At 73.4% G+C, this 49950-nt stretch carries 37 protein-coding genes, 1 pseudogene and 1 riboswitch; of the genes and pseudogenes, 13 read left to right on the top strand and 25 right to left on the bottom strand.

The genetic code is table 11. The features are described from left to right. The 3 genes from E6R18_RS29980 to E6R18_RS29970 form a co-directional block, all read right to left on the bottom strand. Positions 1-515 (bottom strand): helix-turn-helix transcriptional regulator (locus E6R18_RS29980; RefSeq protein WP_136320021.1); only part of this gene is annotated, 515 nt, incomplete at its 3' end. 318 nt (positions 516-833) lie between these two features. Next, positions 834-1382 carry a DUF3017 domain-containing protein gene (locus tag E6R18_RS29975; RefSeq protein WP_136320020.1) on the bottom strand — a complete coding sequence of 183 codons (549 nt, stop codon included), beginning with the start codon at positions 1380-1382 and terminating at the stop codon, positions 834-836. 20 nt (positions 1383-1402) lie between these two features. Then, complete coding sequence (locus tag E6R18_RS29970) at positions 1403-2272, bottom strand: bifunctional methylenetetrahydrofolate dehydrogenase/methenyltetrahydrofolate cyclohydrolase (protein WP_136320019.1); 870 nt, start codon at positions 2270-2272, stop codon at positions 1403-1405. Between the two features lie 228 nt (positions 2273-2500). Here E6R18_RS29970 and E6R18_RS29965 point away from each other — a divergent pair, with 228 nt between their 5' ends. Next, positions 2501-3085 carry an RDD family protein gene (locus E6R18_RS29965; RefSeq protein WP_136320018.1) on the top strand — a complete coding sequence of 195 codons (585 nt, stop codon included), beginning with the start codon at positions 2501-2503 and terminating at the stop codon, positions 3083-3085. An 88-nt stretch (positions 3086-3173) separates the two neighbouring features. Here E6R18_RS29965 and purH read toward each other — a convergent pair whose 3' ends face one another. Further along, on the bottom strand, positions 3174-4727 hold the full coding sequence (gene purH, locus E6R18_RS29960; protein WP_136320017.1) for a bifunctional phosphoribosylaminoimidazolecarboxamide formyltransferase/IMP cyclohydrolase: 1554 nt from the start codon (positions 4725-4727) through the stop codon (positions 3174-3176). Continuing rightward, entirely contained in the window at positions 4714-5370 is a 657-nt protein-coding gene (purN, locus tag E6R18_RS29955) for a phosphoribosylglycinamide formyltransferase (RefSeq protein WP_136320016.1), read from the bottom strand. Before purN ends, purH begins: the two co-directional genes overlap by 14 nt. Positions 5371-5719: 349 nt before the next feature. Here purN and E6R18_RS29950 point away from each other — a divergent pair, with 349 nt between their 5' ends. Then, positions 5720-6652: a hypothetical protein gene (locus tag E6R18_RS29950; RefSeq protein WP_136320015.1), complete on the top strand. Its 933-nt coding sequence runs from the start codon at positions 5720-5722 to the stop codon at positions 6650-6652. Here E6R18_RS29950 and E6R18_RS29945 read toward each other — a convergent pair. Then, complete coding sequence (locus E6R18_RS29945; protein ID WP_136320026.1) at positions 6642-8594, bottom strand: DUF6350 family protein; 1953 nt, start codon at positions 8592-8594, stop codon at positions 6642-6644. The two genes, E6R18_RS29950 and E6R18_RS29945, sit on opposite strands and share 11 nt — an antisense overlap. Positions 8595-8719: 125 nt before the next feature. On the opposite strand from E6R18_RS29945, the gene E6R18_RS29940 reads away from it, so the two are divergent. Then, positions 8720-10129, top strand: coding sequence for a helix-turn-helix domain-containing protein (locus tag E6R18_RS29940; protein WP_136320014.1), 1410 nt, complete (start codon positions 8720-8722; stop codon positions 10127-10129). Positions 10130-10232: 103 nt separating this feature from the next. On the opposite strand, the gene sucD is transcribed toward E6R18_RS29940, so the two are convergent. From sucD to E6R18_RS29905, 5 genes are all read right to left on the bottom strand, one after another. Next, positions 10233-11117, bottom strand: a complete 885-nt coding sequence (gene sucD, locus E6R18_RS29935) for a succinate--CoA ligase subunit alpha (protein ID WP_136320013.1) — start codon at positions 11115-11117, stop codon at positions 10233-10235. A gap of 21 nt (positions 11118-11138) precedes the next feature. Continuing rightward, positions 11139-12320 (bottom strand): ADP-forming succinate--CoA ligase subunit beta, encoded by a 1182-nt coding sequence (sucC, locus tag E6R18_RS29930; RefSeq protein ID WP_136320012.1) that lies wholly within the window; start codon positions 12318-12320, stop codon positions 11139-11141. 224 nt (positions 12321-12544) lie between these two features. Further along, positions 12545-13912, bottom strand: a complete 1368-nt coding sequence (locus E6R18_RS29925; RefSeq protein ID WP_240799898.1) for a VWA domain-containing protein — start codon at positions 13910-13912, stop codon at positions 12545-12547. Continuing rightward, a complete protein-coding gene (locus tag E6R18_RS29910; protein ID WP_240799897.1) occupies positions 13909-16425 on the bottom strand; it encodes a DUF5682 family protein in 2517 nt (838 codons plus the stop codon). The genes E6R18_RS29925 and E6R18_RS29910 overlap by 4 nt, the downstream gene beginning before the upstream one ends. Further along, entirely contained in the window at positions 16422-17534 is a 1113-nt protein-coding gene (locus E6R18_RS29905) for an AAA family ATPase (RefSeq protein WP_136320010.1), read from the bottom strand. The genes E6R18_RS29910 and E6R18_RS29905 overlap by 4 nt, the downstream gene beginning before the upstream one ends. Before the next feature lie 128 nt (positions 17535-17662). On the opposite strand from E6R18_RS29905, the gene E6R18_RS29900 reads away from it, so the two are divergent. Together E6R18_RS29900 and E6R18_RS29895 are read left to right on the top strand one after the other, a co-directional pair. Further along, a complete protein-coding gene (locus E6R18_RS29900) occupies positions 17663-19096 on the top strand; it encodes an SWIM zinc finger family protein (protein WP_240799896.1) in 1434 nt (477 codons plus the stop codon). Positions 19097-19113: 17 nt separating this feature from the next. Next, positions 19114-20808 carry a DUF5691 domain-containing protein gene (locus E6R18_RS29895; protein WP_136320009.1) on the top strand — a complete coding sequence of 565 codons (1695 nt, stop codon included), beginning with the start codon at positions 19114-19116 and terminating at the stop codon, positions 20806-20808. 295 nt (positions 20809-21103) lie between these two features. Here the strand turns inward: E6R18_RS29895 and E6R18_RS29890 are convergent, their stop codons facing one another. Further along, the gene (locus E6R18_RS29890; RefSeq protein ID WP_136320008.1) at positions 21104-21517 is read right to left on the bottom strand and encodes a cobalamin B12-binding domain-containing protein; all 414 of its coding nucleotides are present in this window, start codon (positions 21515-21517) and stop codon (positions 21104-21106) included. Positions 21518-21969: 452 nt separating this feature from the next. Here E6R18_RS29890 and E6R18_RS29885 point away from each other — a divergent pair, with 452 nt between their 5' ends. Beyond that, entirely contained in the window at positions 21970-22776 is an 807-nt protein-coding gene (locus tag E6R18_RS29885; protein ID WP_346765014.1) for an alpha/beta fold hydrolase, read from the top strand. Positions 22777-22976: 200 nt separating this feature from the next. Beyond that, positions 22977-24620, top strand: coding sequence for a M23 family metallopeptidase (locus E6R18_RS29880; protein ID WP_136320006.1), 1644 nt, complete (start codon positions 22977-22979; stop codon positions 24618-24620). 79 nt (positions 24621-24699) lie between these two features. On the opposite strand, the gene pcrA is transcribed toward E6R18_RS29880, so the two are convergent. Further along, on the bottom strand, positions 24700-27138 hold the full coding sequence (pcrA, locus tag E6R18_RS29875) for a DNA helicase PcrA (protein ID WP_136320005.1): 2439 nt from the start codon (positions 27136-27138) through the stop codon (positions 24700-24702). Between the two features lie 161 nt (positions 27139-27299). Continuing rightward, a riboswitch (cyclic di-AMP (ydaO/yuaA leader) is annotated at positions 27300-27462 on the top strand. On the opposite strand from pcrA, the gene E6R18_RS29870 reads away from it, so the two are divergent. After that, positions 27461-28615, top strand: coding sequence for a C40 family peptidase (locus tag E6R18_RS29870; RefSeq protein WP_168712477.1), 1155 nt, complete (start codon positions 27461-27463; stop codon positions 28613-28615). (Overlaps the previous riboswitch by 2 nt.) Before the next feature lie 46 nt (positions 28616-28661). On the opposite strand, the gene E6R18_RS29865 is transcribed toward E6R18_RS29870, so the two are convergent. Next, positions 28662-29015, bottom strand: coding sequence for a hypothetical protein (locus E6R18_RS29865; RefSeq protein WP_136320003.1), 354 nt, complete (start codon positions 29013-29015; stop codon positions 28662-28664). Positions 29016-29323: 308 nt separating this feature from the next. Between E6R18_RS29865 and E6R18_RS29860 the strand changes: the two genes are divergently transcribed. Further along, the gene (locus E6R18_RS29860; protein ID WP_136320002.1) at positions 29324-30370 is read left to right on the top strand and encodes a C40 family peptidase; all 1047 of its coding nucleotides are present in this window, start codon (positions 29324-29326) and stop codon (positions 30368-30370) included. A 42-nt stretch (positions 30371-30412) separates the two neighbouring features. After that, positions 30413-31186: a GNAT family N-acetyltransferase gene (locus E6R18_RS29855; RefSeq protein WP_136320001.1), complete on the top strand. Its 774-nt coding sequence runs from the start codon at positions 30413-30415 to the stop codon at positions 31184-31186. A 1-nt stretch (position 31187) separates the two neighbouring features. Here the strand turns inward: E6R18_RS29855 and E6R18_RS29850 are convergent, their stop codons facing one another. Further along, positions 31188-31892 carry a response regulator transcription factor gene (locus E6R18_RS29850; RefSeq protein ID WP_136320000.1) on the bottom strand — a complete coding sequence of 235 codons (705 nt, stop codon included), beginning with the start codon at positions 31890-31892 and terminating at the stop codon, positions 31188-31190. Then, on the bottom strand, positions 31876-33174 hold the full coding sequence (locus E6R18_RS29845) for an ATP-binding protein (RefSeq protein ID WP_136319999.1): 1299 nt from the start codon (positions 33172-33174) through the stop codon (positions 31876-31878). The genes E6R18_RS29850 and E6R18_RS29845 overlap by 17 nt, the downstream gene beginning before the upstream one ends. Before the next feature lie 175 nt (positions 33175-33349). Here E6R18_RS29845 and E6R18_RS29840 point away from each other — a divergent pair, with 175 nt between their 5' ends. Beyond that, the gene (locus E6R18_RS29840) at positions 33350-34675 is read left to right on the top strand and encodes a PspC domain-containing protein (protein ID WP_136319998.1); all 1326 of its coding nucleotides are present in this window, start codon (positions 33350-33352) and stop codon (positions 34673-34675) included. Further along, positions 34662-34925, top strand: coding sequence for a hypothetical protein (locus E6R18_RS29835; protein ID WP_136319997.1), 264 nt, complete (start codon positions 34662-34664; stop codon positions 34923-34925). Before E6R18_RS29840 ends, E6R18_RS29835 begins: the two co-directional genes overlap by 14 nt. Here E6R18_RS29835 and E6R18_RS29830 read toward each other — a convergent pair. The 4 genes from E6R18_RS29830 to guaA form a co-directional block, all read right to left on the bottom strand. Further along, positions 34832-35341, bottom strand: coding sequence for a DoxX family protein (locus E6R18_RS29830; protein WP_136319996.1), 510 nt, complete (start codon positions 35339-35341; stop codon positions 34832-34834). The genes E6R18_RS29835 and E6R18_RS29830 overlap by 94 nt on opposite strands. A 157-nt stretch (positions 35342-35498) precedes the next feature. Further along, on the bottom strand, positions 35499-36764 hold the full coding sequence (locus tag E6R18_RS29825) for a hypothetical protein (protein ID WP_168712476.1): 1266 nt from the start codon (positions 36762-36764) through the stop codon (positions 35499-35501). Positions 36765-36890: 126 nt separating this feature from the next. Continuing rightward, entirely contained in the window at positions 36891-37661 is a 771-nt protein-coding gene (locus E6R18_RS29820) for a class II aldolase/adducin family protein (RefSeq protein WP_136319995.1), read from the bottom strand. Between the two features lie 158 nt (positions 37662-37819). Continuing rightward, positions 37820-39406 (bottom strand): glutamine-hydrolyzing GMP synthase, encoded by a 1587-nt coding sequence (gene guaA, locus E6R18_RS29815; RefSeq protein ID WP_136319994.1) that lies wholly within the window; start codon positions 39404-39406, stop codon positions 37820-37822. 328 nt (positions 39407-39734) lie between these two features. Here guaA and E6R18_RS29810 point away from each other — a divergent pair, with 328 nt between their 5' ends. Then, the gene (locus E6R18_RS29810) at positions 39735-40025 is read left to right on the top strand and encodes a chorismate mutase (RefSeq protein ID WP_136319993.1); all 291 of its coding nucleotides are present in this window, start codon (positions 39735-39737) and stop codon (positions 40023-40025) included. Between the two features lie 310 nt (positions 40026-40335). On the opposite strand, the gene E6R18_RS29805 is transcribed toward E6R18_RS29810, so the two are convergent. The 5 genes and pseudogenes from E6R18_RS29805 to E6R18_RS29785 form a co-directional block, all read right to left on the bottom strand. Beyond that, entirely contained in the window at positions 40336-42072 is a 1737-nt protein-coding gene (locus E6R18_RS29805; protein WP_136319992.1) for a peptidase, read from the bottom strand. A gap of 303 nt (positions 42073-42375) precedes the next feature. Then, on the bottom strand, positions 42376-44283 hold the full coding sequence (locus tag E6R18_RS29800; RefSeq protein ID WP_136319991.1) for a GMC family oxidoreductase: 1908 nt from the start codon (positions 44281-44283) through the stop codon (positions 42376-42378). Positions 44284-44373: 90 nt separating this feature from the next. Further along, complete coding sequence (locus E6R18_RS29795) at positions 44374-46002, bottom strand: succinic semialdehyde dehydrogenase (protein ID WP_136319990.1); 1629 nt, start codon at positions 46000-46002, stop codon at positions 44374-44376. Positions 46003-46135: 133 nt separating this feature from the next. Further along, positions 46136-47803, bottom strand: coding sequence for a serine/threonine-protein kinase (locus tag E6R18_RS29790; protein ID WP_206308462.1), 1668 nt, complete (start codon positions 47801-47803; stop codon positions 46136-46138). Positions 47804-47926: 123 nt separating this feature from the next. After that, positions 47927-49950, bottom strand: a pseudogene (locus E6R18_RS29785) (hypothetical protein); the annotation flags it as partial.

The raw sequence follows: 49950 nt of genomic DNA, 5'->3' as shown, positions 1-49950 counted from the left end.
GATCTCCGGCCCCGGGGCGCGTGCGGTCCGGCCTGCGGCTGCCGGGGGTGCGGGGGCGCGGGGCGCTGCGGGGGCAGAGGGGCGAAGCGGCGGCCGTGACCGGGGGCGGAGCGTCCCGGGGCGGTGTCGACGCCGCCGGAGGGGCGGGTCCTGCCGTGGCCGGGCGGGTTCCGGCCGGACTCGCCGAGCGCGGCCCGCGCCTGGGTGATCCGGATGGACTCCATCGTCATGTCCTGGCGCATCTCGGCGCGGCTCCAGGCCCGTTCCGACAGCTCCCACATGGTGGTGAGGTGGACGCGGTTGGTGCCCGTGACCTCGGCGAGCGCGTGGATCGCTCCCCTGGGTGCGAGCAGCCGGCCGTTCAGATACCGCTCCCAGGACGTCTTGCTGTAGCCCGTGCGGTCGGCCAGCGTGGCGAGGCCGAGGCCGCTCCGGTCCACGAGCCGGCGCAGCTGGCCGGTGAACTCCCGGATCTGCGGGTCGAGATCCGGCGGCAGTGCCTTCCAACGAGGCATGACTCTCCCCTACGTACGCTCCTGCTTCCGCGCCTGTCCGGACCCGGTGGTCCTGCCGTCCCCGGACCGCGCCGGTCAGTCTGCCACCGTTGCCCGACGATGTTGCCTGACGATCACACGATGGCGGAATGGTCACTTCCGTGCCACAGGCCCCGGCCATCCCTTGAACGGGTCGGCCGGGCCGACAAGGCTGGAAGCAGGACGGGGCAAGGCCGCTCAAGTCGCCGCGTTCGGAGCTTTTCGCTCCGGGTTGCCCCGGCCCCGGTGTCCGTCCCTTCTCGGGGGAGGGGACGGCCACCGGTCCACGGCCCGGGTGCGTCAGCGCACGGTGAAGTGGACCGCGTCCTCCAGGAACGGGATGTCCAGCCACGGCTTCGGCTGGGCCATCAGCGAGAGCAGCACGATGAGGACGCCCAGCAGCCCGTACGTCACCAGGTCGGTGAAGCGGGAGCGCACCGCGAGCATGCCGACCGAGCGGACGACCAGGCGCAGGACCGCGCCCACCAGGAGCGCCACGCCGATCAGTATCGTCCCGATCCGGAATGCCCCGTCGAAGGGGTTGGCCGCCACGATCAGCAGTCCGGCCCCGGCCGTGCAGAGCACGGCGAGCAGTGGCCACTGACGGGCCGGTGCGGGAGCGTCCCCGGCGGCCGCCCGGCCGCCGCCCTCGGGCCGTGCGGTGTCCCGCGTCAGCGAGAACCGACGCGAGCGGCGCACTTCGGTGGCCCCGCCCTCGCCGGTCGCTGCCTCTTCGGTCCCGCCCTCGCCGGTCGCGGCGTCGGCCGCCTCCGGCTCGGGCGCGGTCCCTGCGGTGGCCGGCCCGGACTCCGACGCGGCCCGGTCGGCCGGACTCGTACCAGCACCCATGGGGTTCCTTCCGGGCCGGATCAGCCGGCGGAGAGGGCGTCGGCGTCGCGCTCGGCGGCCTCGACCACGTTGACGAGCAGCTGGGCGCGGGTCATCGGTCCGACCCCGCCCGGGTTCGGCGAGATCCAGGCGGCGACCTCGGCCACGCCCGGGTGGACGTCGCCGACGATCTTGCCGTTCTCGTCGCGGCTGACACCGACGTCGAGGACGGCGGCGCCCGGCTTCACGTCCTCGGGCTTGATGATGTGCGGCACGCCCGCGGCGGCCACGATGATGTCGGCCTGCTTCAGGTGGGCGGCCAGATCACGCGTACCGGTGTGGCACTGGGTCACCGTGGCGTTCTCCGACTTGCGGGTCAGCAGCAGCGGGATGGACCGCCCGATGGTGACGCCCCGTCCGACGACCACGACGTGCGCCCCGTTGATCTCGACGCCGTGGTGGCGCAGCAGCTGGACGACACCCTGCGGGGTGCAGGGGAGCGGGCCCGCCTCGTTGAGCACGAGCCGGCCCAGGCTCATCGGGTGGAGGCCGTCGGCGTCCTTGGCCGGATCCATCAGCTCCAGGACGCGGTTGGTGTCGATCCCCTCGGGCAGGGGGAGCTGCACGATGTAACCCGTGCACGCGGGGTCGGCGTTGAGCTCGCGGACGACGTCCTCGATCTCCTCCTGCGTGGCGGTGGCGGGCAGTTCGCGCTGGATGGAGCCGATACCGACCTGGGCGCAGTCCTTGTGCTTGCCGTTCACGTACCACCTGCTGCCCGGGTCGTCCCCGACCAGCAGGGTTCCCAGGCCGGGGGTGATGCCCCGGGCCTTGAGGGCCGCCACGCGGACGGTGAGATCGGACTTGATCGCTGCTGCGGTGGCCTTGCCATCGAGAATCTGGGCAGTCATGTGCCCATACTCGCGGATGACCCCGCCCTCGGACCAATTAGGTACGGGCGGTGGACACAAGGTTGCACTTGGACAACTTCTTCCACCGCGACTGGACAAACTTACTTTCTGCTTATCACGATGAGGGGCGCTGTGCCGCAGCAGTAACCGGGGGGCTGGACCGCTGACGTTTTCTTTCCTCCGCGCGGCCGCACCCGTCCCCGTACGTCCGTTGGAGGAACGCCCCAGATGAGCTTCGGCGACCCGAACCCGAACAACCCCTACGGGCAGCAGCCCGGACAGCCGCCGCAGGGCCAGCCCGGCTACGGCTACCCCCAGCAGGCGCCCCAGGGCGTGCCGCAGCAGGGCTACGGCTACCCGTCGGCCCCGCCCGTGCCCGGCGGCGACTACGGCCAGCAGGGCGCCCGCCCGCCGCTCGCCGGCTGGGGCAGCCGCTTCGCCGCGCTCCTGGTCGACGGCCTCGTCATCGGCATCCCCTACATGGTCCTGCTCTTCATCGGCGGCGCCGTGGGCGGCACCGCGGGCGGCGTGATAGCCCTCCTGGGCATCCTCGCCGGCATCGGCCTCGGCCTCTTCAAGCTGTACAAGGAGGGCACGACCGGCCAGTTCGTCGGCAAGAAGGCCCTCGGCATCAGCCTGCTGCGCGAGCAGGACGGCCGGACGCTCGGCTTCGGCATGTCGTTCGTCCGCTACATCGCCCACTTCCTGGACAGCCTCGCCTGCTACATCGGCTGGCTGTGGCCGCTGTGGGACGACAAGAACCAGACGTTCGCGGACAAGGTCTGCTCCACCGTGGTCGTCAAGGTCGGCTGACCGCACCCCGGACGGACCCGAGGGCCGTGACCGCACGCTCGTCGCGTGGGGTCACGGCCCTCGGTCGTACCGTGCGGGACCGGCCGGCTCAGTGGAAGAAGTGCCGGGTGCCGGTGAAGTACATCGTCACGCCCGCCTTCTTCGCGGCCTCGACCACCAGCTCGTCGCGGACCGAACCGCCGGGCTGGGCCACGGCCTTGACGCCGGCCGCGGTCAGGATCTCCAGCCCGTCGGGGAACGGGAAGAACGCGTCGGACGCGGCGTACGAACCGGCCGCCCGCTCCTCGCCGGCGCGCTCGACGGCGAGCTTCGCGGAGTCGACGCGGTTGACCTGGCCCATGCCGACGCCGACCGAGGCGCCGCCCTTGGCGAGCAGGATCGCGTTGGACTTGACCGCGCGGCACGCCTTCCAGGCGAAGGCCAGTTCCTTCAGCTCGTCGGCGGACAGCGCCTCGCCCGTGGCGAGCGTCCAGTTGGCCGGGTCGTCGCCCTCGGCCTGGAGGCGGTCGGTGACCTGGAGCAGCGCACCGCCGTCGATCGGCTTGACCTCGACCTCGCCGGACGGGGCGCCGGGGGCGCGCAGCACGCGGATGTTCTTCTTGCGGGACAGGACCTCGACCGCGCCGTCCTCGTACGCCGGGGCGACGATGACCTCGGTGAAGATCTCCGCGACCTGCTCGGCCATCTCGACGGTCACCGGACGGTTGACGGCGATCACGCCTCCGAACGCGGACAGCGGGTCGCAGGCGTGCGCGTTGCGGTGCGCGGTCGCGACGTCGTCGGCGATGGCGATGCCGCACGGGTTGGCGTGCTTGATGATCGCGACGCACGGCTCGGCGTGGTCGTACGCGGCCCGGCGCGCGGCGTCGGTGTCCGTGTAGTTGTTGTAGGACATCTCCTTGCCGTGCAGCTGTTCGGCCTCGGCCAGGCCGCCCGCGCCGGAGGTGTAGAGCGCGGCGGGCTGGTGCGGGTTCTCGCCGTAGCGCAGGACGTTCTCGCGGGCGTACGTCGTACCGAAGAAGTCGGGGAAGCCCGAGTCGTCGGCGGCGGCGTAGTCGTCGGCGAACCAGGAGGCGACGGCCACGTCGTAGGCGGCGGTGTGCTGGAACGCCTCGGCGGCGAGCCGCTTGCGGGCGGTCAGGTCGAAGCCGCCCTCCTTGACCGCGGCGAGCACGTCGGCGTAGCGCTCCGGGCTGGTGACGACGGCCACGGACGGGTGGTTCTTGGCGGCGGCGCGGACCATCGAGGGGCCGCCGATGTCGATCTGCTCGACGCACTCGTCGGCGGTGGCGCCGGAGGCGACGGTCTCCTTGAACGGGTAGAGGTTGACGACCACCAGGTCGAACGGCTCGACACCCAGCTCGGCGAGCTGCGCGCGGTGCGCGTCCAGGCGCAGGTCGGCGAGGATGCCGGCGTGGACGCGCGGGTGCAGCGTCTTGACGCGGCCGTCGAGGCACTCGGGGAAGCCGGTCAGCTCCTCGACCTTGGTGACCGGGACGCCGGCGGCGGCGATCTTTCCGGCGGTGGAGCCGGTGGAGACCAGCTCGACACCCGCCTCGTGCAGACCGCGGGCGAGGTCTTCGAGCCCCGTCTTGTCGTAGACGCTGACCAGGGCGCGGCGGATGGGCTTATTCACCGACATGACCGAGATGAACCTTTCGTCCCTCAATGCGATAGCCGTCGCGGGCGAGCCGCCCCACGGCCTCGACGAGCAGCTTGCGCTCGACTTCCTTGATGCGTTCGTGAAGGGCCGCTTCGCCCTCCGGGGTGTCCTCTTCGGTCACCTCGACCACGCCCTGCGCGATGATCGGACCGGTGTCGACACCGTCGTCGACGAAGTGGACGGTGCACCCGGTGACCTTCACGCCGTGCGCGAGCGCGTCACGCACACCGTGGGCTCCGGGAAAGCTGGGGAGCAGGGCGGGGTGGGTGTTGACGAACCGGCCGCCGAAGCGGGCGAGGAACTCCTTGCCCACGATCTTCATGAAGCCGGCGGACACGACGAGGTCCGGCCGGTGCTCCGCGGTGGCCTCGGCGAGCGCGGCGTCCCACTCCTCGCGCGAGGCGTGGTCCTTGACGCGGCACACGAAGGTGGGGAGCCCGGCGCGCTCGGCCCGTTCCAGACCGGCGATGCCGTCGCGGTCGGCGCCGACCGCGACGATCCGGGCGCCGTACCCGTCGGGGTCGTCGCCGATCGCGTCGAGCAGGGCCTGAAGGTTCGTACCGGACCCGGAGACCAGGACGACCACACGGGCCGGGGCGGCGGAGGAGAGCGGGGAGGCCACAGCTGGGCCCTTTCTCGCGTGCGAGCGGTTCGAAGCGGCCGACCCGCCACCACGGCACTGGGGCGACGGTCATGCGATCTGTACGGGTCATGCGATTTGTACGGTCGTACGAAAGAAGCGCGCTCTTCGATACGGGGAACTCTACGAACGGGCCGACCGTCAGCAACGATACCGGCACCCCGCTGGGCCCTCGGCTGACGGGGTGAGGGAGCCCCGGTCGCCCGGTCCGCCGGTCCGGGCGGTCACGCCGCGCTCCCCGCTTCCGGCTCCTCCTCGCCGGAAGGTAGCGTCAAGGGACAGCGCACCGTCCACCGGGCGGACATGACGAGATGGGGAAGACGTTCACCACATGCCGGACCGACGCCGCCGCACCGCCTTCCACCGTCCGCTGCCCGAGCGGGCCACCCTGCTGATGCGGGAGCGCTCCTCCTCGTCCTCCTCCTCTTCGTCCGGTTCCTCCGGGAATCCGCAGGACGACAACCCCTTCGCGCCGCCGCCCGAGGGCCGGCCCGACCAGCCCTGGCAGCCCCGCCACCCGGTCGGCGGCTCCACGGACGGCAACGGCGGGGGCGACGGAAACGGCAACGGCGGCGACGCGCCCGACGGCCAGCCCTCCGACCACCGGCCCGCGTGGGGCAGCCAGTGGAGCAGCAAGCAGCCGGGCCGCCAGAACGGTGACTTCGGCGGCCGGCCCGCCGGACCGGGCGGGCCGAACGGGAAGGGCGGCCCCGAGGGCGCGCCCGCCGGCCCGCGCTGGGACCCGACCGACCCCATCCAGCGCCGCGCCCGCTACGCGCTGCTCGCCGGCATGTGGGCCTTCTTCTTCGCGATCTTCGACTTCCCGGAGATCGCCCTGCTGCTCGGCGCCCTCGCCACGTACTGGTCGATCAGCGCGCTGCGGGGGAGGCCGAAGGGCCAGGCGGCCGGGCCGGGTGCGCCCGCCTCCTCGCCCGCTCCCGGGACGGGCGGTGCGGCGGCGACCGGCGGTCCGGGACAGCAGGCCGGCGCCTGGGGCCCCGGCACCCCCGCCGGTCAGGGGCCCGCCGGTGCGCAGAACGCCCTGACCGCCCAGCGCACGGGCCGGCAGCAGACCACGGCCGCGGTCAGCGGTCTGGTGACGGGCGTGATCGCGCTGGCGATCGTCGCGACGACGTTCACCGTCCAGATGGTCTACCGCGACTACTACACCTGTGTGAACGACGCCCTGACCAAGTCGGGCCAGCTGGCCTGCAACGATCTGCTCCCGAAGCCACTGGAAACCCTCTTCGGCGTCAAGCAGTAGCGGCCGGGGAGGCGGGGCCGGTATCCGGGGGGCCGGAGTCGGTGCCCGGGGGGCCGGGCTCGGTGCCCGGGGGGCCGGGCTCGGTGCCCGGGGGGCCGGGCTCGGTGCCCGGGGGGCCGGGCTCGGTGCCCGGGGGGCCGGGCTCGGACGCCTGGGGCTCGGGCTCGGGCCCGGTGTCCAGGGTGCCGGGCTCGGCTTCCTCGGACTTCTCGGGCTCGGGCTCGGTGTCCGGGGCCGCGGTGGCGGGTGGGGGCTCCGGCGGGCCGGACGGGTGGGCGTCGGCCGTCCGGGCGTGCCAGGGGTCGGTCGGCAGGAAGTCGTACGCCTCGACATCCACGTCCGGGCCGCCACCGGAGGCCGGGGCGGGCGCCTCGTCGCTCCGGGGGTCCTGCTCCTCGGTGGCGCGGCTGCCGCTCCAGGGCCACCACCTGCGCCGGGCGCCCTTCTCCGCCGGCCCGGACGCCTTGTCGTCCGCTCCGGGCGCGTTCTCGGCCCCCTCGGCGACGGCCTTCTTCGCTTCGGCGGCGGCCTTCTTCGCCTCGCCGGATGCTTTCTTCGCCTCTCTCCGCGCCTTCTTCGCCTCTCCCCGCGCCTTCTTCGCCTCTCCGGGTGCCTTCTTCGCCGATCGGGTCTTCACTCCTTCGGCTCTGTCCGCCGCGTCCGCCGGCTGCTCGTCCTTCGTACGTCCGCGCAGCCGCCAGGCACGTAGCAGCAGGGCCGCCGGGACGCCGAGCACGACGGTCCAGGCCAGCGTCGCCGCCCCGGTGAGCCACCAGACCGGGCCGAAGTCCGCGAGGGCGTGCGTGCCGAGCGGTCCGCCCGCCGCTGCCGCCAGCAGGGCCGCGCCGATCCCGCAGCCGACGGCCGCCAGGGCGGTGGTGAGCGCGGTCTCCCACGGGCTCCACGCCTCCTCGCGTACGCCGTGGGCCGGCGCCGCCCGCCGTACGGTGAACCAGGCGACCGTCAGCGCCGCCGCGACCGGGACCGCGCCGGCCGCCCAGTTCGGGGGCGCCCCCGGGCCCTGCGCCGGCATCGCGGCCAGCAGGGGGAAGTCCGGTACGGCCGGGTGCCCCGTGAAGGCGAGCGGGGTGACCGTCGAAGCCGTACCGAGGGCGAAGCCCGGGCCGAGCCCGTACGCCGCACCCCACACCGCCGCGTTCGGCACCAGGCCCAGCGCCAGCAGGAGGACGGCGACCCGGCCGCCCCAGTCGTCGGCGAGCCGCAGAAAGGATTCCTGCACCGGCCCCCCGTGCCACACCAGCGCCGCCGCCACGACCAGCGCTCCCCCGCCGAGCAGCACCGCCGTCCCGGCCGCCGCCGACCGGCCCACCGCCTCGGCCCGCCGCACGAACCGGGTGCGCGCCATCGCCTCGTGCAGCCGCACCGGCGCCCAGGAGGGCGGGGGGCCGACCGGGTGCCCGCAAGCCGTCCACACCCCGGCGGCCGCCGCACCCGCCACCACCAGCACGGCGGGGAACAGCAGGGACAGCGGCCGGGCGGACAGCGAGGCGCCCCGCGCGTAGAGGGCGACCACGCCGCCGACCAGCAGGTATCCGGCCGTCACCAGCGCGAACGCACGACCGGGCGTCGGGGCGGCGCGCCCCTCCTCCGGCTCCAGCACGTCCCTGGCCGCCCGGTGCACCAGCCACACCGGCAGGGCGGCGAGCAGCAGCGGGACCACCCCCATCGGGGCCGGGGCGCCGGTCAGGGTCTCCGTCCTGACCAACTCGGCACCGTGCGCGAGGAGCCACAGGCCGGCGGCCGCGTGGAACGCCTCGCCGGGGCCGCTGTCGGGGGCCGGGGAGCTGATCCAGACGGCGGCGACGAGAACGGCGACGGAGCCCAGCCCGAGCCCCGCCGCGACGGCCCCGCGCAGCGCGGCCGCGACCAGTACGGCGGGCCCTGCCTGCTCGGCCGACAACGACGGGCTGCGTTCGGTCACTTGGGTCACGCCGTCATGCTGCCAACGACACGCGCTTATTCCGTGTAACGGGCGAACGGCCGTTGTGTCGCCCAATATACGTTTATGTACTTTTTCACCCGGTGCAGGCCGCGCAGGCGGCCCTCATGACGCAGAGCACGTCCGACACGGCCACCGCCTCGCCGCTCCCCTCCCCGAAGGAGCGGCGCAGACTGCGGGAGGCCAAGTCGCTGACTGAGGAGCAGGTCGCGGCGGCCGTGGGCGTCACCCGGGCCACGGTGCGGGCGTGGGAGACGGGCCGCACCAGCCCGCGCGGGCGCAAGCGCGAGGCGTACGCCCGGCTGATCGGGTCGAGCGTCGCTCCGGCCATCTCCCCCGCCAAACGGAAGAGGTCGAACGCCACGCCGAAGCCTCCCGCCGAACGGCCGAAACCGCGGCCGGCCCCCGTAGACGCCGACGCCACCGGAAGCGATGCCTTGGCCGCCGCCGAGCCCGGCAGCAGCCCCCCACCCGAACCGCCTGCGCAGCCGCCCGCGGTTGCGGTTGCGCCTGTCGTTGCGTCCGCGGCGGTGCCTGCCGTTGTGGCCGTGTCTGTGGCCGCGTCTATGCCTGCTGAGCCCGACAAGGGGGAGGAGGCCGACGAGACCAGCGAGACATCTGGAGCTGGTGAGACGGCTGGAGCTAGTGAGACGGCCGAGGCCAGTGAAACGGCTGAGGTCCGTGAGACGGCAGAGACCGGGCTTTCGCCCGCGGAGGCGTTCGACGCGTTGTACGGGCATGCCGCCGCGACCCTCTTCCACCAGACCTATCTGCTGACCGGACGGCGCGCCCTGTCCCGCGAGGCCGTGGCCAAGGCGTTCGAGCTGGCCTGGCAGCGCTGGCCGGAGGTGGCGGTGGACCGGGACCCGGTGGGCTGGGTACGGGCGGCCGCCTACGAGCACGCGATGTCACCGTGGCGCCGGCTGCGCGGCGAGCACCGGCGCCTCGATCCCCCGCCCGAGGCGCCGGGACAGCGCGCGCTGCTCGACGCGCTGCTGGCGCTGCCCCCTTCGTACCGGCGCACGCTGGTGCTGCACGACGGCGTGGGTCTGGGGCTGCCGGAGACCGCGGCGGAGACCGAGGCGAGCACGCGGGCGGCGGCCGGGCGGCTGGTGACCGCCCGGGCGGCGATCGCCGAGCGGCTGCCCGAGGTCGCGGCACCCGAGTCGCCGGCCGAGCAGTCCGCGCTGCTCCACGAGCACCTGGGCACCCTCGCCCGCAGCCGGCCCGCCTCGTTGCCGGTGCCGGAGCTGATCCGTACCGGCAGTGAGCGCAAGGCGCAGCTGTGGGCCCGGTCGGCCATCGCGTTCACCGCACTGATCATCGGCCTGACGCTGATCACCCTGGCGACGGCTCCCCGCAAGTACGAGACGCCGCCGGCGCCCGCGCAGCAGGTCGGCGGGGTGCCGCCGGTCGGGGGCCCGCAGAAGCTGACGCCGGCGGATGTGAAGCTGCGGAAGAAGCTCGGCGGCGAACTGGTCCACGGCCCGGCCCGCCTGGTCCCCGAGGCCGGCTGAGCGGCCGCGCCACAACGACGCGGGCCCGCCCCTCCGGCCGGAGGGGCGGGCCCGCGTCGTTCGTACGGTGACGCGCTGCCGCGCAAAGGCGCGGCCGCGTGCGTCAGGCGCCGAGGATCTCGCGCGCCAGCTTGGCGGTCTCGGTCGGCGTCTTGCCGACCTTGACGCCGGCGGCCTCAAGGGCCTCCTTCTTCGCCTGCGCGGTGCCGGAGGAGCCCGAGACGATGGCGCCGGCGTGGCCCATGGTCTTGCCCTCGGGGGCGGTGAAGCCCGCGACGTAACCGACGACCGGCTTGGTGACGTTCTTCGCGATGAAGTCCGCCGCACGCTCCTCGGCGTCGCCGCCGATCTCGCCGATCATGACGATCAGGTCGGTCTCGGGGTCGGCCTCGAACGCCTCCAGGGCGTCGATGTGCGTCGTACCGATGACCGGGTCGCCACCGATGCCGACGGCGGACGAGAAGCCGATGTCACGGAGCTCGTACATCATCTGGTAGGTCAGCGTGCCGGACTTGGACACGAGACCGATGCGGCCGGGCTTGGTGATGTCGCCCGGGATGATGCCGGCGTTGGACTGGCCGGGGGTGATCAGGCCGGGGCAGTTCGGGCCGATGATGCGGGTCTTGTTGCCCTTCGAGCCGGCGTACGCCCAGAAGGCGGCCGAGTCGTGGACGGCGATGCCCTCGGTGATCACGACGGCGAGCGGGATCTCGGCGTCGATCGCCTCGATGACGGCGGCCTTCGCGAAGGCCGGCGGCACGAAGAGGACGGACACGTTCGCGCCGGTCTTCTCCATCGCCTCGGCGACGGAGCCGAAGACCGGTACCTCGGTGCCGTCGAAGTCGACGGTCGTGCCGGCCTTGCGCGGGTTCACGCCGCCGACGATGTTGGTGCCGTCGCCGAGCATGAGCTTGGTGTGCTTCATGCCCGTGGCGCCGGTCATCCCCTGGACGATGACCTTGCTGTCCTTGGTGAGGAAGATAGCCATGGTGGTCTGAGTCCCTCTTCCTTACTTCGCAGCCGCGGCGAGCTCGGCGGCCTTGTCGGCCGCGCCGTCCATGGTGTCCACGCGCTGGACCAGCGGGTGGTTGGCGTCGGAGAGGATCTTGCGACCCAGCTCCGCGTTGTTGCCGTCGAGGCGCACGACCAGCGGCTTGGTGACGTCCTCGCCCTTGGACTTGAGCAGTTCGAGCGCCTGGACGATGCCGTTGGCGACCTCGTCGCAGGCGGTGATGCCGCCGAAGACGTTGACGAAGACGGACTTGACGTCCGAGTCGCCGAGGATGATCTCCAGGCCGTTCGCCATGACCTCGGCGGAGGCGCCGCCACCGATGTCGAGGAAGTTGGCGGGCTTCACGTTGCCGTGCTTCTCACCGGCGTACGCGACGACGTCCAGGGTCGACATGACCAGACCGGCACCGTTACCGATGATGCCGACCTCACCGTCGAGCTTGACGTAGTTGAGGTTCTTGGCCTTGGCCGCGGCCTCGAGCGGGTTGGCCGCCGCCTTGTCCTCAAGGGCCTCGTGCTCCGGCTGGCGGAAGTCGGCGTTCTCGTCGAGCGAGACCTTGCCGTCCAGCGCCAGGATGCGGCCGTCCTTGGTCTTCACCAGCGGGTTGACCTCGACGAGGAGGGCGTCCTCGGCGACGAAGGTGTCCCACAGGGTCACCAGGGCCTCGGCGACACCCTCGGCCACGTCGGCCGGGAACTTCGCCTGGGCCACGATCTCGCGGGCCTTGGCGATGTCGACGCCGTCGACGGCGTTGACCGGGACCTTCGCGAGGGCCTCGGGGGTCTTCTCCGCGACCTCCTCGATGTCCATGCCGCCCTGCACCGAGGCCATGGCCAGGAAGGTGCGGTTGGTGCGGTCGAGGAGGTACGAGACGTAGTACTCCGCCTCGATCTCCGGGGACAGCTCGGCGATCATCACCTTGTGGACCGTGTGGCCCTTGATGTCCATGCCGAGGATGTCGGTCGCCCGGGCGACCGCCTCGTCGGGGTTGGCGGCCAGCTTCACGCCACCGGCCTTACCGCGGCCGCCGACCTTCACCTGCGCCTTGACGACCGACTTGCCGCCCAGCCGCTCGGTCGCCTCGCGGGCTGCCTCAGGCGTGTCGATGACTTCACCGGCCAGCACCGGTACACCGTGCTTGGCGAAGAGGTCCCTCGCCTGGTACTCGAACAGGTCCACGCGCGTCCGTCCCTTATCAATGGTCTCGCGGTTGGTTTTCTGCGTGGGCGTGCCGCGAGGGGCAACGTGACTGCGGTGTCACTAGGAAGGCGCACACGGTGACCGGATACGCGGCATGTCCATCTCGCAGGTTATCCCCGCGCCCCGCGTGACCCTAAATCGCAGATAGCACCTGGGCGGTGATTACGGTCACAGAATCGCGCTGGTGAGGCGGTGGAGGCTCGTCAGACGGGCTCCTTGTCGGGTATCGGCAGGGGGCGCTTCTCGATCGCGGCGGCCATCACGTCCGGGAAGAGGTCGGGTGTGCAGGCGAAGGCGGGAGCACCCAGGGCGGAGAGGGCTGCCGCGTGGTCGCGGTCGTAGGCCGGGGCGCCCTCGTCGGAGAGGGCGAGCAGCGTCACGAACTGCACGCCGGACGCCTTCATCGCGGCGACCCGCTTCAGCATCTCGTTGCGGATGCCGCCCTCGTAGAGATCGCTGATGAGCACGACGACGGTGTCGGCCGGCCGGGTGATCCGGGACTGGCAGTAGGCCAGGGCCCGGTTGATGTCGGTGCCGCCGCCGAGCTGGGTGCCGAACAGGACGTCCACGGGGTCGTCCAGCTGGTCGGTGAGGTCGACCACCGCCGTGTCGAAGACGACGAGCCGGGTCCGCAGGGCGCGCATCGAGGCGAGCACCGCGCCGAACACCGAGGCGTAGACCACGGAGGCCGCCATCGAACCCGACTGGTCGATGCAGAGGATGACGTCCTTCTTCACCGACTGCGCGGCCCGCCCGTAGCCGATGAGCCGTTCGGGGACGACCGTGCCGGCGCCGTCCCGGCCGGGCAGCTCCAGGTAGTTCTTGAGGTTGGCCCGGATGGTGCGGTCCCAGTCGATGTCGTGGTGGCGGGGCCGGGTGACCTTCGCCGAGCGGTCGAGCGCGCCCGTGAGGGTGGCCCGGGTGCGGGTGGTGAGCCGCTTCTCCAGCTGCTCCACGACCTTGCGGACCACGGCTCGCGCCGTCTCCTTCGTCGTCTCGGGCATCGCCTTGTTGAGGGAGAGCAGCGTGCCGACGAGGTGGACGTCCGCCTCGACGGCCTCCAGCATCTCCGGTTCGAGCAGGAGCGCGGAGAGGCCGAGGCGGTCGATGGCGTCGCGCTGCATGACCTGCACGACGGAGCTGGGGAAATACGTGCGGATGTCGCCGAGCCAGCGGGCCACGGACGGGGCGGAGGCGCCGAGCCCGGCCGAACGCCCGCCGCCGCCCCGGCCGCCGGGCCGCCCCCCGTTGCCGTTCTCGTAGAGCGCGGTCAGCGCTCCGTCCATCGCGGCGTCGCGCCCGGTGAGGGTACGTCCGGTGCTCTCGGCGCTGTCCGCGCCCAGCACCAGGCGCCAGCGCCGCAGCCGCTCGTCGTGGCCGGCGGGGGTGGAGGCGTGGTCGGCGGTGGTGGAGGCGGGGGCTGTGGAGCCGGGGGCGGCGGTGGTGGAGGCGGGGGCGGCGGTGGTGGAGGCGGGGGCTGTGGTGGGGCCGAGGGCTGTGGGGTCGGGGGTCGGCGTGCCGGGGGCGGTCGGCGTGCCGGTGGTCGTCGTCATGCCGTTGGCAGTCGTCACGCTGTTTCCCCCAGGTGTCGGTCGTCGTGGTGTCGGTCGTCGTGGTGTCGGTCGTCCAGGTGTCGGTCGTCCAGGTGTCGGTCGTCCAGGTGTCGGTCGTCGTGGTGTCGGTCGTCGTGGTGGGCGGGTGCCCGGCGGCCGGCCGGGTCCGCTGCCGCTGCCGTTCCTGCTGTATCCGCTGTGACCGGCTGCGGGTCCAGGCCGAGCAGCAGGCGCAGGACCGGGACCACCGCGTCGGCGCGGGCGGTGTCCAGGGCCGGGCCGAAGCCGGGCGCCGTCGTCCCGCCGCCCGCCGCCGAACCGCGGCCCGGGGCGCCGGCGGGGGCCGGGCCGCGCCGGACGAGGTCGCCCAGCGTGCGCCGGACGCCGGGCTCGTACGCCGAGAACGTGCGCCGCAGCAGCGGCAGTACGTCGGTGAAGGTGTCGGCGGGGACGCCGGTGAGCCAGGAGTCGACCAGGGCGAGCAGCCGCTCGTCGTGGACGAGGAGCATGCCGCCGCCTGCCGCCCCGCCGACGAAGCCCTCGATCCAGGCGGCGGCATCGGCCGGAGGGGTGCCCGGTGAGAGGGCGAGGCCCATCAGCCGGACGGCGGCGTCCTGGTCGAGGTGCCCGTCGTCCAGGAGCAGCCGGGCCGCCCGCCCACGGATCACGCCCGCGACCGTGTCCCGGACGGCGAGCTTGTGGAGCACGGCCCGCCAGCGCTCGCGGAGCCCGTCCGCGTTCTCCGGGACGGCGCCGGCGAGCAGCCCGATCGCCGTGTGGACGCCGTCCACCTGTAGGCGCAGCGCCTCGGCCCCGTCGGCGTCGAGCCCGGTGCAGGCGGGGGGCAGGCCGACGCAGATGCGTTCCGCGAGGCCGGTCGCGACCTCGCCGAGCGCGGTGGTGTCCGTGGCGCGGACGTCTCCGTAGCGCAGGGTGCGGGCCAGGGCGGGCAGGGCGTCGGCGAGGTGGCCGACGTCGGCGTCGAGCGCGGCGCGGTCGGCGAGAGCGCGCATGACGACGGGCAGGGCGTCGGGCAGGTCGGCCAGCAGGCAGCGCTCGGCCAGCGCGGTCACCTCGGCGAGCGCGGTGGCGGCCAGGGCGTCCGACTCGGCGCGGGCGGTGGCGGCGGACAGGACGGTGGTGCCCCAGACGCCCGCCTCCGCGACGCGCACGTACAGCTCGGGCTCCCAGCGCAGCCGCCAGCTCTCCCGGAACGTGCCGGTGCTCCCCCGGCCGGCGGCGGGTTCGCCCCAGCCGACGCCGAGGACGCGCAGCCGGTGCAGCAGCCGGCTGCGGGAGGCGTCGGTGTCCTTGCGGAGGTCGAGCTCCATCTCCCGCTCGTCCGCCTCCGGTTTGAGGCGGAGGGTGCGCTGCTGCCGGGTGAGGTCGCGTTGCAGGGGGACGGCGGGGGCGGTGTCGGGGACCTCGCCCAGCGTGGAGCCGACGACGAGGCGGTCCCGGACGAGCGCGAGCGGGACGTCGGAGCCCTCGCACATGACGGCCCGGATCGCGTCGGTCGTCTCGCTCAGCCCGGCGAGCGGCCGGCCGCGCATCGCGGCGAGCGTCTCGGCCAGCCGGACGGCCTCGATGACATGGGCGGAGGAGACGAACCGGTCCTCGTCGCGCAGGAGTCCGGCGACCTTCGTCATCCAGCGCGCGATCGGGCGGTCCGGGGCGGCGAAGAGGTGCTGGTACCAGCCGGGCGACTCGATCCCGGCCCCGTATCCGCTGTGCCGGGCGAGCCGCTGGTGGGTCCACGGCACCCAGGTCAGCTCGGCCTTGACCTTGGGGAGCCCCTTGAGCAGGGCCCGGTCGGCGGTGAGGGTGGTGCGCGTACGCAGGGCGGGCACGTGCCAGGCACCGCACACCACGGCGAAGTCCTCTCCGAACTCCTTGGCCGCTGCACGCAGTTGGATGCGCATGTACGCTTCGCGGACCGCGTCCCGGGGATGCCCGCCGTCTCCGTACGCCTCGCGCAGGGCGGTCATCGCCTCGCCGAGCGCGGCGAACGCGGCGAGCGGGTCGGCCCCCTCGCCGCTGCCCGGGGCCCGGTGCTCGACCACGTCCTCCCACCAGCGCTCGGGGTCGTCGTACCCCGCGGTCTCGGCCAGTACCCGGATCGGGTCGACGGGCACGGCCGCAGGCGGGCCGTCCTCCTCCTCGGGGGCTTCGTCCCGGCCCGCCTCCGCCTCCTCCACGGCCAGCGAGTGCGCCGCGGGCAGGTCGATGAAGCGGACGGGGACGTCCCTCGCCAGGGCCCAGCGAATGGCGACCCACTCCGGGGAGAACTCGGCGAACGGCCAGAACGCCGCCCGTCCCGGGTCGTCCACCGCATGGGCGAGCAGGGCGACGGGGGGCCGCATCTCCTCGTCGGCCGCGAGCGGCAGGAGCGCGTCGCCCTCGGGCGGGCCCTCGATGAGGACCGCCTGCGGGCGGGCGGCGTCCAGGGCGGCGCGGACGGCGCGGGCGGAGCCGGGGCCGTGGTGCCGCACCCCCAGCAGCAGCGGCCCCGAAGCGCGTGCGGTGGTCATACGGACGCCTCCCGGCAGGCGCGGTAGAAGTCCTTCCAGCCGTCCCGCTCCCGCACCACGGTCTCCAGGTACTCCTGCCAGACCACCCGGTCGGCCGCCGGATCGCGGACGACCGCGCCGAGGATGCCGGCCGCGACATCGCCCGGGCGCAGCACGCCGTCCCCGAAGTGGGCGGCGAGCGCGAGGCCGTTGGTCACGACGGAGATGGCCTCGGCCGTGGACAGCGTCCCCGAGGGGGATTTGAGTTTGGTGCGGCCGTCGGTGGTGACGCCGTCGCGCAGTTCGCGAAAGACCGTGACGACGCGGCGGATCTCCGCGAGACCGTCGGGCGCGGGTGGCAGATCGAGGGAGCGGCCGACCTGGTCGACGCGGCGGGAGACGATGTCGACCTCCGCCTCCGGGGTGGCCGGCAGCGGCAGGACCACGGTGTTGAACCGGCGGCGCAGCGCGCTGGACAGCTCGTTGACCCCGCGGTCGCGGTCGTTGGCCGTGGCGATGACGTTGAACCCGCGCACCGCCTGGACCTCCTGGCCCAGTTCGGGCAGGGGCAGGGTCTTCTCCGAGAGGATCGTGATCAGCGAGTCCTGCACATCGGCGGGGATGCGGGTCAGTTCCTCGATGCGGGCGGTCATGCCCTGGGACATGGCGCGCATCAGCGGGCTGGGCACCAGGGCGTCACGGCTGGGGCCGTGCGCGAGCAGCTGCGCGTAGTTCCACCCGTAGCGGACGGCTTCCTCGGGGGTGCCCGCCGTGCCCTGGACGAGCAGCGTCGAGTCGCCGCTGACGGCGGCCGCCAGGTGCTCGGAGACCCAGGTCTTGGCGGTGCCGGGGACGCCGAGGAGCAGCAGGGCCCGGTCGGTGGCGAGCGTGGTGACGGCGACCTCGACGAGGCGGCGCGGGCCCACGTACTTGGGTGTGATGACGGTGCCGTCCGGCAGCGTGCCGCCGAGCAGATACGTGGCCACGGCCCAGGGCGACAGGCGCCAGCGCTCGGGGCGCGGCCGGTCGTCGGCGGCGGCGAGCGCCTTCAGCTCGTCGGCGAAGGCGTCCTCGGCGTGCGGGCGCAGGGCCTCGCCGGCGGTGGCTTCGGTGGTTTCGGACACGGTCATGGATCCCCCTCCAGATCGTTCGGCAGATCGCTCGGCCTGGTGTGGTTCCCACCGTGCACCATGGCACTGACAATCGGTCTTTGCCCAGGTCAGAGCGATTGTCAGTGGGGCGGCCTAACGTCGTTGGCATGGTGCTGACTGACGGGGGAGAACCCTTGGGCGCCGCTGCTCCCGCGGCGCGCTGGACGGTGGAGCAGGTCTTGGCCCTGGCTCCTGACGACGCCTCACGCAAGGGGGGGAACAAGCTCGGTGCGCCCGGTTCCTGGTCGGACACCGGGGCGGACGGCGCGGGTGCGGTGTGGGGGCTGTGCAAGGGGAGCGGCAGCAAGCCGTACCGGACGGTGGTCGACACGACCGGGCCCGCGTACCGGTGCAGTTGCCCCAGCCGGAAGTTCCCGTGCAAGCACGCGCTGGGCCTGCTGCTGCTCCGGGCCGCGGACGACGCGGCCGTGCCGGCCGGGGCACCGCCGGACTGGGCCGAGGAGTGGCTGGGCGGCCGCCGCGTACGCGCTGAGGCGAAGGCGCGGCCCGCCGGGGGTGGCGGCGCGGCGGGCGGGCCTGCCGACCCGGCCGCCGCGCGCAGGCGTGCGGAGAAGCGCGCGGAGCGGATCGGGGGCGGTGCGCGGGAGTTGGAGCAGCGGCTGACGGACCTGCTGCGCGGTGGTCTCGCGGCGGCCGATCAGGCGGGGTACGGGCTGTGGGAGGAGACGGCGGCCCGCATGGTCGACGCGCAGGCGCCGGGCCTCGCGGGCCGGGTGCGGGAGCTGGGGGCCGTCGCGTCGTCCGGCCCCGGCTGGCCGGTGCGGCTGCTGGAGGAGTGCGCGCTGCTCCACCTGCTGGACGCGGCCTGGCTGGGCATCGACCGGCTGCCGCAGCCACTGGCGGCCACGGTGCGCACCCGGGTGGGCCTGCCGGCCTCGGCGGAGGGGCCGCCGGTCCGCGACCGCTGGCTGGTCCTCGCCCAGTACGACACCCCCGAGGGCAAGATCGTCACCCGCCGCATCTGGCTGTACGGCGAGGAGTCGGGCCGTACGGCGCTGCTGCTGTCCTTCGGGGCGGCCGGACGCTCCCCGGGGCAGGCCCTGCCCGTGGGCGTCAGGATCGACGCCGAGCTGACGCCCCATCCGGGGTCCGGGCAGCTGCGGGCCGAGCTGGGTGAGCGGTTCGGTGTGCCCGAGCCGGCCGGTGCGCCTCCGCCGGGGGTCTCGGTGGCCGAGGCGATCAGCGCGTACGGGCGGGCCCTGGGCGACGATCCGTGGCTGGACTCCTGGCCGGTGACCTTGCGCGATGTCATACCCGTGCCGGGCGCGGACGGCTGGCAGCTGGTGGACGCGCGGGGCCGCGAGGCGCTGCCCGTCACCGCCGCCGCGCTGTCCCGGCCGGCGCTCTGGAAGCTCGTCGCGGTCTCGGGCGGCGGGCCGCTCACCGTCTTCGGCGAGTGCGGGCACCGCGGCTTCGACCCGCTCGCCGCCTGGCCCGCCGCGCCCGCCCCGGCCGGGGCGGGGCCCGTGGCGTCCCCGCCCGTGGGACCCGCCGGCGCCGAGACCGTACCGCTCGTCTGACTCCCGAAGGAGGCACGATGCCCCGCACCACCGCACCCACCACGCCCGCCGCGTCCACGCCCGCGTCCGGGGGGCTCTCCGATGTGCTCGCGGCCTCACCGTGGGAGGACCTGGTCACCTCGGCCCTGCTCGGCACGGACCGCCGCCCGCCCGGGGATGCCTCCGGGGCGGGCCCGGACGGTGCGGCGTCGGCGTTGCTGGACGCCGCCGCGCTGCACACCGTGCGGCGCCGGGCCGGACTGCTGCCCGCCGCCGCGTCCCCCCGGCCCGCACCGGCACCCGACGACCCCCGGCCGCCCCTGCCCGGGGCCGCCCGCGGCCGACTGGCGCAGCTCCTCGCGGACCGGGCCGCGGCGGGTGGTTCCGGCGGCCGACGCGGTACGGCCCCCGACCTGACGGAGCTCATCCCGCAGTGGCTGGCCACCGCCAACCTGCACGGTTACCGGGCGCCCGACTCCGCCCTGCCCGCCCTGCTGGACGCGGCCAGGGCCCGCACCGATCTGCGGCCGCAGGCACTGGAGTTCGCGGGCCCGCGCGGGCTGTGGCTGGCCGGGCTCAATCCGGAGTGGAAGTTCGCGCTGCGCGGCGCGTCCGGAAGCGCGCTGCCGCCTTCGCCGCCCGACGCGGAAGCGGTGCAACGGCTCTGGGAGGAGGGCCTGTTCGCGGAGCGGGTCGCGCTGCTGGGCGCCGTACGGGCACGGGACGCGGAGGCCGCCCGGGCGCTGCTCGCCAGCACCTGGAAGACGGAACGGGCCGAGGACCGGCTGATGTTCGTCGACTCACTGCGCACCGGACTGTCCGACGCGGACGAGGAGTTCCTGGAGCATGCGCTCGCGGACCGCAGCCGCAATGTCCGGGCGACCGCCGCCGAGTTGCTGTCCGCACTGCCCGGTTCGGCGCTCGCCCGCCGGATGGCGGACCGCGCGCTGTCCTGCGTGAGCCCCGGGCTGACCGGTGACGAGCCGTTCGTGGCGGTGGAGGCGCCGCACGAGTGCGATGCGGAGATGCAGCGCGACGGCGTGGTGGCCCTCCCGCCCTCCGGCCGGGGCGAACGGTCCTGGTGGCTGGGCCAGTTGGTGGAGTCCTCGCCGCTCTCCGTCTGGCCGGCGCGGTTCGGCGGGCGCGGCGCGGACGAGATCGTGGCGCTGCCCGTCGCGGACGGCTGGGGCGAGGAACTGCACGGGGCCTGGTGCCGGGCGGCGGTCCGGCAGCACGACGCGGAATGGGCGCGGGCCCTGCTCGGCCCGCCCTCGACGCCCCCGTCGAACGGCCCCGGCACGGCGTCGCTCGCCGAGCGGGCGAAGCTCCTGGCGGTGCTGCCCCCGGCGGAACGGGCTAGCTGGGTGGCCGATTTCGTCGCCGCACACGGCTTGTCGGAGGCGTTCCAGCTGCTCGGGGTCTGCCCGGTGCCGTGGGCGGAGCCGCTCGGGCGCTCCGTGGTCGACGCCCTCGACATAGCCCGCGACGCGGGCAGCTACCCGTGGAGCTTCAGCGGCGTCATGGGCCTCGCCGAACGCTGCCTCGACCCGGACCAGGCAAGCCGCCTGGAGATCCTGACCACGCCCCCCGCCGAACCGGCGGACGCCTCCCCCGGTGCGAACGGCTACTGGTCGGAGGCGTTCCAGCGCCTGGTCTCCACGCTGCGCGTGCGCGCCACGATGGACAGCGAGCTGTCCGGGGGGCGCGGGGGTGAGCCTGCGCGGCAGGGGTGAGCCTGCGCGGCGGGGGCGAGCCCGCGCGGCGGGCGGGTGACCCCACGCGGCGAGGGTGAGCCCGCGGGCGGGGCGAGCCCGCGGCCGGGGTGAGCCCGTGGGCGGGCGCGGGGCCACCGGGGTGAGCCTCCGGGCGGTGCGGGGCCGCCCCAGCGCGGGTTCGGCCACCCCGGGAGGCGCCGAGTGCTCGGGCGGACGGTGACACGCCTACCGCCCGGCGGGGGCGGACGGTGACACGCCTACCGCCCGGCGGGGGCGGACGTGGGCCGCAGCGACCCCCGGCACCCGGGCCGGGTCACGCCTCGGCGGGCTGGCGGACGTTCGCGTTGACCCAGTCGACGATCGCGGTGGTCGTCGCGCCGGGGGTGAAGATCTCCGCGACACCCTGCTCCTTCAGCGGTGCGATGTCCGCCTCCGGGATGATGCCGCCGCCGAAGACCTTGATGTCCTCCGCCTCGCGCTCCTTCAGCAGCTCGATCACCTTCGCGAACAGGGTGTTGTGCGCGCCCGAGAGAATCGAGAGGCCGATCGCGTCGGCGTCCTCCTGGATGGCGGTGTCCACGATCTGCTCGGGCGTCTGGTGGAGCCCCGTGTAGATGACTTCCATACCGGCGTCCCGCAGCGCCCGCGCGATCACCTTGGCCCCGCGGTCATGGCCGTCGAGGCCCGGCTTCGCCACCACCACACGGATCGGACCGGTCACACCCATCACTGCCTCCACATGCGTCTCCCGTGCCTGAAGGGCCGGGGATGTGAACGAACGTTATCCACAGCATCCCGCAAGCCGCCGTTTCGCGGTGGACCGGGAGGGGGAAATCACACATGGGACATTGTTCACGGGCGCCGAGGCCGGGCGCCCGGGGAGCCGCGTCGGGTCGCCGTACCACCGCGCCGTCAGCCGCACGGCACGGTGGTACGGGCCACCTGGACCTGACCTCCGAGACGGCGCCCCACCAGGGCATACGGGAAGGGAGCCCCCTTCCCGGGCGCCGGAGCAGGAGGTCGACCATGAAGACCCCGAGCCTGCCGATCGCCTCCCTACCGATCCCCTCGATCCCCTCGTTCCCCTCGTTCCTCTCCCTACCGATCCTCTCCCTACCGATCTCGGCTCTGCCGATTCCGTCTCTACCGATGCCATCCCTCGCGATGCCATCCCTCGCGATGCCTTCCGTGTCGGCCGCGCTGCTGAGAGCGACCGCGCTGGAGCTCGCGGTGCTCGCCGGGCACGCGCTGCTGTATCCGACCGGCATCGCCGGCGAACGGCGCCCCGAGGAGGCCCCGGCTGCCCGTGTCGCCTGCGACCTGCCGGCCGGCGAGGGCGCCGACCGGCCACCCGTCGTCTTTCTGCACGGTTTCATCGACAACCGTTCGGTCTTCGTCCTGCTGCGCCGCTCGCTGGCCCGGCACGGCTGGCGCCATCTGGAGTCGCTCAACCACTCCCCGCTGACCAGCGACATCCGTACGGCCGCGGAGTTGCTGGACCGGCACATCGAGGAGATCTGCGCCCGCACCGGTCACCACCGGGTCGACATCGTGGGCCACAGCCTCGGGGGGCTCATCGCGCGCTACTACGTCCAGCGCCTGGGCGGTGACCACCGGGTCCGCACCCTGGTCACGCTGGGTACGCCGCACGCCGGCACCGCCGTAGCCCCGCTGGCCGGCGCGCTGCCCATCGTGCGCCAGATGCGCAGCGGCTCGGGCCCGATCGAGGAGCTGAGGCTGCCCGCGCCCGGCTGCCGTACCCGGTTCGTCAGCTTCTGGAGCGAGCTGGACCGGGTGATCGTCCCGCCCGAGGCGGCCTGCGTCGAGCACCCGGACCTCGACGCGGTGAACGTACGCGTCACCGGCATCGGGCACCTCGCGCTGCCGGTGCACCCGGCCGTGGCGGCGGCCGTACGCCAGGCGCTCGACGTGGCGGAGCCCGCCCACGGGTCCACCGGGCCTACCGGCTCGGCCTCCGTCGCCTGAAACCGAACAGGCTTCGAACATAGGGCCAAGGCTCTGTGCGGGCGCCGTCGAAAGACAGCCGATTGCCCCTTTTCCCGTGCCCCGCGGAGCCGTCGAAGATTGTCGGCGGCGGATACCGCCGGGTACAGTCGCGGCCACTGCTTAGCCCCGGGGTCCCCACGCCCCGGACTGGTCCTGCTGCCGAGGCGAGAGAGAAGTTGGTGAACGACCAGCACCCCCACGCCGCCGGGTATGCCGGATACGACGGTCACTCCACGGGCAGCTTCGACAGTGACCCGCTCTTCGGATCCCTCCCCGGCACCTACGACGGCTCGTACGACACCGCAGGGGGCTACGGCACCCCGTACACCGGCGGAGAAGCCGGATCCGGATACAGCGGCTCGTACGACTCCTCCCCGTGGGACACCGGCGCCCATCAGGCCGTCGAGTACAGCCACTTCACCACCGACTACCCGGCCTACGCCGACCAGGCCCAGCAGCACCCGCAGTACGACGCCTCCCCCACGTACGACACCGCCGCCACCTGGCTGCCGACGGAGGGCTACGCCCCCGGCATCCCCACGCAGGGCGGCGCCCCGGACTCCTCCGGCCAGTGGGACACCACCGCCTGGAACACCGCTACCCCGTGGCAGGCCGACGACACGGGGTCGTACGACACCGGCGCGTACGACGCCACCGCCTGGAACACCGGCGCCACGCCCGAGCACGCTCGGCAAAATATGCAAAACCTGACCGGCTCGAACGAAGCCGAACAGAACCCCCCGGCAGACACGTACGAGGCACGCGCGGCACATGAGGCACACGCGGCACATGGGGCCCACGAGGCGCGGGACGCGTACGAGGCACACGACACGTACGTGACGCACGACGCCCCTGCGACGCACGACGCCCACGACACGTACGACGCCTACGAGCCGCACGAGACGTACGAGCCCGGCACCGGCCCGGCCGGCCCGGCCGGCCTCGCCGACCCGGCCGACCCCGCCGACCCCGCCGACCCCGCCGACCTCGCCGACTCCACCGGCCCCGCCGAGCACCCCGATCTCGCCCCGGTCGACGCGCACCACCCCGCCGGCCGGCCCGGCACCCGCAGCGGTGGCCGCAGCCGCAGGCGTTCCCCCGCGAAGCGTTCCGCACTCCTCACCGTCGCCGTTCCCTCCGCCTGCGTGATGAGCGTGGCCGGGATCGCCGCCGCCTCCGTGAGCGGCATGGGCGGGGACGAGGCGAAGAAGGACGCGACCACGACGATGGCCGCCGCCGACCCCGGCACGGTCAAGCCGGTCGCGGCCAACAACGCTCTGGACACCCAGCTCGCCAACCTCAGGGCCGACGCGGAGAACTTCGCGGACCGCGCCAGCCGTACCCAGGAGCGCATCGACCTCAAGGAGCGGCAGGCCGCCGAGAAGAGGAAGCGCGCGGCGGAGGCGGCCCGCAAGGAGGCCCTGCGCCCCAAGTTCGTGATGCCGGTCAAGCAGCACGGGCTGAGCGCGTACTTCGGCCAGGCGGGCGTCAACTGGATGTCCGTGCACACGGGCATCGACTTCCCGGTCCAGTACGGCACCCCGGTGATGGCCGCGACCGATGGCACCGTCCGTACGCAGTACAACAGCGCCTACGGCAACATGGCCATCGTGACCATGGCGGACGGCACCGAGACCTGGTACTGCCACCTCAGCAGCACCCGTATCCGCTCGGGCCAGGTCAAGGCGGGCGACGTCATCGCGTACTCCGGGAGCTCCGGGAACTCGACCGGTCCGCACATGCACTTCGAGGTGCGGCCCGGCGGCGGCGCGGCCATCGACCCGCTGCCCTGGCTCCGCAGCCACGGCGTCAACCCGACCTGAGCAGGTAACCGCCCGGCCCCGGAGCCCCAAGAGCCCCGGGGCCGTCAGCCCCAAGAGCCCCGGGGCCGTCAGGCGGGCGTCAGAGCTTCTGCACCGGCGCGTACCTCAGGAGCAGCTTCTTCGGCCGGTCGTCGCCGAAGTCGACCGTGGCCTTCGCCTGGTCGCCGACGCCCTCGACCGCCGTCACCGTGCCCAGGCCGAACTGGTCGTGCGTGACCCGGTCGCCCGCCACCAGGGTGATCGTCGGCTTGTCCGAGGTCCGCCGGGTGGCGAAGCCGGACGGGCCGGAGCGGGCGCGGGAGGCGGAGAGCGACGAGGTGATGCCCGATGTGGGCCCCGCCGGGGCGGCCATCGGGCCCTTGCGCTTCCAGTCCAGGTGCTGGTCCGGGATCTCCTCCAGGAACCGCGACGGTGGGTTGTACGAGGGCTGGCCCCAGGCGCTGCGCATGGCCGCCCGGGTCAGGTACAGCCGCTCGCGGGCGCGGGTGATGCCGACGTACGCGAGGCGGCGCTCCTCCTCCAGCTCCTTGACCTGGCCCAGCGCCCGCATGTGCGGGAAGACGCCGTCCTCCATGCCGGTCAGGAAGACCACCGGGAATTCGAGGCCCTTCGCCGTGTGCAGGGTCATCAGCGTGATGACGCCGGAGCCGTCGGTGTCCTCGTCGGGGATCTGGTCGGAGTCGGCGACGAGCGCCACCTTCTCCAGGAACTCCGCGAGGGTGCCCGCGCCCTCCTCCTCGCCGCGCTCCTGCTCGAATTCGAGCGCGACGGCGGCCAGCTCCTGGAGGTTCTCGATGCGGGTCTCGTCCTGCGGGTCGGTGGACGCCTGGAGCTCGGCGAGGTAGCCCGTACGCTCCAGGACCGCTTCGAGCACCACGGCCGGGCCGGCTCCGGACTCCACGACCGTGCGCAGCTCCTCCATCAGCGTGTTGAACCGCTTCACGGCGTTGGCGGAGCGGGCGGCCATGCCGTACGCCTCGTCCACGCGGCGCAGCGCCTGCGGGAAGCTGATCTTCTCGCGCAGGGACAGGGCGTCGATCATCGCCTCGGCGCGGTCGCCGATGCCGCGCTTGGGGACGTTCAGGATGCGGCGGAGCGGGACGGTGTCCTCGGGGTTGGCCAGGACCCGGAGGTAGGCCAGGACGTCCCGGACCTCCTTGCGCTCGTAGAAGCGCACGCCGCCGACGACCTTGTAGGGCAGGCCGACGCGGATGAAGATCTCCTCGAAGACACGGGACTGCGCGTTCGTCCGGTAGAAGACGGCGACGTCGCCGGCCTTGGCGTCGCCCGCGTCGGTGAGGCGGTCGATCTCCTCGGCGACGAACTGCGCCTCGTCGTGCTCGGTGTCCGCGACGTAGCCGGTGATGCGGGCGCCGGTGCCGGCGTTGGTCCACAGGTTCTTGGGGCGGCGGCTCTCGTTGCGCTCGATGACCGCGTTGGCGGCGGACAGGATCGTCTGGGTGGAGCGGTAGTTCTGCTCCAGCAGGATCGTCGTCGCGTCCGGGTAGTCCTCCTCGAACTGGAGGATGTTGCGGATGGTCGCGCCCCGGAAGGCGTAGATCGACTGGTCCGCGTCACCCACGACGCACAGCTCGGCGGGGGCGTCCTCGGGGCCGGCCGGGCCGACCAGCTCCCGTACGAGGGTGTACTGCGCGTGGTTGGTGTCCTGGTACTCGTCGACCAGGACGTGCCGGAAGCGGCGGCGGTAGTGCTCGGCGACGTCGGGGAATGCCTGGAGCAGGTGGACCGTCGTCATGATGATGTCGTCGAAGTCCAGCGCGTTGGCCTCGCGCAGCCGGGCCTGGTACATCGCGTACGCCTGGGCGAGGGTCTTCTCGAAACCATCGGTTGCCTGACCCGCGAAGGTCTCCTCGTCGATGAGCTCGTTCTTGAGGTTGGAGACCTTGGCGGTGAACGACTTCGGCGGGTAGCGCTTCGGGTCCAGCTCCAGGTCGCGGCAGACCAGGGCCATCAGCCGCTTGGAGTCGGCCGCGTCGTAGATCGAGAACGAGGAGGTGAAGCCGAGCTTCTTCGACTCGCGGCGAAGGATGCGGACGCACGCGCTGTGGAAGGTCATGACCCACATGGCGTTGGCCCGGGGCCCGACGAGCTGCTCGACGCGCTCCTTCATCTCGCCGGCGGCCTTGTTGGTGAAGGTGATCGCCAGGATCTGGCCGGGGTGCACTCCGCGCTCGGCCAGGAGGTGGGCGATGCGGTGGGTCAGCACCCGGGTCTTGCCGGAGCCGGCGCCGGCGACGATGAGCAGCGGGGAACCGGCGTGCACGACGGCGGCGCGCTGCTCGGTGTTCAGCCCGTCGAGCAGGGCCGCCGGGTCGATGACGGGGCGGTGGGCGCCGTCGCGGTAGTACGCGTCGCGCGGGGGCGGGGGCCCGTCGAACACGCCCGCGAAAAGGTCCTCCGGCACCGCTTCGGGTGCGGAGTCCTCGGGGGGCGGCGGGGGCCGTTCCTCCTCGGACTGGAGGCCGGCCAGGAAACTGTCGTCAAAGAGGCTGCTCATCGCTGTCCGAGTCTAAAGCTCCGCACCGACACTCGGCCCCGCTCCGAAAAGGTCACGAAAATGTATCGGGCATATCGAACATCAACCTTCCCAGCGGCGCCATGCGTTGGCTAGCGTGCTCGTTCGGACGGCCCGTACCCCCAGAGGCGACCCACGCCGAGCGGGCGTCCACGCCGAATCCGGGCATCCCCAGGGCGCCCGGAACCGGGGACCCACACGCATCACCGGGGTGAATCGGTCCGCGTCCCCCACTGGACCGTAGGGCAGCCTTCCGTTCCGCCCGAACCCGACAGCTAACCCGGTAGGCGGTCCACGGAAGGAGATGCCGGCCTTGGCGTCGCATCGCAAACCGCGCACCCGGATGCGCTCCACCGCCCCCGCCGTCGGGCTGACCTCGGCCGCGCTGGCGTCGGTGACCCTGTTGTCCTCGCAGAGCGCGATGGCCGCCCCGGCGCCCAGGCCCAGCATCGAGGAAGTGCAGAAGAAGGTCGACGACCTCTACCGGCAGGCGGGCACCGCGACCCAGAAGTACAACCAGGCGAAGGAGGCCACGGACAAGCAGCGGACCAAGGTCGACACGCTGCTGGAGGACGTGGCCAAGCGCACCGCGAAGGTGAACGACGCCCGCAGGACGCTCGGCAACTACGCCGCCGCCCAGTACCGCGACGGCGCCCTCGCGCCGACCGCGACCTTCTTCCTGGCCGACGACCCGCAGTCGTTCTTCGACCAGACCCACCTGATGAACCGGATGGCCGACCGCCAGCAGCAGGCGGTCACGGAGTTCCGTACGCAGCAGGCCAAGGTCTCCGAGCAGCGCGCCCGGGCGGTCGAGAACCTGGAGACGCTCACCGAGTCGCAGACCGCGCTGCGCACCAGCAAGCAGAACGTCCAGACCAAGCTGACCGAGGCCCGGACGCTGCTGTCGAAGCTGACCGCCGAGGAGAAGGCGCGCCTGGCGGAGCTGGAGCGCAAGAAGGAGGCGGAGGCCAGGCGCAAGGCGGCGGAGCTGGCGAAGAAGCAGGCCGCCGCCAAGAAGGAGGCCGCGCGCAGGGCGAAGGAGTCGGGCGGCGGCGGTACGGAGACGGGCTCGGGTTCCGGTTCCGGTTCGGGCGCCGGTTCCAGCGCCTCGACGAAGGCGGAGAGGGTCCTCGCCTTCGCCCGGGCGCAGATCGGCAAGCCGTACGTCTGGGGGGCGACCGGCCCCTCCTCGTACGACTGCTCGGGGCTCACCCGGGCGGCGTGGAAGGCGGCCGGGGTCGACATACCCCGGACCACCTGGGACCAGGTGAACGTCGGCACCCGGATCGCCACCGCCGATCTCCAACCCGGTGACCTGGTCTTCTTCTACGACGACATCAGCCACGTCGGGATCTACAAGGGCGACGGCATGATGATCCACGCACCGAAGCCCGGGGCGAACGTGCGCGAGGAGTCGATCTACTACATGCCGATCTACGGAAGCGTGCGCCCGGCCTGACCGGGGAAGGGGGCCGGCCCGGGAGCGGGCCGGCCCGCCGCGGCCGTCAGGTCCAGAGCGTGGCGATGAAGATGTTGGCGACGGTCAGGGCGCCCACCGCCGCGAAGAGGCCCTTGCCGGCCTTCTCCTCGTCCCGCTTGACGTAGACGAGCCCGAGGATGACGACCAGGATCAGCAGCTTGACGCCGATCTTGACGTTGTTCACGGGGTGGTCGTCGGCCTGGTCGAGCCCGACCAGGGCGACCCCGGTGACCAGCATGGTCAGCGCACCGTGCAGCATCCCGGGGACGAACCGGGCCGTGCCGGCCTTCATCGCCTTCATCTGGCCGAGGAAACCGCCGAGCAAAGCGGCGATGCCGATGATGTGCAGGGCGACGACGAAATCGATGAGTACGCGCATGGTTCCGCACCTTAGCCCCGGCCGTACCGGCACCTCACACCCAGGTGGGGCGTACCGGCCGATTGAATGATGAATGCACCGATTGCCAGTATCTGCGGCAATTTTTCCGGTCGTTCATCGCCATTCACGTTCTTCCGGCGACAATGCCACGCCAAGAGCGGGCAATAAGCGTCAAAACGACTCCCGCCCGTGTCCCCGGATTAGCGTCCCTTCCCGGTGGCCGGCCCGAAGCACCGTCCTCGCCGGACCACCGCAGAAGCCCGCCGGCAGACGCCGCCGGGCCGTCGCACGGAAGGACGCCCGCCCTCGTGGCAGCGCATCGCAAGCCCAGGCAGCGCCTGTACACCGGCTCCGCGGCCCGCACCGCGGCGACCCTCGCCTTCGCGGGAGCCGCGACCGCCGCCGTACTGCCGGGAGCCGCGCACGCCGACCCGGCGCCGACCGCCGCCCAGGTCAAGGCACAGGTGGACCGGCTGTACCGGGAGGCGGAGGCCGCCACCGAGAAGTACAACGGCGCGAAGACCGAGGCGGCCGCCGCCGCCAAGTCGGTCGACGCCCTGCGCGACGAGGCCGCCCGCAGGACCGCGCGGCTCAACGCCGCCCGCGACACCCTCGGCGCGTACGCCGCCGCGCAGTACCGCTCCGCGGGGATCGACCCCTCCGTGCAGCTGGCGCTCTCCTCCGACCCCGACCAGTACCTCCGGCGCGCCTCGTACGTGGAGCGGGCCGACGAGCGCCGGGCGGCGGAGCTCGGCTCGGTGCGGCGCCAGGTCGCCGACATCGCCCAGGTGCGCGCCGAGGCGGCGGACAAGCTGACCGAGCTGGCCGCCCGCCAGACCGCCCTGAAGGAGCACCGGGCAACCGTCCGCGCCAAGCTCGCCGAGGCCCGGCGCCTGCTCGCCCGCCTCTCCCCCGCCGAGCGCGCCGCCTACGGGGCCGCCGAGGACGGCCGGGGCGCCGGCCACGCCGACCGCAGCGCCCCGCGCGGCGCGGTCGCCGCACCCAACGCGCGGGCCGCCCAGGCGGTCGCCTTCGCGTACAGCGCCCTGGGCAAGCCGTACGTCTGGGGCGCCACCGGGCCCTCCTCGTTCGACTGCTCCGGCCTCACCCAGGCCGCCTGGCGCTCGGCGGGCGTCTCGCTCCCCCGGACCACGTACACCCAGATCAACGCGGGGCGGCGGGTCTCCCGGTCCGAACTGGCGCCCGGAGACCTGGTGTTCTTCTACTCGGGCGTCAGCCATGTCGGGCTGTACATCGGGAACGGGCAGATGATCCACGCCCCGCGCCCCGGCGCACCGGTCCGCGTCGCGCCGATCGGTGAAATGCCTTTCGCGGGAGCCACCCGGGTGGCATAGGCTCCCGACTTCCGAGCCCAACTGCCCTGAGGAAACCCGCACATGTCATTGGACATCGACGTCCAGACCCACGCCCGCACGCTCACGCTCCGCTCCCCCGACCATGTCCGCGTCGGCCCCTTCGCGATCCGCTACAACCCGGACTGGTCCCTGAAGTACGCCAACTACGCCATCCCCGACCAGGACGCCGACCCGACGCCCGGCGAACTCGACGCCCTCATAGCGGCCTTCCGCGACCTGGACCGGATGCCGCGCCTGGAGTTCCTGCCCGGCTGGGCCCCGGCGGTCGAACCGGCGCTGCTCGCCGCCGGGTTCACCGTCGAGAACCGCGCCCCGATCCTCGCCTGCGCCCCCGGTGACCTGGTCACCCCGAAGCCGGTGGCGGGCCTGGTGATGACCGAGCCGGCCACCGACGCGGAGTTCGACGCCGCGGCCCTCGTCCAGCACCTCGGCTACGGCGGGACCGGTGAGCCCGAGGACGGCACGGCCGGCTGGCTGCGCGACGCGGTGGCCGGCGGCGGGGTCGCCGCCCTCGCGACCGTCGACGGCACCCCGGCCGGCGCGGGCGGCTGCTCGGTCCCGGTCGACGGGCTCAGCGAGCTCGCGGGCCTCGCGGTGGGCGCGGACTTCCGCCGCCGGGGCATCGGGGCCGCGCTCTCCGTACACCTGACGCGCACCGCGTTCGAGCGGGGCTGCCGGGTGGTGTGGCTGGAGCCGGGCGACCCCGATGTGGAGCGGATCTACGCGTCCATCGGCTACCGCAGGGTCGGCGAGAAGCTGAACATCTCACTCGACCCCGACCGCGAAGGCGCCTGACTCACACCAGCCGCCGCGCCGTCGCCCAGCGGGTCAGTTCGTGGCGGTTGGAGAGCTGGAGCTTGCGCAGCACCGCCGAGACGTGGGACTCGACCGTCTTCACCGAGATGAAGAGCTGCTTGGCGATCTCCTTGTACGCGTAGCCCCGGGCGATCAGCCGCAGCACCTCGCGCTCGCGCTGGGTCAGCCGGTCGAGGTCCTCGTCGACCGGGGGCGCGTCCGTGGAGGCGAAGGCGTCGAGGACGAAGCCGGCCAGCCGGGGCGAGAACACCGCGTCGCCGTCCTGGACCCGGAAGACCGAGTCGACCAGGTCGGCGCCGGTGATCGTCTTGGTGACGTAGCCGCGGGCGCCGCCCCGGATGACGCCGATGACGTCCTCGGCGGCGTCCGAGACGGACAGCGCGAGGAAGCGCACCGGGTTCTCGGCGGCGCCCATCAGGGGTGCGCAGCGGCGCAGCACCTCGACGCCGCCGCCGCCGGGGAGGTGGACGTCGAGGAGGACGACCTCGGGGCGGGTCGCCGTGATGACGGTGACCGCCTGGTCGACGTCGGCCGCCTCGCCGACGACCTCGACGCCGGTCTCCTCGGTGCGGCCGATCTCGGCCTGTACGCCGGTGCGGAACATCCGGTGGTCGTCGACGAGCACGACTCGTACCCGGCGCTCCGGGCCCGCGTGGCCCCCGGCCGCCTCAGTGGTCCCGTTCATCGCTCGTCCTCTCCATCTCCAGCTCGACTTCCGTGCCCCCGCCGGGCACCGAACGCAGCCGGGCGCTGCCGCCGTTGCGCTGCATCCGGCCGATGATCGATTCTCGTACGCCCATTCTGTCCCCCGGTACGGCGTCCAGGTCGAACCCCGGGCCCCGGTCGCGCACGGAGACGAAGACCGTGCGGCCCTCGACCTCCGCGTAGACCTGGACGGCGCCGCCCTCGCCACCGTACTTGGCGGCGTTGACCATCGCCTCGCGCGCGGCCTGCATCTGTGCGGCCAGCTTCTCGTCCAGCGGGCAGTCGCCGACGACGACGACCTCCAGCGGGACGCCGTGCTTGTCCTCGACCTCGGCGGCGGCCCGTTTGACCGCCTCGGCCAGGGTCTCCGGCTCGTCGTCCTCGTCCTTGCCGGTGCCCTCGGGGTTGTACAGCCAGTTGCGCAGCTCGCGTTCCTGGGCGCGGGCCAGCCTGCGGACCTCGCCCGGCTCGTCGGCGTTGCGCTGGATCAGGGTGAGGGTGTGCAGCACGGAGTCGTGGACGTGGGCGGCGACCTCGGCCCGCTCCTGGGCCCGGATGCGCATGAGGCGTTCCTCGGAGAGGTCCTGGGTCATGCGGACGAGGTAGGGGCCGGCGAGCAGGGCGATGCCGGTGAGGACGGCGATGGCCGCGGTGAGGACGTTGCCGAGCTGGGCGGCGGAGCCGCGTACGACCATGAAGCCGGCGAGGCCGAGGCCGACCAGGGCGACTCCGGCCAGGGCGCGGGCCAGGTGCAGGACGCGGCGGCGGCTGCCGACCTCCATCCAGCGGGCGCGGCGGGCGTTGTCGGCCTGGCGCCAGACGAGGACGGAGCCGGCGCCGATGAGCAGGGTGGGCCAGATGTAGCGGTCGGCCTTGCTGCCCATGTCGACGTTGCCGACGAAGATGACGGCGCCGATGAGCAGCGCGATGAGGGCGAAGACCTGGCCCTTGTCGGGTTTGCGGAGCCGGCGTCTGCCGTCGGGGGCGGTCTCGAAGATGGACCTCGGTCCGTCCACGCCGCCGATGCCGAGCGGGACCATGATCCAGAACACCGCGTAGAGGAGCGCGCCGAGGCCGTCCGCGAAGAACAGTCCGAGGAAGACGAACCGCAGCCAGGCCACCGGCAGTCCGAGGTGCCCGGCAAGTCCGCGTGCGACCCCGCCCAGCAGCCGGCCGTCGGCGCTGCGGTAGAGCTTGCGCAGCGGCGGCTCCTCCGGGTCGGGGGCCTGGGAGCTCGCGGCTCGGGTGGTGGCGGCTGGCATGCCCCGATCGTCACATGCCGGTACGGGTGGTGGCATCAGGGTCGGCCCCCACTTCGACCCTGAGACCCGGGGTGCGGCGGTCTCGGCACCCCTGAGGGCCGGGCGGATCAATATCAGGGACCGGCCAGGGTCGGGGCGGGTGCCGGAGGGGCGCGGGGCCCGTCACCATGGAGCCATGACCGTTCCCCAGGACGCGGCGCCCGGCGCCGCACCGCCTCCCCCGCCCCCACCGCGCCTGCACCGCAGCCCGCGGCACAAGCTGGTGGCCGGGGTGTGCGGCGGGCTCGGCCGGTACTGCGAGGTCGATCCGGTGATCTTCCGGATCGTGCTCGGTGTGCTCTCGGTGACCGGCGGCTTCGGGCTGATCTTCTACGGCTTCGCCTGGCTGCTGATCCCGCTGGAGGGCGAGGACGAGAACGAGGCGCGCCGGCTGCTGTCGGGGCGCGTCGAGGGGGCGTCGCTGATCGCGGTGCTGTGCGCGCTGATCGGCTGCGGTCTGTTCCTGTCGATGCTGGGCAACGGCGGCACGCTCGCCTTCTCCGCGATGCTGTCGCTCGCGGTTCTCGGCTTCTCCATGTGGACGCAGGCGCGCAAGACGGCCGGTCAGCAGGCCCCGCTGCACCCGGCGGCCGCGCAGGCGGTGTCGGACGCGCCGCCCGAGGTGAAGGCGCCGCCCACGCTGTCGGGCCCGTCCTGGTGGCGTGACCCGATCGTCAAGGACGGCACGACGGGCCCGGTGGGCGTCGGTTATCTGTGGGGGCCGCCGAACGCGGTGCTGGACGGGGAGCCGCGCGGGGCGACGGCCGACGCGCCGTTCCGCCCGCCGCCGCCCCGGTCGCGGGAGGTCCGGTCGCGGGAGGTCCGGGGGCCGCGCTCCATCGGCGGCCTGGCGTTCCTGGGCGCGCTGGTGGCGGGTGGTCTGGGCACGGGGCTGAGCTGGGACGCCCAGCCGCTCGGTACGAGCCTGCAGATCGGGCTCGCCGCCGCGCTCGCGGTGTTCGGTCTGGCGATGCTGGTCAGCGCCTTCGTCGGGCGGACCGGTTTCGGCACGCTGCTGCTCGCGATGATCACGGCCGGGCTGCTGGCGGGGGCCGCCGTGCTGCCCAAGGACATCCCCACGCACTGGGTGCGCGAGCAGTGGCGCCCGGTGTCGGTGGCGGCGGTGCAGCCGCGTTACGCGGTCGCCTCCGGGCAGGCGGAGCTGGACCTGAGCCGGATCGCCGTGCCCAAGGGCGAGACCGTGCGGACCCGGGTGGAGGCCCGGGCGGGCCGGGTCCTGGTGCACGTGCCCCTGGACGCCACCGTGGAGGTGCACGCGAAGACCCGCGTCGGCGCGATCGTGGTGCTGGACGGGCACAGCAGGGGCGACCTGGATGTCCGCGCCTCGCAGGACGAGCGCCGGACGCTGCCCCCGGCCGAGGGCAGCGAGCCGGGCGGCACCATCGCACTCGATCTGGAAGTGGGCTACGGACAGGTGGAGGTCAACCGTGCCGCGTCATGAGATCCGGCCCGGACGGGCCGTGGCCGGCCTGGTGATGCTGGCCCTGGCCGCCGGTTACGCGTGGGACGCGGCGGGCTTCTGGGACGCCCCGCCACAGTTCTTCATCGGGCTGTTCACCGGCGGCCTGTGGACGGCCCTCCTGGTCACCTGGATCGGCTACCGGATCCGCCGCCGCCGCGCCGCGAGAACGGCGTCCAGGGAGAGCGACGCGGCCCCGCCGAGCAGCAGCGGCAGCCAGGCCATGAGGTAGACGAGGTCGTTGCCGAGGTAGTACGGGGAGACCTGCCAGCTGACGGTCAGCCACAGGCTCAGCGAGATCAGGGCCCCGCCGAGCGCGGCGATCCTGGTCCACAGGCCGAGCAGGGTGCCGATCCCGACGGCGAGTTCGCCGAAGGCGATGGCGTACCCGAAGCCGGACGGTCCCTTCAGCGCGAGGTCGACCAGGGCGGGGATCGCGGCGGAGTCGCGCACCGCCTGCATCTGCTCGCCGATGGACCCGGGGCCGGTGGCGTGGAAGAACGCGCTGTCGGTGAGCTTGTCGAGCGCCGCGTAGACGAAGGTGACCCCGAGGAAGATCCGCAGGGGCAGCAGGGCGTGCTCCCGTGCCAGGTCCCGCAGGCTCCTGGCCTCGCCGAGGCCCCGCCCGTTACCGCCGTACCCGTGCATGCTTCTCCCGCCTTCGGCGACCGCACCGCTCTGTGCCGTGCGCGCCGCGCCGTGCGGCCACCCGGCCGCTGCCACCGGACCGTACGGCCCGTCACCCGACCTTACGTACGAAGCCGGCGGGAGGACCCCGTGCGGGCCGGGTTCACAGCGGGCGCGGTCAGTCGGTCACGTCGATCGCCACGCGGTTGGACTCGGTGCCCGCGGCCGTCACGACCTGCACCTCGACCACGCCCGGCTCCACCTCCACCGGGACCGGCACGGTCAGCAGCGTGTCGGAGGGGTTGGCGAAGCCGCCGGTGACCGGGATGAGCGGGACGTGGACGTGGACGGAGCCGATCCGCACGACGACGCGGGCCAGCCGGTCCGGGGACCCGGCGCCGGGCGGCACGAACCCCGCGCCCCGGATCTCGATGTCGTCGCCGGTCCGGATCGGCGCGTCCAGGTCGCCCGCCTCCCGGGACCGGACCACGGACAGCACGACGGGCCGGCCGCCCTCGCCGTACTTGCCGGTGAAGTAGACGGCCGCCGAGACGGCCACCAGCAGGGCGAGCCCCCACGGCAGGTCGGGCAGCTGCTCGGGTCGGCGGGCCAGCCGGACCGCGGCGAACACCACGGCGACGGTGGACACCAGCACGTACTGCACGTCCGTGAAGCCGCCGCGCCCCGAGTCGTCGGTGAGCAGGTCCGCCGCGCGCGGCCGGTCGGCCCGCAGCTTCTGGAGCCGCCCGGACAGCACCCGTACGCTCACCACCCGGCGGACGGCCACCGCGACGGCGCACACCAGCGCCAGCACGGACACCACCCCGGCGCCGCGCGCCAGGTCCAGGCCGTCGATCAGCTCGTCGCGCCGCGCGTGGTCGGAGGCGGCGGCCAGCTGGAGGGCGAGGACGAGCACGGAGAAGACGGCGAGCAGCACCCAGGACGCGGCGACCGTGCGGGAGGTGGAGAGCCGGTTGTCCTCGCCGATCAGCGGCGCGAGGAGGCCGCCGCGCGCCCGGTGGACGTGGGCGGCGCCGGTCAGCAGCCCGGCGGTGACGAACCCCGCGACCAGTCCGGCGGTACGGGCGTGGCTCCAGCCCGCGCCGATCGCGGTGGCGGCCTCGGCGATGGCCAGCACGGCGAGGGCGCCCCAGACGATGACCAGGGTGCGCTGCCACACCCGGTACAGCCAGGCGTCCCCGGCCTCCCGGCCCCGGTCGGCGACGGCCCGCGCGGACTCGGTGAGTTCGTCGGAGATCCACTGCCGGGCCGCGGACGCGGACTGGGCGACCCCGGCCGGCAGCCCCTGTCCGGCGGCGAACTCGTCCCGCTTGACCAGGAAGGCGGCCACCGCGCGCCGGTGCCCCTGGCGCGCCCCGTGCGGGCAGTCGCCGCACGTGCAGCCTCCGCCGTGCACGCCCTGTCGTGCCTCGTCCAACGCCACGGAGAACGCCGCCCTTTCCTGCCCCTGGTACCGCCCTCGACTGATCAACTCGGCGGTGATTGCTGCGAATTGTGCCGTACGGGACGGGTGGTTGCCGCATCGGGGCACACCGGGCGGGCGACTTCGTCAGAATGTTCGAGAGATGCGGCGCCAGAGCGGCTGGTAGTTGATCCAGGCGACGAGATCGCTGCCGAGCTGTTCGCGGGTGGCGACCGCGTCCCGGTGTTCGATCAGCACGGGCTTTCCGGCCGCCCGCGCGGCCAGCTGGATCCGGCAGGACCGCTCCAGGGCGAGGAACCACCAGGCCGCCGCGTCCACCGAGTCGCCCACGGTCAGCAGCCCGTGGTTGCGCAGGATGACCGCCTTGCGGCCCCCGAGCGCGGCGGCGATCCGGCGCCCCTCCTCCTCGTCCACCACGACCCCGGTGTACGCGTCGTACAGGGCGTGGTCCTCGTAGAAGGCGCAGGACTCCTGGGTGAGGGGGTCGATCAGCTCGCCCAGCGCGGCCAGTGCGCCGCCGTGCTCGGAGTGGGTGTGGGCGACCGCGACGACGTCCGGGCGGGCCAGGTGGACCTGGGCGTGGACGGTGAAGGCCGCCTGGTTGACGTGGTGGCGTCCCTGGAGGACCTGGCCCTCGCCGTTGACCAGGACCAGGTCGTCGGGGCGCACCTCGTCGAACGGGACGCCGAACGGGTTGACCCAGAAGCAGGAGGTGAACTCCGGGTCGCGCGCGGTGATGTGGCCGGAGACGCCGTCCTCGTAGCCGTACGAACCGAACAGCCGCAGCGCGCCGGCCAGCCGCTCCTTGCGGTGGGCGCGTTCCTCGTCGGGCGACTGGTGGACGGGCGGCATCGCGAAGTGCAGCTGCTCGACGGGCAGGGGCGTGGGCTCGGGCATGGCGACTCCTCGGGGGCTCCCAGGGCATTCGCTCGGAAGCTACCGCCGGTCACCCCAGGTGGCCAGAGCGATCACGTACCGATTCGGGCCGGGCGGATACGACGATGCCGCCGCCCGGAACGCCGGGCGGCGGCATCAGTCGCGTACTGCGGGGGAGGTCACTCCCACTCGATCGTCCCCGGCGGCTTGCTCGTCACGTCGAGCACCACGCGGTTGACGTCGGCGACCTCGTTGGTGATGCGGGTGGAGATCTTGGCGAGGGTCTCGTAGGGCAGCCGCGACCAGTCGGCGGTCATGGCGTCCTCGGAGGAGACCGGGCGCAGCACGATCGGGTGGCCGTAGGTGCGGCCGTCGCCCTGGACGCCGACGCTGCGGACGTCCGCGAGCAGGACCACCGGGCACTGCCAGATGTCGCGGTCCAGGCCGGCCTTGGTCAGCTCCTCGCGGGCGATGGCGTCGGCATCGCGCAGCAGGTCGAGCCGCTCCTTGGTGACCTCGCCGACGATGCGGATGCCGAGGCCGGGGCCCGGGAAGGGCTGGCGCTGCACGATCTCCTCGGGCAGGCCGAGCTCCTGGCCGACCATCCGGACCTCGTCCTTGAACAGCTGGCGCAACGGCTCGACGAGCTCGAACTCGATGTCCTCGGGGAGGCCGCCCACGTTGTGGTGGGACTTGATGTTGGCGGTGCCGGTGCCGCCGCCGGACTCCACGACGTCCGGGTAGAGCGTGCCCTGCACGAGGAAGGCGACCTCGGGGCCCTCCTCCTGGAGGATCTCCAGCTGGGCCTGCTCGAAGACGCGGATGAACTCGCGGCCGATGATCTTCCGCTTCTGCTCCGGGTCGGACACGCCGGCCAGGGCGTCGAGGAAGCGCTTCTCCGCGTCGACGACCTTCAGCTTCGCGCCGGTCGCGGCGACGAAGTCCTTCTCGACCTGCTCGGTCTCGTCCTTGCGCATCAGGCCGTGGTCGACGTAGACGCAGGTGAGCTGGGAGCCGATGGCCTTCTGCACGAGTGCGGCGGCGACGGCGGAGTCCACGCCGCCGGACAGCCCGCAGATGGCGCGCTTGTCCCCGACCTGCGCGCGGATCGCGGCGACCTGCTCCTCGATCACGTTGCCCGTGGTCCAGGCCGGCTCGATGCCCGCGCCCCGGTACAGGAAGTGCTCCAGGACCTGCTGGCCGTGCGTGGAGTGCATGACCTCGGGGTGGTACTGGACGCCGTAGAGCTTCTTCTCGTCGTTCTCGAAGGCGGCGACCGGGACGACGTCCGTGGACGCGGTGACGGTGAAGCCCTCGGGGGCGGCGGAGCAGGCGTCGCCGTGCGACATCCACACCGACTGCTCGGCCGGGGTGCCCTCGAAGAGGGTGGAGCCGGACTTGGAGACGGCGAGCGGGGTGCGGCCGTACTCGCGGGCGCCGTTGTCGTCGACGGTGCCGCCGAGCGTGGTCGCCATCAGCTGGAAGCCGTAGCACATGCCGAAGACGGGGACCCCGGCCTCGAACAGCGCACGGTCCAGCGAGGGCGCGCCCTCGGCGTACACCGAGGAGGGCCCGCCGGACAGGATGATCGCCCGGGGGTTCTTGGCCAGCATCTCGGCCACCGGCATCGTGGACGGGACGATCTCGCTGTAGACCCGGGCCTCACGGACGCGTCGGGCGATGAGCTGGGCGTACTGCGCGCCGAAGTCGACAACGAGAACCACGTCGGTGGTGGTGTCGGGGGCGGCGGGGGGTGCTGCTGGCACGGGGCGGCCTTCCGGCGGTGGAGAGGGGTCGGTCCTCCAATTCTACCGGCGGCCGGAAGTTTCCCTCGCCGTCCGGCGGGCGGCCTGCGTCTCACCATCCGGGCCCGGGATGGGCCGGCGGCGGGGATGGGCCCATACTGTCCCCATGCGTCAGCACACGACCTTCGTCTTTACCTATGGCATCCGGCCCGCCGGCTGCCATGGTCGTGCTGCTTGAGCAACTGACGAGCAACGTTCCAGGCGCCCCGGGCCGACAGGCCCGGGGCGTTCTGGCGTTCCGGGCCCGTCGCCCCCGGGGAGCCGCACCTCACTCACCGGGAGACCCATCATGAGCAGCAAGACCGTCACCGAGGCGACCGGCGCCCGCACCGAGGAGGCCGCGTCCCTGATCGGCGACGCCCGCACCCGCATCGACTCCCTGGACGACCGGATCATCGGGCTCGTCCAGGAACGGATGGCCGTGTCCTCGGTGATCCAGGAGGCCCGGATGACCTCGGGCGGCCGCCGGGTCAACCTGTCCCGCGAGATGGAGATCCTGGCCCGCTACCGCGACGCGCTGGGCAGGCCGGGCACCTCGCTGGCGATGACGCTGCTGGAGCTGTGCCGGGGCCGGGTCTGACCCGGCGCCCCCCGGGGGCTGTAGGGGCGTATCCCAGTTCGGGCGGAGTCTCACCCGTACGGCGCGTGACCGGGCCCGGCGCGGCTTCGTTGGTCCCGGTGTCCGTGCCAGCCAGGGGCGGCTCTCGATGGAAACCACGCGTGGCTCCGCCGGGGCGTGTGGCGTACCGCGTGTACGCCGTGGGACCGCGCACCGGCGTGCGTGACCGGTCGGCAGGGGACAGCAGCCCGGTCACTCGGAGGGACCGTTGGTTTCTCCAGGAACGGCCGGCTCCGGGGACGCCCGGGGCCGGCCGTTTCTCTGCGCTGTGTCAGCGCGTCGCGCGGTGGCGGGAGGCCGTGAACAGGACGCCGCCCGCGAGCAGTGCGGCGAGGGCCGCGCCGGACGCCGCGAGCGCGACGGTCCCGGTGGCGGCGAGCGCTCCGCCGGTGTCGCCGGAACCGGAGCCGGTCGTGCCGGTCGTGCCGGTCGTGCCCGTCGTTCCCGCCGCACCCGTCGTGCCCGCCGAGGACGAGCCGCCCGCGCCGGAACCGGTCGTGGCGCCGGTGCCCCCGGAGCCCGAGGCCGAGCCGCCGGAGCCGGAGCCGCCCGTCGTGGCGCCGGAGCCCTCGGCGTTGAGCACCAGGGACGCCCTGTTGTTGGCGGGCTCGGGGTCGAAGGGCAGCGCGGGGGCCTGGAGGTGGGTGTTGCGGACGACGACCGCGCCGGTCGCCCCTGCCTCCACGGTGACGATCTTCAGCCGGAAGGGCAGGGCGAAGTCGGCGTCCTCGCGTACGGACATGGGCGTGGAGCAGAAGTAGCGCGGGGCCTTCTTCTGGTCCTCGCGGTAGTCGCCGTCCTTGGTCACGCCCCGGCAGACGTCCGGCTTGGTGACGACATAGGTGCCGTCGGGCACGGTGAAGTCGACGGTGGCGACGTCCTCGCCGGAGCGGATGTACCCGACCCAGGCGGGCCCCTTGTTGCGGAAGCCGACGGTCACGTCGACCGTGTCACCCGCCGCGCCCCCGGCCTCGTCGCCGTAGGCCGCGAAGTCGGCGCTGTTGGCCGTACGGAAGTCGACGTCCTGCTGGTTGTCGCCGGGGTTCAGGTCGGCCGAGCGGACCGCAGGGCTCCTGCGCAGGGCGAGCGCGGCGCCCTTGCCGGGGCTGAACCGGGCACCGTCCCGCAGCGCCGCGCGGGCGTCGCTGCCGTCCTCGGCGATGCGGTAGAGGAACGAGTCGTGGAACGCGCGCTCCGTGGCCCGGATCACCGGCGGCTCGGCGAGCGTGTAGGTGGCGCCGGGCTCGTAGCTGCCCGGGAAGGCGCACAGGGCGGTGGTCCAGGCGCCGGGGCTGCCCATGCCCGCCTCGTCCTCGCCGTACTCGCAGTTCTGGTACCGCTCGGTGAACTCCATGCCCCGGGTGTTGCGCAGGGTGAGCAGGACGCCGTCGGCGGCGCGGGTGCCGTTGTTGGTGAAGGTGATGGGCACCGGCTGGCTGTCCCCCGGCTTCAGCTCCGTCCTGAACGGCAGCCGCTTCATCGAGAGGTCGGGCCCGCCGACGGTGACGCGCGCGGTGAACGCCCGGAAGGTGGCTCCCTCCGCCTCCGCCGTGACCGCGATGGTGCCGGTGTCGCCGTCCTTGCCGCCCTCGGCAGCGCTGAGGCCGAGTTCGGCGAGGGTGCTCAGGCCGGGCCGGATCCCGTAGTCGTGGCAGACGGCGGTCGTCCCGGTCCGCTCGCAGTCCAGGCTGCCGTCCTCGCCGAAGGAGACGTCCGCGACGCCGGCGAGCCCGCCGAAGTCGAAGCGGACGGTGTACTCACCGTCGAAGACGCCGTTCTCCTCGTCCTCGGACGGGTTGGTGACCGTGATGCCCAGGGCCGCCTTCTGCGGGGTGCCCGTGGCCGGATACGGGTGCAGGGCCGTGTCGGCGGGGCCACCGAGCGTGAACTCGGGAACGGCCGCCCGGGCCGGTCCGCCCAGCGCGAGCGTGCCGGCGGCCAGCAGGCCGGCCGAGGCGACCACGCCTGCGATGCGGCGGAACGCGGCTCTCGGGGTCGTGCTTCTCATCTCGGGCCCTCTGGGGTCGTCGGGAGCTGTGTGACCGCTGCGGCAGCGACATGGGTACGACCTGGGGCGGACGGGAAAAGTTGCGCGGGATCAGATCACGGATCGGGTACGCCAACCGGAGTGATCCAGCTCACATAAAGATTTCATCAGTGCGGGGACAACCATCGGGGCGTCCGGCAGGTCATGCATGCGGAACACCGGTTGTCGGTTGTTGTGCGACGGACCGGTTACAGCGTGAGGGGCTGCACTTGGAGGGGGGTGCAGCCCCTTCTGCTGTCCTGGGCCCTTGCGGCCCTTTACGCCCTACGCCTTCTCGGCCGCCTCCGCCTTCTCGGCCGCCTCCGTCATCTCGGCCGCCTCCGTCTTCTCGGCCGCCTCCGTCTTCTCGGCCGCCTTCTTCGGCGGCACCGCAGGCATCCCCAGGAACGGCAGCCGCAGCGCGCCGAACGCCTCCTTCGGGACGGCCGGTGCCTGCGGCTCCACGGCCGCCAGCCGCTCGTACGCCTCGCCCTGTGCCGGGCGCGGGTCGCGCTCGCCCTTGTTGGGCCAGAAGGACATGGCGCGTTCCGCCTGCGCGGTGATCGTCAGCGAGGGGTTGACGCCGAGGTTGGCGGAGACCGCCGAGCCGTCGACCACCGAGATGCCCGGGTGCCCGAAGAGCCGGTGGTACGGGTCGATGACCCCCTCGTCGGCACTGGCGCCGATCGGGCAGCCGCCGAGGAAGTGGGCGGTGAGCGGGGTGCCCATCAGCTCGCCGATGTTGGAACCGGGGAAGCCGTTGATCTCGTCGGCGAGCAGCGACGCGCTCTGGGTCGCCTCGGCGATCTGCGTCGGGTTGGGCGCGCCGTGGCCCTGGCGTGCGGTGAGCAGGCCCTTGCCTATGCCTCGCGGCTTGCGGTAGGCGGTCAGGGAGTTGTCGAGCGACTGCATGACGAGGCCGATGATGACCCGCTCCGACCAGCGCCGGTTGGAGAGCGAGCGCACGGCGAGCGTGGGGTGCTTGGCCAGGTTCCCGAACCAGGCGAGGACCCGGTGGGTGCTGAAGGGGACCTGGAGGATGGTCATGCCGCCCATGGCGTTGGAGCCCTTGCCGTAGCGGACGGGTTCGATGTGGGTGTTCTCGTCGGGGTGGATGGACGAGGTGATGGCGACACCCTTGGTGAAGTCGGGCTTCGTACCGTGCTTCTTGCGGTAGCGGCGGTCGGAGGTCTGCGCGCCGACGAGCCCCTCGGAGTTGGTCCGGGTCAGCTCGCCGAGCCGGGCGGAGAGCCGGGGCAGCAGTCCCTTGTCCTTCATCGTGTGCAGCAGGGTCTGGGTGCCGTACGTGCCCGCCGCGACGACCACCTTGCGGGCGCGCAGCACGGTCGGCGCGGCCTTCTTCCGGCGGTCGGTGGGCACGGTGGAGACGCGGTAGCCGCCCTCGGGGTGGTCGGTGACGCCGACGACGGAGGTCATGGGGTGGATGACCGCGCCGGCCTTCTCGGCGAGGTGGAGGTAGTTCTCGTTGAGGGTGTTCTTCGCGCCGTGGCGGCAGCCCGTCATGCACTCGCCGCACTCGGTGCACGCCTTGCGCGCCGGGCCCGCGCCGCCGAAGTAGGGGTCGGCGACCGTGCCGCCGGGCCTGGCCCGCACCGTCCCGTCCGCGTCCTCGCCGTCACCGAAGAAGACGCCGACCGGGGCGAGGTGGAAGGTGTCACCGACCCCCATGGCCTCGGCGGCCGCCTTGAGGTGGACGTCGGACGGGGTCGTCGTCGGGTTGAGCCGGACCCCGAGCATCCGCTTGGCCTGGTCGTAGTACGGCTTCAGCTCGTCCTGCCAGTCGGTGATGTGCGCCCACTGCCGGTCCTCGAAGAACGGGGCCGGGGGCACGTACAGCGTGTTGGCGTAGTTGAGCGAGCCGCCGCCGACCCCGGCGCCGGCCAGCACCATCACCTTGCCGAGCAAGTGGACGCGCTGGATGCCGAAGAGGCCGAGGGCGGGCGCCCAGAGGTAGTTCTTCAGGTCCCAGGAGTTCTTGGGGAGGGTGCCCGGGGTGAAGCGGCGGCCCGCCTCCAGGACGCCGACCCGGTACCCCTTCTCGCTCAGCCGCAGCGCCGAGACCGCACCGCCGAAGCCCGAGCCGACGACGAGCACGTCGTAGTCGTACGCGGCGTCGTCGTCGGCCGCACCGGCCGGCCGGTCCTGATTCTGGGCATGGCTGTCCTGGGACATGGCACTCCTCGGTACGGAAAGGACAGAAGTGGTGCGGGCAGGGGTGGGGGTTCGGCTCGGGCGGAACGCCCACCCCTGCCCGAGCGGGGTTCAGCGCAGGCGGAACGCCTTCATCGCCTTCAGGCTGCGGCTCATGAACGCCGCGTACTTCTCGTCGTCCATCCCGAAGGACGGGGCGAGCGGGATCAGCCGCTGCTGGGCGACGGTCTGGGCCTCGGTGTACTTGAGGATGCCCTCGGAGCCGTGGCGGCGGCCGAGACCGGAGTCCTTCATGCCGCCCATCGGGGACTGCACGCTGCCGTACGCGGGGGCGTACCCCTCGTTGATGTTGACGGTGCCGGTGCGCAGCCGGGCGGCGACGCGGTGGCCGCGCCGGCCGTCCTTGGTCCAGACGCTCGAATTGAGGCCGTACGGGGTGGCGTTGGCCAGCTCCACGACCTCGTCCTCGTCGCGGAAGTGGTAGATCGAGACGACCGGCCCGAAGGTCTCCTCGGTGCAGACGGCCATCGGGGCCTCGACGCCGTCCAGGATCGTCGGCTCGTAGAAGAGGGGGCCGATGTCGGGGCGGGCGACCCCGCCGGCCACCAGCTTGGCGCCCTTCTCGACGGCCTCGGCGACATGCCGGCTGACGGTCTCCAGTTGGCGTTCGCCCACCAGCGAGCCCATGTCGGCGCCGTACGCGAGCGAGTTGCCGAGCCGCATCGCCTTCGTACGGGCGGCGAACCGCTCCACGAAGGCGTCGGCGACGGACTCGTGGACGTACAGCCGCTCGATGGAGATGCAGAGCTGGCCGGCCGAGGAGAAGCAGGCGCGGACGGCGCCGGCGGCGGCCTTCTCCACGTCGGCGTCCTCCAGGACCAGCATGGCGTTCTTGCCGCCGAGCTCCAGCGAGACGCCGACGAGCCGGGCCGCCGCGCCCTGGGCGACCTCGCGGCCGGTGCGGGTGGAACCGGTGAAGGAGACGTAGTCGGCGTGCTTGACGACCTCGGGGCCGACGACCGGGCCCTCCCCCAGGACGACCTGGAACACCTCGGCCGGGAGCCCCGCCTCGATCAGGAGGTCGCGGGCCCACAGGGCGGTCAGCGCGGTCTCGGTGTCGGGCTTCATCACCACGGCGTTGCCGGAGACGAAGGCGGGCAGCGCGTCGCCGACGGACAGCTCGAAGGGGTAGTTCCACGGGGCGATCTGGCCGACGACACCGCGCGGCTGGCGCAGCTCGGTGACCTTGGTGAGCGCCGGTACGACACCGGTGTGCCGCTTCGGCTTCAGGTAGGCGGCGGCCTTGCGGCCGTAGTGCCGGGCGGCGACGGCGACCGCCTGCACCTCCTCGTGGGCGTGCAGCCGGGCCTTGCCGGTCTCCAGCTGGATGAGGTCGAGGACCTCGGACTGGCGGCCGATGACGAGGTCGTGGAAGCGCAGGAGCACCGCGGCCCGCTCCCGGACCGGCAGGGCGGCCCAGACGGGCTGGGCGGCGCGGGCCCGCTCGAACGCGGTCGCCACGTCCTCGGGGGTGGACTGCGGCAGGTCGGCCAGCTTCTCACCGGTGAAGGGCGTGTGGTTGGCGGTGCGGCCGGAGCCGACGACGCCGCGCGTCAGCTGGGCGATCACCTCGGGCGTCACGACATCGGCGGCCGTGCGCACGCCCGCGGGCGCGGCGGCCACGGGGTTGGTGCCGACAGCGGCGGCGGAGGTGGACGTGAGGGCCTGCGAGTCCGTCATGAGGCCGAGAGTACGTCGGCCGGAAGGCTTTGGGTACCCGTGGGTAACAGCTTTTCACCGTCTCTCCCGGAGTCCCGCCACCCGCCCGCCGACTCAGCCAGCGATCACTGGCGACATAAGCCCTGATCAGGGGCTATTGCTCGGCCGGCGCGCGCCAGCTGCGCAGCATCGTGTTGAACCGGTCCCGGGTGTCGTCCCAGTCGTCCGCCGGGCCCGTCATGTAGAGCGCGTACTCCGGACCGCCCTCCTCGGCGAAGTACATCTGGTCGATGGCGTGCCGCGCCTCGCCGTTCTTCTCCGTCCAGGTGAACTCCCAGATGGAACCGGGGTGGTCGCGGTAGAGGTTGGTGTTCAGCTCCAGCCGCTGGTACTCCGGCAGGCGGGTGCTGAGCGTCTTCTCCAGCTCCATCATGTGGTCGTAGGAGTTGTCGAAGTCGGGGGCCGGGTCGACGCTGACCCGGAAGTAGTGCACGCCGCCGTCGGGCGTGTAGTCGATGTTGGTCTTCTCCACCCGGCGCTCCCAGCCCTCCGGCATGAAGACGCTGAATCCGGCGGGGTCCTCCACGCGCCGCCAGCCGTCCGGCACGTTCTGCGTCGCCGTGTCCGTCGTGGGCGAGCCCGTGGGGGTCGGTGTGGGCGCGGGCTTCGGGGTGGCCGGCCCCGGGGTGCGGGCGCCGTGGGAGGCCGTGCCACCGTCCGTGGTGCCTGCGGCCTCCGTGCGGTGTGCGTACATCATGGCGGCGATCCCCGCGCCGCCGCCGAGCAGTGCGGCCAGGGCGATGACCAGGACGGTCGTGCGCCACCGGCCCCGGCTGCGGCGGGTCACCGGGGCGGGCCCGGGGGGCGCCACGGGCACGGGGTGGGGCAGCTGGGCCGTGCCGCCGGGTATCGCCTCCGGGCCGAGCGTGCGCAGCGCTTCCTCGGAGACCTGCTGGGTCGGGACGAAGGCGTGGGCGGCCCGGGGCGTGCGGCCCTCCATGGCCTCGAGCAGCATCCGCTCGGTGTCCGCAGCCGACGGCCGGTCCGCGGGCTCCTTGCGCAGCAGCGCGGTGATGACGGGGGCGAGCGCCCCGGCCCTGGCGGGCGGCGGCGGCTCCTCGGTGACGACGGCCTGCATGGTCGATATCGGGGAGGTCCGGCGGAACGGCGAGCGCCCCTCGACCGCCGTGTACAGCGTGGCGCCCAGCGACCACAGGTCGGACGCCGGGCCGGGGTCGCCGCCGCGTACCCGCTCGGGCGCCAGGTAGTCGATGGAGCCGACGAGTTCACCGGTCCTGGTGATGGTGGAGTCGCCCTCGATCGCGGCGATCCCGAAGTCGGTGAGCAGGACCCGGCCGTCCCGGGCGAGCAGCACGTTGCCCGGCTTCACGTCGCGGTGCAGCACCCCGGCCTCGTGCGCGGCGCGCAGCGCGCCCAGCACGTGCAGCCCGATCCTGGCGGCCTCGCGCGCCTCGATCTCGCCGGACTCCTTCGCCCGGTCGGCGAGCGACGGGCCGTCGACGTACTGCATGACGATCCACGGCCGGTTGTCGTACTCCACGACGTCGTGGACGGTGACGACACCGGGGTGGGTGATGCGGGCCGCCGCGCGGGCCTCCTTCTGGGTCCTGGCGTGCAAAACGAGCCGGTCCGCGTCGGTGGCGTAGTGCCCGGCGGTCAGCTCCTTGACGGCCACGGTGCGGTGCAGCACCTCGTCGTGGGCCCGCCACACCTTGCCCATGCCCCCGCGCCCGAGGACGTCGCCCAGCCGGTACCTCCCGGCCAGCAGCAGTCCCGCCTCCGTGCCCTGCGATCCATCCACGTGTGTCCCCGCCCCCGTTGCTTCGGAAGACAGGTTACGGAGGGGGCGCGGGGCCACGGAACCTCGCATCGCCCACGAGACCGCACTGTGATGCTTGCCTCCCGGCGGCGGCGACCCGGGTCGTCAGCCCGTCACGTGGTAGGAGACACTGGCCTGTTGGTAGATCTCGGTGACCCGGTCGCGCTGGTCCTCCGGGCCGATGACCTGGAGGACGTGGTAGCGGCCGGCGACGAGCATCACGAGGTTGCGCACGTACACCTCGCGGCCGTTGCCGTCCTGCCAGGTGAACTGCCCCTCAGCCATGGCCTGTCGGCCGACGTCGGTACGGCGCAGGCCGCTCGCCGACGACCAGGTGGAGTCGCGGAACGGCTTCAACTCCGGCTCCTTGTCCCGCTGGTAGTCAAGCGGGTCGCTGCCGTTGGCCTTGGCGGTGTCGCGGCCGGGGACGACGATCAAGGTGAATCCGTCGCTTCCGTAGTGCACCTGGCGCTCGGCGTTGGCCGGGCTGCGCTGCCAGCCCTTGGGTACGCCGACCTCGAAGCCCTCGGCGTCCTTGCGCAGCGTGTAGCCGGGTGCGAGGGCGGCGGCGGAGCGGCTGGTCTGCGGCTGCTGCGCCCCCGAGGACTTGGCCGGTGACGGCTCCTTCGCCCCGGTCGGCTCGGGGTCGGGCGTCGCGGAACCGGGCGGTGCGGAGGCGGTGGGGGCGGGCGCGGCGCCGGTCCCCTTGTCCGCGTCGGACTTGGGCATGAACATCACCGCGTACGCGATCACCGCGACGAGCGCCAGCAGGATCGCGACGAGCAGCACCCGGCCGAGCCGGCGCGGTGGGCCGGCGGCCGGAGTGCGCAGCGCCTTGGGGCCCTTGGGCTCGCGGGGCGCCTTCAGCCGCGGCTCGTGGTACGTGCCGACCGTGCGGTCCGCTCCCTCCCCGGTGTGGCGGTGCCGGCCGTGCGCCGCCCCGCCGCGGCGGGCGCGCCGCTTGCGCACGAGCTCGCCGCGACGGCGTACGACGGGCAGCCGCGTGGTGTCCTCGGCGGGCAGCGTCACGACGTCGAGCCCGGCCTCCGGTTCAGGCGCCGACCGTACGAGGGAGCGCAGCCAGCCGCTCAGCTCCTCCACGTCGGGCCGCTCGGTCGGGTCCTGGCGCAGCAGCGACTCGACGACCGGGCGCAGCGGGCCGCACTCCTCGGCGAAGGCGGGCGGTTCGCCGCAGACCATCTGGACGAGCTCGGGGGCACTGTCCTCGGGATAGGGGGCGTGCCCCTGGACGGCCCGGTAGAGCAGCGCGCCCAGGGCCCACAGGTCGGTGGCGGGGCCGATGGGCGGGGCCAGCTGCCAGTTCCCGTGGACGGGCCCGGCCTGCTCGGGCGCCCAGCGCTCGGTGACCGCGCCCACGACGGCGATCCGCGCCTGCCGCGCCCGTTCGGCGGCGAGTGCGGTGGCGGGGCCCCGGTAGGCGGAGCTGTCCTGGCTCGGGGCGACGACGTCGTCCCAGCGGCCGGCCCCGGACCCGGCCGCCGGGGGCAGCTCGGGCGCGGCGGCCCGCCGGGCGGCATCGGCCCGCAGCGCGTCCTCACCGGACCCGCCGGCGGGCACGGGCCGCCCGGAGCCGGGCCCGTCGTCCCAGGACCCGGTCAGGTGCAACCGCCGGGGCGGCGGCCCGCCGTCGTCCTCCTCGTCGTCCTCGTCCTCGTCGTCGTACGCGTAGGGGCCGTACGGCAGCGAGTCGTCACCCCGCTCCGACGCCTCGGTCCCGCGCACCCAGCCCCCGGGCAACTGCGGGAGCACGGGGCGGGGGCGCGCCGCGGACTCGGCACCATGTGACTGGCCCACGCCGTGCGCCTGCGGGCCCCGGGGGTCGGGGTCGGGACGGTCGTCGGGCGCGGGTGCGACGCCGCGCGACTCGCCCACGCCGTCCGCCTGCGGGCCCACCGGCCAGGCATCGGACTCAGCACCACGCGACTCGCCCACACCGGGCGCCTGCGGGCCCACCGGCCAGGCGTCCCGCGCCGCAGCCGCCCGCGTCAGCGAGGAGGACCACCGCACGAACGCCCGCCCCGCACTCCCCCAGCCGGGCGGCGCGGAGCGCGGTGCCGGCGCGGGGGGCGCGGCGCGGGCGCCGGCCCGGTACGCGGCGATGGCCCCGG

It is taken from the genome of Streptomyces sp. A1277, assembly GCF_004795015.1.
In the GTDB taxonomy this organism is placed as follows: domain Bacteria; phylum Actinomycetota; class Actinomycetes; order Streptomycetales; family Streptomycetaceae; genus Streptomyces.
Note: the sequence above shows the minus strand (reverse complement) of the source record. Positions and strands in the feature narration are given on the sequence as shown.

Coding starts and splice junctions, on each gene's coding strand:
- E6R18_RS29975 (WP_136320020.1), bottom strand. CDS start 1,382: ATGGGTGCTGGTACGAGTCCGGCCGACCGGGCCGCGTCGGAGTCCGGG.
- E6R18_RS29970 (WP_136320019.1), bottom strand. CDS start 2,272: ATGACTGCCCAGATTCTCGATGGCAAGGCCACCGCAGCAGCGATCAAG.
- E6R18_RS29965 (WP_136320018.1), top strand. CDS start 2,501: ATGAGCTTCGGCGACCCGAACCCGAACAACCCCTACGGGCAGCAGCCC.
- purH (WP_136320017.1), bottom strand. CDS start 4,727: ATGTCGGTGAATAAGCCCATCCGCCGCGCCCTGGTCAGCGTCTACGAC.
- E6R18_RS29950 (WP_136320015.1), top strand. CDS start 5,720: ATGCCGGACCGACGCCGCCGCACCGCCTTCCACCGTCCGCTGCCCGAG.
- E6R18_RS29940 (WP_136320014.1), top strand. CDS start 8,720: ATGACGCAGAGCACGTCCGACACGGCCACCGCCTCGCCGCTCCCCTCC.
- sucD (WP_136320013.1), bottom strand. CDS start 11,117: ATGGCTATCTTCCTCACCAAGGACAGCAAGGTCATCGTCCAGGGGATG.
- E6R18_RS29910 (WP_240799897.1), bottom strand. CDS start 16,425: ATGACCACCGCACGCGCTTCGGGGCCGCTGCTGCTGGGGGTGCGGCAC.
- E6R18_RS29905 (WP_136320010.1), bottom strand. CDS start 17,534: ATGACCGTGTCCGAAACCACCGAAGCCACCGCCGGCGAGGCCCTGCGC.
- E6R18_RS29900 (WP_240799896.1), top strand. CDS start 17,663: ATGGTGCTGACTGACGGGGGAGAACCCTTGGGCGCCGCTGCTCCCGCG.
- E6R18_RS29895 (WP_136320009.1), top strand. CDS start 19,114: ATGCCCCGCACCACCGCACCCACCACGCCCGCCGCGTCCACGCCCGCG.
- E6R18_RS29890 (WP_136320008.1), bottom strand. CDS start 21,517: ATGGGTGTGACCGGTCCGATCCGTGTGGTGGTGGCGAAGCCGGGCCTC.
- E6R18_RS29885 (WP_346765014.1), top strand. CDS start 21,970: ATGCCTTCCGTGTCGGCCGCGCTGCTGAGAGCGACCGCGCTGGAGCTC.
- pcrA (WP_136320005.1), bottom strand. CDS start 27,138: ATGAGCAGCCTCTTTGACGACAGTTTCCTGGCCGGCCTCCAGTCCGAG.
- E6R18_RS29870 (WP_168712477.1), top strand. CDS start 27,461: ATGCCGGCCTTGGCGTCGCATCGCAAACCGCGCACCCGGATGCGCTCC.
- E6R18_RS29865 (WP_136320003.1), bottom strand. CDS start 29,015: ATGCGCGTACTCATCGATTTCGTCGTCGCCCTGCACATCATCGGCATC.
- E6R18_RS29855 (WP_136320001.1), top strand. CDS start 30,413: ATGTCATTGGACATCGACGTCCAGACCCACGCCCGCACGCTCACGCTC.
- E6R18_RS29850 (WP_136320000.1), bottom strand. CDS start 31,892: ATGAACGGGACCACTGAGGCGGCCGGGGGCCACGCGGGCCCGGAGCGC.
- E6R18_RS29845 (WP_136319999.1), bottom strand. CDS start 33,174: ATGCCAGCCGCCACCACCCGAGCCGCGAGCTCCCAGGCCCCCGACCCG.
- E6R18_RS29840 (WP_136319998.1), top strand. CDS start 33,350: ATGACCGTTCCCCAGGACGCGGCGCCCGGCGCCGCACCGCCTCCCCCG.
- E6R18_RS29830 (WP_136319996.1), bottom strand. CDS start 35,341: ATGCACGGGTACGGCGGTAACGGGCGGGGCCTCGGCGAGGCCAGGAGC.
- E6R18_RS29820 (WP_136319995.1), bottom strand. CDS start 37,661: ATGCCCGAGCCCACGCCCCTGCCCGTCGAGCAGCTGCACTTCGCGATG.
- E6R18_RS29810 (WP_136319993.1), top strand. CDS start 39,735: ATGAGCAGCAAGACCGTCACCGAGGCGACCGGCGCCCGCACCGAGGAG.
- E6R18_RS29805 (WP_136319992.1), bottom strand. CDS start 42,072: ATGAGAAGCACGACCCCGAGAGCCGCGTTCCGCCGCATCGCAGGCGTG.
- E6R18_RS29800 (WP_136319991.1), bottom strand. CDS start 44,283: ATGTCCCAGGACAGCCATGCCCAGAATCAGGACCGGCCGGCCGGTGCG.
- E6R18_RS29795 (WP_136319990.1), bottom strand. CDS start 46,002: ATGACGGACTCGCAGGCCCTCACGTCCACCTCCGCCGCCGCTGTCGGC.